The following is a 47423-nucleotide window of genomic DNA, read 5'->3' on the forward strand; positions in this document are numbered from 1 at the left end:
CACTTTAAATGTAAACCTTACTGGCCCTCTGTTACTAAGTCAGTTCTTCTTGAAACAACTAGAGCAAGTACACGGGTGTATTATAAACATTGCGAGTATACATCAGCAGTTGACCAAGAAGCGGTTTGTTGCGTATGCCACTTCAAAAAGTGCCTTGGTGGGCTTGACAAAATCTATGTCGGTTGATTTACAGGGCAAAGTCAGAGTAAATGCCATAAGCCCAGCAGCAATAGACACACCGATGTTGCACGAAGGATTTAACAACGACAGCACGATGGTACAAAAGTTAAACGATTTGCACCCTCTACGGAGAATAGGAAAACCAGCAGAAGTATCAAAGTTAGCATTGCTATTAGCTGAGGACGGGCTTGGATTTATCAACGGCGCTAATATACAGATTGACGGAGGAATAAGTAACGTTTTAAAAGATTTAGATTAAAATGACAAAGCCACCAATCAGTGACAAAATTAAAAGAGGGTTTACAGGATTAACCTTACTTGGCAAGATGTATAGGTTTATCGCAGGCGACTGGCGCAGGTTAAACTGGTTAAAAGAACATAGGCAGAATGGCGTACCCTTCGAATGGTCCAAAAATAATGACTATTTAGATTGGTTTTATAAATACCGCCCTCACCTCGCCAAATTCAAAGATATCCATAAAGGCCAAGATTGTTTTATTATAGGAAATGGCCCTTCCCTCAATCAAACAGATTTGAATTTACTAAACGGGTATCATGTGTTTGGATTAAACAAAATCCATTTAATATTTGAGAAATATCCACGATTGAAATTATCCTATCATGTTACTGTGAATCCTCTGGTTATTGAGCAGATTCAGAGAGAAGTGGAAGAGGGAGTCTTCGATTGCCCTACCTTTTTATCTTATCAAGGATCGAAAGGGGTTAATTTTTCCAGCAAAAATGTCTATAAACTTCTTACTTGCGGTAAATGGTCGTTTTATAAAAACGTGATGGAGCCTATCAACGAGGGCTATACAGTAACTTACGTCGCTATGCAACTTGCTTATTACATGGGCTACAAAAATGTTTTTTTAGTAGGAGTGGATCACAATTTCTCTCAAGTTGGGAAGCCAAATGAATTGCAGGATTTTAAAGGTGACGATCACAACCATTTTCATCCCGATTACTTCAAAGGACAGCTATGGCATTTGGCTGATTTGGAAGGAAACGAGGCATCATATGCATTGGCAAAACACCAATTTCATGAAGATGGCAGGGAAATATTCAATGCTACTGTTGGGGGAAAACTAAATATCTTTAAAAGGATTACATTTGAAGAGGCTTTACAACGTGCGAAAAAAATGCCCGAATAATCCTTATTGGTCAAAACGAGTTAAACAATAAAAGACAAGTAATTTATTAAAACTAACGTGCCCAAGCTCTCCGTCATAACCATAAATTTCAATAATTTGTTTGGTCTAAAAAAAACCATTGAAAGCGTTATTAATCAAACCTTCAGAGAGTTTGAGTACGTTATCATTGATGGCGGGTCTACGGATGGCAGCAGGGAATTGATCGAGGCGAACCGCGACAAAATAACCTATTGGGTCAGCGAGCCGGACGGGGGCATTTACAATGCCATGAACAAAGGAACCCAAAAAGCGACCGGCGATTTTATTATTTACATGAATTCGGGGGATTATTTCTATGATGACAACGTCCTAAGCAATATCATACCCTTTTTAAACGCCGAAAATGACATCGTTTACGGTGACTTGGTGATCGTAGAACCAAACCGATCGTGGGTAAAGAAATACAATGAAAAGCTTAATTTCCCCTATTTTATAAGGGACACGCTCCCCCATCAGGGAAGTTTTATCCGGACAAGTCTTTTGCATAAACAGCAAGGCCCATATGATGAGCGTTTGTCGATTTGCGCGGATTGGAAATTCTTCATTGATGCTGTCTGCAAACTGCAGGTCAAAACCCACTATGTCGATTATCCAATCTCGTACTATGATTACTCCGGATTAAGTTCAAAAATAGAAAACAGGGAAAAACTCTTGCATGAGAAGAGGCAATTACTAAAGGAGGAGTATGCTGCTTATTATGAACCTTTTCTGAACATGGCAGAGGAGAATAAAGAGATGCGCCGTTTATTAAAATCAAGGATTGTCAAAGCTTACCTAAAAATACGAGGGCTTATTGAATGACAGATATATCCATCATAACGCCATGTTATAATTCCGGTGATTTTCTGCAAGACGCCGTTGACAGTGTTATGCAATACCAAGGTATTCACCGTTATGAGCTCATTATCGTTGATGATGGTTCCACCGATGAGAGTACTCTACAGATTCTTAGACACCTTGCTACCCAGCAAAGCATAACAGTAATCCATCAGGACAACAAGGGGCCAGCAGGAGCTAGAAATACGGGGTGCCGAGCTGCCAAAGGGGAATATTTGCTTTTCTTAGACAGTGATAACAAAATAGAACCTAGATATATTGACGCAGGGATCGACATCTTAAGAAACAAAGCTGAAATTGGCGTTGTGTATTCCGACGCTCATTTCTTTGGAGACGGTAGCAGAAAAAGTTTCAAAACACGGCCTTTTGACATAGACCGCTTGCTATTAGGCAACTATATAGATATGTGTGCTGTAGTTAGAAAGGCTGCCTGGGAGAGTGTAAATGGATTTGACGAATCACGTAACATCGTCGCACACGAAGACTGGGATTTCTGGCTCAATTTGTATGAAAAGGACTGGGGATTCCAGTATATTGACCGCAGGTTATTTTATTACCGAATCAGGGAAGCATCGCTCATCAGCTCTGTCAGGAATTCCGACACGATTGTGGACAAGCTCAACCATATACGACACAAGCACTCGGCCTTATTTGTTCAACGGCACAAAACACTATATGAAAAGATGCGCAAAGAACAACAGGAGTACCGTATAGGACGTTTGATATTAAAACCATACAGGGCATTAAGAAAATGGACAAAAAAATAGAGGATCGGTATTAATCGGTATTAACTTGAATAAAATGGCAGAAAAACCATTAGTGTCAGTTTGCATTCCCGTCTATAATGGAGCCAAGTTTGTCCAGGAAGCCCTTGACTCCCTAACCAGCCAAACCTACAGAAACCTTGAAGTTATAATCAGTGACGATTGCTCTGAAGACAACACCATCCAAATCTGTGAAAAGTTTCAGGAGAAGACCGGGTTCCCTACTTTCATTTACAGGCACAAACCAGAAGGAATTGGCGCCAATTGGAATCATTGCATTGAAAAGGCCAATGGTAGCTACATAAAATTTCTTTTTCAGGACGATATACTGGAGCCTGCATGTATAGAAAAAATGTTGGCCACATTTTCTGTTTATCCGGAGGTAGGATTAGTTGCTTGCAAACGTATTTTTATCATTGATAGTCTTTATGAGGGTACCCCAAAAATAAAAAAGTGGCTTGACGACTACGGGAACTTGCAGAAGTCGTTACCGACACAACCCCATAACGGAATTTATTTACTTGACAGATCGGTATTCAAGTACCGTACCTTTTTCGACAAACCCTTCAATAAAATCGGTGAACCCACAGCGGTAATGTTTCGCCGCGAATTGTTTGATGAGCTAGGGCCTTTCAACACAGCCCTGAAACAAATGTTGGACTACGAATATTGGTACCGAATTTTGAAAGAACACCCTATCGCTGTGCTTGATGAAGCGTTAATCAAATTCAGGCTGCATGAAGACCAAACAACTGCCCGGAATAAAACAAATAAGATAAGTGAGCGAATGTCCTATATTCGATTCATTGAAAAGGAGTTGTTCTTCTATCTAAGCTTCGGGCATCAGCTTGAACTTATCAGAAACAAGACCATTCGACTGATTAGGAAAATCGGGAAAATTACACTAAATGGGATAACCTTTGGAAAAAAATCAATTTAGTATTTCAGCCGTTATTGTAACCTATAACGGTATGAGGCGAAACTGGATAGAAAAATGTTTGGGATCACTACAGGGTTCGTCTGTGCTAGTCGACATCATTGTCATTGACAACGGATCAACCGATGGTAGTGTTGAATTTATTAAACAGCATTATTCGTCCCTAGATCTTGTAATAGCTTCTGAAAACCTGGGATTCGGCAAAGCCAATAACCTTGGCATTCGCAAAGCCCTTGAAAAAGGAGCTGACTTTGTATTTTTGCTTAACCAGGATGCCTGGGTAGATGTAAATACAATAGAGGAACTGGTAAAACAGCAACAACTACACCCCGAATACGGCATCCTAAGCCCTATTCATTGCAATGGTAACGGCGATGCCCTCGATTACCGCTTCTCGGAATACATTTCTCCACAAAAAGGATGTAAACTGCTTTCCGACCTCCTGGTCGTCGATAGGCAAACGTCTGGCATCTACGACGTCGGTTTCGTCAATGCCGCAGCTTGGCTTATTAGCAAGGAATGCCTGCGAAAGGCAGGAGGGTTTAGTCCAATGTTTTATCATTATGGCGAAGATGTGAATTATTGTCACCGTGTGCAATACCATGAGTTTAAAATAGGAATACACCCTCGTGTAAAAATATATCATGATCGGCTTGAAACAACTTCCAGTAAATTTTTCTCTCCCGACGAAACTAAAAAGCGAGTGCTTTTTGTAAAAATGCTCAACCCAAATAGTCCGCTTTCCTACCGCAAAGCTAGCAAAGCCATAAGACGTGAGTTATTTAAATGTTTGATTAATTTGGACTTTAAAGCCGCTTGGAGATTCCTTATGGTTAAAAATGAAATTTTAGCAATGAAAAATACTATTGAGAATCATTTGAACGAAGTTATATCCGGCAAGTCATTTTTATACATAAATGATTGACCAACCCATATAAACATGATCAAAGTATCTATAATTATCCCTGTTTACAACGATGAGAAATATCTTATATCGACGTTGGCAGCGATATCGCCTCAAATCAATGACAAGAAACACATTGAAATCATTATTGTGGATAATGGCTCAAGTGACACATTTCAATGGCTAGAGCAATCGGAACAGATTAAATTGCTTAGGGAAAAAACGAATTTAAATAGTCCTTATTCTTGCCGGAATCGCGGGATCGAGATTGCCAAAGGAGATATTATCGTTCTTTTAGATGCTACCTGCTGTCCTCAAAATGATTGGTTGGAGAAGGGTTTAAATTATCTTGATACCACAAAAGCTGATATAGTAGGTGGTAATGTCTTGTTTGATTTTGCAGGGAAAGTAACAGGCGCTAAATTATATGATGCGATGACGAATATCAAGATGGAAGAATCGATTAAAAAGGGGGTAGCGAAAACAGCAAACTTGTTTATAAAAAAATCTGTTTTCGATAAGATTGGTTTGTTTCCAGAGGGTATTCGTTCAGGGGCTGATGTGCGTTGGACATATAAGGCAACTTCAAATGGATTAAAACTGGTGTTTTGTCATGATGCTATCGTATACAAACCAGCAAGAGGTTTTAAGGAGTTACTCAAGAAGCAGTGGCGTGTGGGATTGCATCAGCCGTTGATTTGGCATGAACTGGGTAAACGGAAATCAAAGATAGGTATGGTTGCGCGGCTATTAACACCGGTAAATCCGGTCGTTATAAAAAAAAATATGGATAAAAGATTTGGTGATGAAGCACGCGGTTTGTTTATTCCACTTTTATTTTCAGCACAATTGAGCAAGAGTATTATGGGGTTGGCAAATTTAATTGGATCCTTTTCTAAGAAATAAATATGACGAGACAAACGCTAAAAGAAACTATTTATACCAGTGCTCAAAGAGCGTTGGTGCAAATTAGGAAAGACGGCTCCTTGCCACCAGGCCATAATGGACCTTATTTTGACAACGAGACTCCAGTGAGAAATACTGGACATTGGCTGATGGTCTTTTTGAAAGCGTATGAGCATTCAGGAGAGTCTAGGTTTAAAGAAGCGGCAGCGCAATGCCTCAATTTTCTTTTATCAGAAAAATCAAGACCTCACAACGCGACATTCTGGCATAGGATGAACCCTAAAAAGGATTTCACGAATGGCTTAATTGGACAGGCTTGGACAATAGAGGCACTAGTGTATGCATACACTGTTTTTAAAGATGAACGAATCCTTGAAGTAGCAAAAGAGGTATTTAATCTGCACCCATACGATAACGAACTTAAAGGATGGAAAACGGTCAATATAGACGGCGCGGTCAGCCGTTTTGACTACACATTCAATCACCAACTTTGGTTCTGCGCAGCTGGTGCGCTGCTTTTAAAAGAAGGCTCTGATAAAGCAAGCGAGTCGGTGATGGATTTTATTAAAAACATTCCTAACGCCGTAAAACTTTACAACAGTGGGGTAATTAGACATATTCCCCCCTTTTTTCTTAAAAAGGGGCTAATTATGAAATTACGCGCGTTTGTTTCAGAAATGAGGCGAAATATCAAAGAATATTCATATATATATCAAAAGTCTATCGGCTATCATGGTTTCAATCTGTATGCGATTGCTCTTATTGACAATACACTAAAAGATTCAAATTTATTGCGAACCAATTCTATAAAAAAAGCCATTAGAGCTACAGAAAAAAATACCTTTCGGAAGCTAACACTGTCAAGTAAGTACGCTTATCCATACAACCCTATTGGTTTCGAACTAGCTTATACTTACTATGTGTTAGGTGATATCGAAAAAACTGATTACTGGCTAACTCAGCAATATCAACAAACATTTGACACTAATTCAGGCATGTTTGATGGAGGGAAGACTTTTGATAAATTAACTGCAGCAGCTAGAATCTACGAAGCCATAAGATTAGTTTAATGTGATTCGGGAAAAAATAACGTTATTTGATGACGAAATAAGCTTATTAATAGAATGGAAACTGGTCTTGATCAAGAAATAAGATTGTTTGTAAGTGAAAGCCGCGATAACGAAGCGATAAAGATTAAGTCGCTCCTATCAGTGTTTTATAGTGGTAGATGGCTAGTACTTGCTATAGTATTTGTATTTTTTGTTTTTGGTGTTTTATGGGGCATCAGTACTCCAAAAGAGTTTACAACGACTTCTAAAGTTTTAACCGAAGAAAACGATGGCTTATCAAACAATATGGGTCTGGGAAATTTGAGTGCACTAGTGGGAATAAACAGCCGAAATGTTGCTACGATTGAAACGCTCACCCCTGACTTATATCCTGCTATAGTCACGAATAGTGATTTTTTACTCGAATTAGCGCGAGAAAAGTACTATTTCAGAGAGTTGGACACAAATATCTCATTGGTTACTTTTTTTTCAGACTTTGAAAAAGAGAACTGGATAAAATATGGGGTAAAGCAAATATTTAACTTGCCTTCAAAACTACTCAACAAAACACCGGATATACAATTAGATACCGTAAATACAAATCAATTATCAACTACTGTATTAGATGGCGATTCAACCAATAAAAACTCTCAAATTCTTTCTATTGCAGCGCCCGAAATTATGGCTTTATCGAAACTGCAAAAAAGAATAACTGTATCTAAAGTAAACAAGATTATAGAGTTATCCACTGAAATGCCTGATGCAGATGTAAGCGCCATTTTAAATAAGAAAATTATCGATTATCTCATAAACTATGTCACTAAATATAAAACCGACAAAGAGCGCCAAAATAATATTTTCATTCAAAACCAGCTAAAGGAGGCCGAAGATCAGTTTAATAAGAATCAAAATGCTTTGGCTTCATACTTAGATGCCAACATCGGAATCATAAGAGAAAAAGATAAGTCTGTGGTTCAGAAATTGCAGACTGAATTAAGGCTATCAACAGAGGTATATACCAATTTATCACAGCAGTTGGAACTTTCTAAACTGAAGTTAGAACAATCGAAACCGATACTTACAATATTTGAAAATCCCAAACGGCCTATCGCACCAAGTTCTACCTCTACCTTTGGGGCAGTATTGGCATTTATTGTTTTAGGTTTTTTTTTATCAATTACGTTGATTTGCGGAAAAATTTTTTGGGAGTTTTTTAAACAAGCTAAATGAATGGCTAATCTTCCTTTTGTAAGTGTTATTATCCCTGTATTCAACAATGCAGTGGGCCTTTTTAAAACACTAAGTAGGATAAATCAACAACATTATCCAAAAGACAGGTATGAAGTAATTGTTGTCGATAATGGATCTATAGATGCTCCTGAGAAAATAGCGAAAGCGTTTGGCGCGACATTCCTTAGAGAAATCCACCATCTGAATAGTCCGTATTCTGCTCGAAACAGGGGGTTAGAAATCGCTAAAGGGTCAATCTTAATACTGTTGGACACGACTTGTCAACCAATAGAACAATGGATGGTTAATGGTATTAAAGATTTACGAGCCAAAGGCGTAGACCTCATTGCTGGTAATGTCGCTTTCGCGGTTGACCATAACAGTTCGATAGGCGAGATTTACGATTCCGTATCGAATATTAAAATGAGAGAATTGGTTGAAAACCGTGGAATGGCGGCGGGCTGTAACCTTTTTGTAAAACGCGAGGTGTTTGAATGTATTGGTCACTTCGAGGAAGGCTTAAGATCCGGAGGAGATTTGAGATGGACTAAAAAAGCAACGGAAAATGGTTTTAAATTATCTTATTCCAATGAAGCTAAGGTGCTAATGACACCAAAAAAATTCAAGGCCTTGCTTTTAAAAGCAATTAGAGTTTCCAAAGGTCATCCACGACTTTGGTTAGAAGAAAAAGTATTTTTGGCAAACTTTATTAAACGAGTCTTACTTTTTTGGTTGCCACCCAATCCGTTGTATCTAAAAAAAAATATTGCGAATAGCAGTTTTCCCGAGGCAAAACGATATTTTGTTTTACTATACCTCATCAGATATCTATTTCGACTAATAAGTATTATTGGCTTTATTCAAGGGGGACTCTTATTTATTCAATCTGAAAAAAAATGACTAAATATATAATTCATATACCTCGTTCATTTGTCAGACTTGAGATTTCTACATATAATTACGCCCTTATTGCCTTTCTTTTCTTTTTTATTAGGCCATATCCTCAGGCCTATATTGGCGCAATGGCTATGCGAATTATTGATATGGTAGTATTATGTCTACCCTTAGCTTTTTTTTTGATTAGTAAACAACAAGTAAAGTCTGACAGTAGAATATCATTTATCTTTTCCATATTCTTCCTAATTTTTACTTTTGGGCTATTGTCTCTTTCAATTGGTTACTTTTTGAATCTCACCTCGTTAAGTTTCCGAGATCCCCTTGATGTAGTTCGATATTTGCAAATTCCGGTTTTCTTATTCTTCGGATACCACATAAGTATGAATGACCGTTTCGACGTAAGGCATCCATATTACATTATGGCAATCGTTATAATTGCGATTACAGGCTTAGCGCTACTGCAAAAGTTTCTTCCTTCACAAATTAGCTTCCTTACAAAACTGTATTCTCCCGAACATCAAAGCGAGAAATTATTTACGACTCAACGTGTCACATCAATTTTTGGCAATCCGAATACAACGTCTTTAATGACATGCTTAATCCTTTCATTTTTTCTATCGGCAATGATCACAAAAGGGGTAATTGGTAAGGCAACCACTTATTTTTTTGTTGCGATGGGATTTATGACAATTCTATTATCCGGTTCACGAACAGGCTTTCTCGCATTTGCGCTTTTAATGGCTATATATCTGTTTACGAGAACAAAGCAGAAAATTATTGTAATATTGGCAACAATAGGAGCTCTTCTTATCATCTATTTGCTAAGAAATGAGATTTTGGAAATAATAAAATATTTTAATCACTATCTATACTTAGGCTTAAAAATCATCCTCAATATGGATATCGAGACCCTTGTTTCTGAAGGAAACACATTCTCCAAGCGTTTTGGGACTTGGGCCAGGGCGTTAAGTATTTTTGAATTGTCGCCAGTTTTTGGTGTGGGGCCTTTACGAGGTGTTGTGACTTCCTCTACCGATAATTTTTACCTTTATATTTTATTGAGAAACGGCTTGGTAGGTTTAGTCTTATACTTCGCTTTTATCATTTATAGTGTGCGTGTAGCCCTAAAAATCAAAAATGCTACTAGCGTAAGATCACCTGTAACTTTGCTAGCAAATGCCTATATCTTTCAGACAGCGGTAATCCTGTTCATGAATTTTTTAATTGAGGCACAGATTCAAAATGTTGTCATCTATTTGCATTTAACGACCCTAGGAGTTCTCATCGGTATGAGCAAACAAACCAAATTCAAAATTCTGAATGAATCAAAAAAAACTTAAAGTTGTGCATTTAACTAGCGTGCACGCGCGCTATGATAATCGGATCTTATTCAAACAGTGCGTTTCATTGTCCAATCATGGTTTTGAGACAACTCTAATTGTTGCAGATGGCCATGGTAATGAGATTTTTAAGGATAATTTAAACATTCTTGATGTAGGCAGCAAAAAGGGACACCTACATAGAATGTCTGTCGTATGTTACAAGATTTATCGGCTGGCTTTAAAGTTAGAAGCCCAAATCTATCAAATACACGATCCGGAGTTGATACTTGTTGCTTATTTTCTTTTCAAGAAAGGTAAAAAAATTATATACGATATACATGAAGATTACCGGACATCCATCCTGCAAAAAAAATATATTTGGAAACCGGCAAGGAGACTGATTGCTAGAATTTATGACCGTATAGAGTCTTTCGCCATAAAGCGATTCACAATTTTACTTGCCGAAAAGTATTACAAAGAGTTTTCATCAAAAGGCGTGACAATACTTAACTATCCTATAATCTCCAACAATGATAAAGACTGTAATGCTCCTGTTTCAGAAACAAGCGAGCATCAGTCTAATAATTCGAAAAATGAGCAAATAAAATTACTTTATACAGGGAATGTTACTGAAGCTCGCGGGGCTTTTAATCATAGTAAACTAGTTGATCTTTCAGACGACATTTATGTTACCTTTGTGGGGTTCTGCTCAGGCGAACTGGCAAGCCGCATGTTAGATAGTATCATTCGAGTAAGTGCCATTAAAATTATTGGGAAAGATTCTTATGTCCCACAAACTGAAATTCAACAAATTTACCTTCAAAACTGGACTGCTGGGTTAGCACTATTTCCGAAAACCGCTCATTACGAAAGAAAAGAACTGACAAAATTTTTTGAGTATATGCTTAACGGCATTCCAATAATTTGTTCTGACTTTCCTTTGTGGAAAGAATTTGTAGAAAAAAATGAATGTGGATTTGCCGTGTCACCAAATAATTCCGCAGAGGTCTATAAAGTGATTCAGCGTCTCTTCGATGATCCTCTGTTGCGAAAAAAGCTTGGTCACAATGGCAAACTTATGGTCACCAAGTACTATAATTGGGGAACACAAGAGAAGAAGCTTTTAGCCGTATATAATTCCCTTACAGAAGTTTAGCTTTCCCCCTGCCATCTACTTAAGTAATTAAAAAGATTGCTTTTCCTTTGTTCCGGAATAGTGATATTTTCAACAGCTTCTACGCCCAACCGATCTTCTAATTGTTTAAGATACAGTGACCGAGGGCCGCTTTTTGTATCAATACCCCCAAATATCGCATCCAATACCTTTCCAATACCAGATGAACCAATTGAATGGCGAGTTGTGATATTCCAATTCATCGCAGTAGGTGGCACCTCAGCTACAACGCCATTTGGCTTTTGGGAAACACAATTCCATAGCATAACTTGCGCGCCGGTCCAACCATGGCCAGTACCATTCTGCTTAGCGTTAATTACTTTTATCGTATTGGAATATACATTGTCAAATAGTATACCTGTAGCCCAGCGCTGATGAGGTCCAGTATCTACACTAGCGTTAGTTGAATAACAGTCAAGGAACACATTCGGTCCGGTTACCCTACCTCCCGTCACAAAATCGTGGCGACCCGATCGAGTATAGCAGCGTTGTATGAGGTTAAATGAGCCCGAAACAATATTGAATGAATATCTTCTGCCTCCAGAATTCTGTGATACCGGATCTAGCATAGCACAGTCCTCGACAGTATTGAAAACTGCATTTTTTAATATTGTAACGCAAGATTGTCCGAAATACTGTGCTGTTACTCCTCTAACCCAACAGTGCTCGGAATTGGCAATTTTAACCGCTTCCCATCCGTGGTTCTCATCATTAGGACTTGTATATCTCGAAACCATTCTAACGTACTCTACGCCACTTTGCTTAGTGACCCTGTTGATACGAGCTTTCGCGACACTCGCCCCCCCGTAAGATTTATATATTGGATCCACTAATGGTATGTTAACTTCCAATTGGTTTCCCTTGATAGCTGTTACAATTCGCTCATGATCGATACGATAGCTTTCTGGTTTCCAACCATATTTACTCATTCCGATCGCTTTAATCCAAGCATCATTAGGTTCTTTTCGGATGAAAATCGTATCTCCAACAGCGAAGTCACTAATACGCTCTACAGCGAAGCTAACACTGCCAGTTGGAACAAAATCATCAGTTATTCGCTGTCGAGTCTGATCTATTTGTTCAACTATGGATGCGTCCGTACCTATACCAATCAAAATCTGCTTATTCTTACCTGTAGCCACTAAAACCGTACCATCTTTACCTTGCCCCTCCCCTGCCAAAACCACTCCCGAAGCGGCAATAGTCAACTTACCCTTGATTTCATATTCGCCCTTTTTTAGTAATATTTTACCTCTAAATCCATTTTCATCTAACGGTAAATTACTAATTTGAATAATCGCGTCTTGTAATCTTTTAGTTTGGTCTCCTTTCTCAGGCTCCAAAATAATTTTAGTACTTACAGTAGGAATTGATACCCCCCCTCCCTTATAACCAGCATGCGAAAAGTCTGGTATCACATTGACGCTATTTGCATCTCCACTATTTGCATAATTTACCAATGACAGTTGTCCTTTTTGATTTAGTTTAAGAACTTTCGAAGCTGTACTTTGGCCTTGCACACATGAAGAAACTACCGTGAAGATTACGGTAAAGAAAAATGCACTATTGAAATTACTTTTTAACATACTTTAAACTTAATACTGTAATCTATTAATTGGAAACTACCACAATATTTTAATTAAATTTGCTCCAAATAATTGCTATATATTGATCGTTTTCATAAAATAATGCGAAATTATCCAAACGTACACAATCCTTGTGTAACAATAATCACACCACTTTACAATGGCGGACAATTTGTGAGCGAATCAATAGCTAGCATTGTTAATCAAACCTATTCTAATTGGGAACTCATTGTCATAGATGACTGTTCCACAGACGACGGCACCAGAATCGTAGAGGAATACCAAAAAGGGGATAACCGAATCAAATTAATCCGAAATGAGTGTAATCTCGGACCGGCGAAAACACGCAATCTTGGTATCGAAGCTGCTGCTGGGCGATACATCGCTTTCTTAGATAGCGATGACATCTGGTTGCCTAATAAGCTCGAAGTTCAGCTCCGATTTATGGAGGATAACAATACACCGTTTACATTTGCGTATTACGAACAAATTGACGAACAGGGGAAACTTATAAAGAAAATGGATTATTTCCCCAAGAAAGTCACCTACCGGTCAACCATGATGTCTAATAAAATTGGTTGCCTGACAGCAATGTATGATACGCAGTATTTCGGTAAAGTTTATATGGTTGATATAAGGAACCGACAAGACTATACACTTTGGTTGCAACTGTTAAAGAAAGTAGACTATGCATATTGTGTCCCGGAAATACTAGCGAGATACAGGGTAAGGAAAGGTTCCATATCCAGCAATAAATGGAAACTTGTAAAATACCATTGGCATATTTATCGGCATATAGAACAGCAATCATTTTTCACATCTTTGTATTACATCACAAACTACATCACACTACGGCTGCTGAGAAAATAAACCAACCAAATGATTATATTAGTCACCGGCTTCACCGGCTTTGTCAGACAAAATCTGATTCCTTACCTGAAGGGACAAGGCATGGATTGCCTACCAATTTCGCTTAGGGACGACCAATGGCAACAAAAATTGATAGCTAATTACACGGCCATCATCCACCTTGCCGGCAAAGCCCACGATACCAAAAACATCAGTAGTCCGGAAGAATATTTCCAGGTCAATACCGAATTAACCAAACAACTGTTTGATCGATTTTTAGAAAGTGATGCGCGGGATTTTATTTATTTCAGCAGCGTGAAAGCAGTAGCTGATTCAGTAGTAGGAATTCTCGATGAAGAGGCCGAACCCAATCCCCAAACCCCTTACGGCAAATCCAAGTGGATGGCCGAGCAATACCTCAACAGCCAGCCATTGCCTGACGGGAAACGCTTGTTTATCCTGCGCCCCTGTATGATTCACGGGCCGGGCAATAAAGGTAACCTTAATTTATTATACCAAGTTGTGAGTAAGGGCTTACCCTACCCATTGGCAGCATTCGATAACCGCCGTTCGTTCCTTTCTGTCGAAAACCTCCAATTTGTCATCAAATGGATTCTTAAGAATCCGGATGTCCTTGGGGGGACGTATCATTTAGCGGATGACGATGCGCTATCGACAAACGAACTCATCCGCCTAATCGGTGAAGCCCGAGGAAAAAAAGCAAGATTATGGAAGATATCACCAGGGCTAATCAAGGGGATAGCGCGTCTGGGTGATAAAACGAAACTGCCGTTAAATAGTGAACGCTTAAAAAAATTAACAGAAAGCTATGTGGTGAGCAATGAAAAAATCAAAGCGGCTTTGAAGATTAACAGATTGCCTGTTTTGGCAAAGGATGGGTTAATGAAAACCCTACGAAGTTTTTAAAACACCTCCCAGTATATACCGCCTTATCCCAACATACGCCAATGTAAGCAAAGCCAAAAGACACAACGCCACTTTGAGCTGCGTGATAGATGGATAATCCGTCGCTATCATAATCAACACTCCCACCCCAACCTGCAATAAACCATAACACGTCGCTATCACCAACCGGTTCCCTCTGCCCTCATTCGCCAAATATTGATACAGATGCGTCCGGTGCGCCTTAAAGATATTCTCCCGATTGAATAATCGGTGAATGATCGTAAGCACACTATCCACCCCATACACCGCAAAAAACATGATGTAAATAAGATTCCCCGTTGCTAAAATCAGGCTTAGCGTCGCAAAAATCAAGATAAAACTCATGCAGACACTTCCGACATCGCCGGCAAAACACTTCGCGCGCTTCCGGAAGTTGAAAAACGCAAATACCCCATTGGCAACAGCCGTGCAATACAATAAGCGATCGTCGATAAAGCCCACATCCCGGTTGACCAGCCAGAGCAGCAATAAAACGGCAAAGCTGTAGCTTGACGTAATGCCATTGATTCCATCCATAAAGTTATAGGCGTTGATGGTACCGATAACCAACACCAACGCCAGTAAAATCAGATACCAGGAATAGTCGAAAAGCCGCACATCGGTAAACAGCAATAATACGGCAATCAAATGGATACTGATTCGCAGCCGGTTTGATAGTGTAAGCACATCGTCAAGGAAGCTGATAAGCGTAATCAGTGTGAGGCCTGCGAAAAAGAGCGGATGAGCCCCTCCGCTCCAGACAAACCACGCCAATGCCCCTAAATAAAACACCACCCCGCCACCACGAATCGTCACTAGCGTATGGCTACTACGCTCGTTGGGCTTATCAATGATGTTGTAGCGATCAGCAATTCGAAAATACAACAATATGGACACAAACAACGAGGCGGCTATACACGCGTAAATCATGCGGGCAAAGATAATTCTTTGCCCATACATTCACTAATCTACGCGCCGTTTTAGCAAGCAGTAAAGGCAAGCCAAAGTTTCTACGCTAACCGCTTTCAAGTTTTTGTGGTTTATGGCCAATATGAAGATGCGGTACTCCCTGTAAATCGGCCATAGGCCAACTCCGCTACAACAAAAGCCTTCCCTTACCTCCGCACTACCCATTTTATACCCTTTTACTACCTTCAGGGTAAGGAATGGGTAAGGAAAAGGTATGGAAAGGGTAAGGAAACGGTATAGAAAGGGTATGGAAAGGGTATAGAAAGGGTATGGAAAGGGTATGGAAAGGGTAAGGCAGGGGTAAGGAAGAGGTAAGCCAGGGGTAAGGAAGAGGTAAGCCAGGGGTAAGCAAATGGTAAAGCTCTACTAAGCATTCGGTAAAGCGTTGGCGGCACGGGCGGACACAGTAAGGTTAATCGAATGGTGCGCTTGCCGCTTTTATAGCGTAAAAAAAACCGTCCGCAATCGATTGATTAGTCGCAAAAATCCTATTTTTGCCGTCATACCAAACAACAAAGACATCATATATGTGCGGAATTGTAGGCTATACGGGCCAGAAACAGGCGTATCCCATCTTAATCGACGGACTGAAAAAATTGGAATACCGGGGCTATGACAGCGCTGGCGTGGCATTGCATAGCGGGGATGACGTCCTCGTGTATAAGAAGCAGGGCAAGGTAGCGGCACTGGAAACGTTTGCTGCCGCGCAACCGCTCACAGCGACAACAGGCATCGGCCATACGCGATGGGCCACGCATGGTGAACCTTCCGACCGCAATGCACATCCGCATTATTCCTCATCCAAGCATATCGCCCTCATCCATAATGGCATTATCGAAAACTATGGGCAGCTGAAAAATGAGCTGCTTAATAAAGGGTATACCTTCAACAGTGATACGGACTCAGAGGTACTACTCAACTTTATCGAAGATATCAAGATCAACAACGTGTGTTCGCTGGAAGAAGCGGTACGCATCGCGCTCAAACGTGTCACCGGCGCATATGTCATCCTGCTGATCGACAAAGATCTTCCTGACACCATTATCGCTGCGCGGAAGGGCAGCCCTTTAGTCATTGGCGTGGGGAAAAACGAGCACTTCCTCGGCTCGGACGCCTCGCCCATGCTTGCCTATACCAAGGAGGTGGTGTACATCAACGACTACGAACTGGCTATCGTAAGGCCCGATGAGCTTATCCTAAAAAACCTGGGCAACGAACGCATCACGCCTTTCGTGCAAAAGCTGGACATGGAGCTGGCGGCTATTGAAAAGGGCAACTTCGACCATTTCATGCTTAAGGAAATACACGAACAGCCTCAGACCATCCAAGATTCGCTGCGGGGCAGGCTGAACGCCGAACAGGGGACCATCACATTGAGCGGCCTGGAAAAAATACAGGACAAGCTGCGCGAGGCCAACCGCATTGTCATCGTGGCCTGCGGCACAAGCTGGCACGCGGGGCTTATCGGCGAATATTTGATCGAGGAGCTTTGCCGGCTCAATGTGGAAGTCGAATACGCGTCGGAATACCGCTATCGCAATCCAATCGTGTCACCAAAAGATGTCATCCTTGCCATTTCCCAGAGCGGCGAAACAGCGGATACATTGGTAGCGCTGGAAAACGCCAAGAAACAGGGGGCAACAATTTTCGGTATCGTCAATGTGGTGGGCTCATCCATCGCCCGGCTGGCCGATGCGGGGGCGTATACCCACGCGGGACCGGAAATCGGCGTGGCCAGCACGAAGGCGTTCACTGCACAGCTTGCTGTACTGCAGCTCATCGCACTGAAACTTGCCGAGATACGGGGTACGATATCAAATGAATTGTTCCAGACGCTGCTCCGCGAACTGGATGACGTACCCGCCAAGGTGGAGTGGGTATTGAAAAACCAAGTGGAAAACATCAAAGCCATCGCGCGCGGCTATAAGGATGCGGCAAACTTCCTTTACCTGGGCCGTGGATATAACTTCCCAATCGCCCTGGAGGGTGCGTTGAAACTGAAGGAAATCACGTATATCCATGCTGAGGGGTATCCGGCGGCGGAGATGAAACATGGACCCATCGCCCTGGTGGACGAAAGCCTACCCGTGGTGTTTGTAGCAACCAAGGATGTGTACCACGAGAAAATCGTGAGCAACATTCAGGAAATCAACGCCCGCAAGGGCAAGGTGGTGGCCGTGGTATCCGAGGGAGACGATGCGATAAATGACATGGCCGAAGCGGTGATGGTTGTACCTGCTTGTCACGAAATTGTGGCGCCGCTGGTGGCCGTCATCCCGTTGCAATTGTTGGCCTATTACATTGGCGTGGAACGGGGCTTGGATGTAGACAAACCACGCAACCTGGCCAAATCGGTCACTGTAGAATAACCAAACGCATGATCATTCACAAAAAACCTCTTCATACGCTGGGTTATGATTTTATCCCCGGCGAATACCTGCCGCAGGGCGCGGATGAGTATTACCTCCGCAACCGGCAGCAACTGTCGGCATACAGCTACCGGCCTCTTTCCGAAACTGAAATTGACCGTCTTATGCGTAACGGCAACTATTCGCCCAACTGGGCTGATGTGTGGGTGACGGACAGTTTCCTGCCCGAGCAGATTGAGCACAGCAAATTCTATGGACGGGTGCGCATCGGCGATATGGAGGCTATCTATTTGGAGTACCGCGACCTGAAGCTGCCCGCGGGCATTTACAACAGCACAATCGTAAGCTGCGACATCGGGGGGCGGACTGCTGTACATAACGTGCGCTACCTCGCACACTTCGTTATTGGCGATGAGGTAGTGCTCTTCAACATCAATGAGATGGAGACGAGCAGCAATGCCAAATTCGGCAACGGCATCCTCCGGGATGGCGACGCCGAAAGTAGCCTCATCGAGTTGGAGCTGTGCAACGAAAACGGTGGCCGCGGGGTACTGCCTTTCGATGGCATGCAGGCTTCGGATGTGTACCTCTGGACACGCCACCGGCATGACCGCCAGTTGCAGGATCGGTTTAGTGCCATGACCTTCCAGCGGTTTGATACCTTCCGCGGTTATTACAGCGTGGTGGGCCACCGGACGGTCATCAAAAACTCCCACACCATCAAGGATGTGAAGATAGGCACGGACGCCTACATCAAGGGCGTAAATAAATTGAAGAACGTAACGGTCAATTCCATAACCGGAGCCTATACGCAAATCGGAGAAGGGTGCGAACTGGTCAATGGTATCATCGGACATGGCTGCCGCATCTTCTATGGTGTGAAGGCCGTGCGCTTTATACTGTCGTCGTTTTCGCAACTCAAATATGGTGCCCGCCTCATCAATTCTTTCTTGGGTGACAACAGCACCATATCGTGCTGTGAGGTGCTCAACTCGCTCATCTTCCCGGCGCATGAGCAGCACCACAATAATTCGTTTCTCTGCGCGGCGCTGGTGATGGGGCAAAGCAACATGGCCGCGGGCGCTACCGTGGGCTCCAACCACAACTCCCGGGGCGCGGATGGTGAAATCATCGCCGCCAGGGGCTTCTGGCCCGGCCTGTGCGTGAGCCTCAAGCACAACTCGCGCTTCGCCTCGTACACGCTCATCGTCAAAGGCGATTTTCTCCACGAGCTGGACGTCCGCCTGCCGTTCGCGATGGTGAGCCACGACGTGGCCAACGACCGCCTCGTCATCCTGCCGGCTTATTGGTTCTTGTACAACATGTATGCGTTGATGCGCAACAATACGAAATTCCTCAACCGCGATAGGCGCACACTTAAAAACCAACATTTTGAATATGATGTGCTGGCGCCCGACACCATAAATGAGGCATTCGCGGCCCTCCGCGAAATCGAAACGGCGGTTGGAAAGGCGTTCTACCCAGATGTTCAAAATACCGATTGGGCAACGCTGGGCCGGAAAATCATCGATGACGCTACCATCAATCTGGCAGACCACGAAATTTTGCTGGAAGGCGTGGAAAACTCCAAACGCAAGGTGGTGCTCATTAAAGTGCGCGAAGGCTATGTTGCCTACCGCCGGATGGTTGAATATTATGCGGCAACCCAGCTCAAGCACTATTTCGATGGCCACACATTTGAACAATTCAAAGCGGAATACCTTGACCCCACCGTACAATTCGGGCGGATGCCGTTCGAAAACATGGGGGGCCAGCTCGTGCGTAAGCCCGACATGGACGCGCTGCTCGACGATATCCGGACGGGAAAAATCGCGGATTGGGATAAGGTACACCAGCGCTATCACCTATTGAGCAACGAATACCCCACGCATAAACTTGAGCACGCCATCGCTTCATTGCTGGAGCTTAACGGCATGGAAAAAGCGGAGCTAACCCGTGATTTTATTCGGCAGCTAATCGATGAAAGTGTAAAGACTAAGGAATGGATTTGCAGAGAGATTTATAAAACACGTGCGAAAGATTATAGTAACCCTTTCCGCCAGATGGTCTACGAAAACCTCGATGAAATGAAAGCCGTGGTAGGCAGCCTGGAAAACAATGCCTTTATCTTGCAGCAACAGGAAGAATATGAACGTTATCGCGCTTCTGCTGCAGGTATTCAAGTATAGAAGGAACTGCTATACTGCCCCAGACTATTGCAGGTTATTTGGATAACGTTTTCACAATTAAGCGTGATTCAGACGGCAAAAGTACTTTTCTCCGGCTAAAAAAGCATCCTAACCTCTTATATTATAAGCTAAAACAACTACAACGTTTTCGTAAATTTAATTGCGTAAACGATTGCATTAATGACTCGCTTATTTGTATAATTGCGTTCGACAATTATAGATTTAAATAAAACTTCTTTTCATATAGAGCGGCACCCCCGTCAAGTACGGTGCATCCGCAGTGCGTGGTATTTGACAAATAACCAATTATAGTTTTTTTAACCAATTTTATGAATTATGGTAAACATAAGACAATTCCTGAGACTATTGTTATTATGCTTTCCCGTTGTTGTGTTCGTCTACTCGGCTCGAGCACAGGGTAACGTCACGGGGAAGGTGGTCGACGCTGAGGGTATACCCATCGAAGGGGCTACGGTGCTGGTCAAAGGGACGACCGTGTCGGCTGGAACAGATGCCGAGGGCCAATTTTCCATCGCCGCACAACCGGATGACTGGTTAGTCATCTCATCGGTCGGCTACAAGATTCAGGAGGTTCAGGCAATTGCCGGAACTCCAATAACGATCACCTTGGAGTCCGATGAGCAAATCCTCGACCAAGTGGTCGTGGTGGGATACGGTACGCAACGAAAAGCCAACGTAACGGGTTCTATCGCAACGCTGACGGTAGACGAAAAAATGACGAGCCGTTCGCTTTCCAATGTCTCCTCCGGACTTGCTGGTATGCTTCCAGGGCTCGCTGCCAACCAGTCACGGGGAATGGCAGGCAATAACAACGCCAACTTGATGATCCGCGGATTAGGGACAGTAAACAACAGCAGCCCGTTGATCGTCGTGGATGGAATGCCCGATGTAGACATCAACCGACTGAACATGAACGACATCGAGAGCATATCCGTATTGAAGGATGCCACGTCTTCTTCTGTCTATGGTTCGCGGGCAGCAAATGGTGTCATTCTCATCACAACCAAATCCGGAAGAGGTAAGGAAGCCAGCATCACGTTTAACAGTACAGTTGCGATGCAACGGCCTACAAAGTCATTTTCATTTATGGCCGACTACCCGCGTGCGCTGACGTTGCACCAGCTATCCCAGCGTGTCAATACCCTCGATGCAAACCTGTTGTTCAAGAATGGCACCATCGACCAGTGGATGGCCTTGGGAATGATAGACCCGCTACGCTATCCGAATACAGACTGGTGGGATATCATTCTCCGCGACGGTGCCATTCAAAACTACAACCTTTCTGCCACCGGGGGCAATGATCGATCAAGCTTCTTCTTCTCCGGCGGAATGATGGATGAGAAAGGCCTGCAAATTAACAATGACTATACCCGCTACAATGCCCGCCTAAACTACGATTATAAAATTCGGGACAACATCAACATCGGCGCCCGGATACAGGGCAACTGGAGTAAGTATACATACGCACTCGAGGAAGGCTTCACAGACGACAATGCATCAAACACCGCGGGTTTTGACCTGCAATATGCCATTGCAGGGATTACGCCTTATGACCCCGTTTCGGGCTACTATGGTGGCGTGATGGCTTATAACGAAGACCCGCAAGCCTACAATCCCTACACGGTATACCAAAACATGTTAAATAGAAACAACCGGCAGGAGACCAACGCCAACGTATTTCTTGAATGGGAATTCTTCGAAGGCTTGAAGGCCAAGGTGGATGGCTCGCTTAATTATTACAATCAATTTTCATGGAGTGCCAATATGCCAAACACGGCCTACAACTTCCAGGGAAACCGGTTCGGCAGCCGTGTGTATGTAGGCAATAACGCGGGGGTCAGCAATGCAACGGCCACGGGCTACAAAACGTTGTTAAATGCACAGTTAAATTACAACAAAACCATCGCCCAAAACCATCGGATCGGCGCTTTGTTCGTATTCAGCGAAGAATTTTGGTATGACCGGGTACAATCGGGATCGCGAAACGACCGGCTCCACCCTTCGCTTCATGAAATCGATGCAGCATTGACGGATATCCAAACGGCTGGAGGTAATTCCAACAACGAAGGGCTACGCTCCTTCATCGGCCGCCTAAACTATCAAGCATTTGATAGGTACCTTTTTGAGTTTAACTTCCGATACGATGGTTCGTCCAAATTTTTGGAGGGAAGCCGATTCGGTTTCTTCCCTTCAGCAGCCATCGGCTGGCGATTTACCGAAGAAGGGTTCCTTTCCGCGCTGAAGAATGGGGTACTCAATTCGGGAAAACTTCGGGCATCATATGGCGGTCTGGGAAATAACAGCGGCGTGGGCCGCTACGAACAACAACCTACGTTAGCATCCAGCCCCTATATCATCGGCAACCAGATATCGCGCGGCTTCGTCAACCGGAAAATGGTCAACCCGCTGTTGTCTTGGGAAAAGACCACTGTACTCAACTTGGGATTGGATCTGGGATGGTTAAATAACCGGTTGACATCCGAGCTTGACTACTACGATCGCTTGACCACCGGGATGAACCGGCCATCGGAAATGTCCATCCACTTAACCGGTGCCTATGACGCCCCGAGACAAAACATCGGCGACCTGCGTAATCGGGGAGTGGAAGCAAACATCACCTGGGCAGAGACGCGTGGTGACTTCAACTACTCAATCAACCTCAACGGCTCGTACAACACGACGGTGCTGGAGAAGTGGAATGAGTTTCTGGGACGCGGCACCACCTTCATCGGCATGCCCTACCATTTTGTCTACACCTTTGAGGACATCGGCATTGCCCAGACTTGGCAAGATATTTATTCAAACACGCCACAGGGTGCTTCTCCCGGCGATATACTCCGCCGCGACGTCAACGGTGATGGCCGCATTGATGCAAATGACCGCGTCGCTTATCCGCATTCGCAACTGGACATGCCGACGACCAACTTTGCGATGAATTCTGCAGTCGCCTGGAGAGGCATTGATTTAGCTATCCTGCTCCAGGGAGCAGCAGGGCGTAAGAATTATTGGATTAACAATTACAACAACGTCAACTTCGGTAACAGCCGCTATGCGTCCACCTGGGACCACTGGTACCTCCCCTGGTCCGTGGAAAATCGTAATGGCGAGTGGCCACGCCTAGCGGGCAATGCCAACCGGGAGGAAACAACGTTTTGGCTGGATGACATGAGTTATCTTCGACTTAAAAATATTCAAGTGGGCTACTCGTTGCCTAACAACTTACTATCGCGGCTCCGGATACGGAATTTCCGCGTGTACCTCTCCGCCGAAAACCTGCTAACGTTTACGTCGTATCGTGGAGTCGATCCGGAGAGCACCGCTACGCGCAATGATATGTATCCGCTGACCAAGTCGTACACCGTTGGCTTGAACTTGAGTTTGTAACCTTTTTGATAACACATTATGAAAAGAAACTATAGGTCTTTATTGTTGATAGCGTTGGCACCCGTGGTGTTATTGACCAGCTGTGTGAAGGACTTGCTGGACCGCCAGCCCACGACCGAATTGGGCGAAAGCGCTTTTTGGCAAAATCTCGACGACGCAGAATATGCATTAATGGGATTGTACTCGTCTGTCAGACCCTTGTTTGACCGGGATTATTACCTCGATGGGCATGGCGAATATGTACGTGCCCGTGGTACCAGCGCCACAAGTGGCAACCTTCGCCTTGGCGACGCCTACCACGGCGCAAACTATAATCCCACAGGATACGCCGGCAGCTTTGACAAGATGTATCGCTACCTCTATGGAGGGGTCAACCGGGCGAATTACGTCATTGAAAATGCCGAAAAAATGGCTGCAAGCAATCCTAATCTTGCGGCCGACCTTGACGCCATCATCGGGGAAGCTAAGCTCTTGCGCGGCATGGTATATTTCCGACTCATCTCCATGTGGGGCGACGTACCGTATATCGGTAGAATCGTCAACGGAAATGCCGAGGTGGCGAATATTGAACGAATGCCCATAGCGCAGGTAAAAGACTCCATTCTGGCCGATTTTACCGACGCCTTTGAACGACTGCCCGATTCGCCACCCGCAATGGGAAGGGCCGCAAAACCGGCAGCGTTGGCATTCCGTGGAAAACTAAACCTGTACTGGGCCTGTTGGAACAAAAACGGCTGGCCAGAGCTGGACACGTTTACACCACACGCATCCGAAGCTACTGAGGCATTCACCGCTGCGGCCGAGGATTTCCGGAGCGTTATCCAAGACTATGGCCTGATGCTGTTCCGCGGTGGCGAGCCTGGCGACATCGATACCCTTGGGCGGGCGGAAATCCTCCCCAATTATTATTACTTGTTTACTCCCGTAGCGAATGGCGATCCCGAGATCATCATGGGCTTTACCCACGGCGGTATCGGCACCAACCAAGGTGAAGAGCTCATGCGCGACGTGGCTGGTCGCTCGCACGAGGGTTCTCAATGCTGGGTATCGCCACGGTATGAAATCGCCGACCGTTACCAATCCATCATCACTGGTGATTTCGTGGATCCGCTAATCCCCATGAATCCCTCAAACCCCGATGCCCGCACAACTCCCGGATCGGCCGTGAACCCTCAGAGCTACGAAAATCGCGACTACCGAATGAAGGCATCCATCATGTGGGACTATGAGATGAGCGTGGGAATGGTCAACAGGCAATCTACAGGTTGGGTTCCCTTCATCTACCAAACGTGGGCCCAGCCGATTACCATAGGCGGCGAAACCTACATTTCGTACAATACCGATGGAACAAATTCGGGCTATGTGTTTCGGAAATTCCTACGGAATGAGGCGGGCCTTGGCCGAAGCGAGGGAGACTATCACTTCCCCGTGATGCGCCTTGCTGATGTATACCTGATGTATGCCGAAGCAACCAACGAGTTGTCCGGACCGACAGCTGATGCTATCGACTTGGTGAACAAGATTCGCCACCGCGGCAATTTGCCGCCCTTAAATGGCGAAAAAACGGCTTCTAAAGAAGCGTTCTTTGATGCAATCGAGCAGGAACGTATCGTCGAATTATTGGGCGAAGGACATCGCGGCTTCGACTTGCGCCGTTGGCGGGCAATCGAACGGGTCTGGGGAGAGCCCTACGGGCCGGGCGTATGGCGCAGGGATACCCATGGCGCCAATCAACAACGTTACTACCAGAATACACCTGAACGGGAGTACGAACGGAACTATATTTTCCGCATTCCCGAAAGCGAACGCGACCGCAATCCGAACTTGACGCAGAACACGCCTTGGCTATAACAATTGAACTGTAGACAGAAACACATCAGTAGATTTGGAACATATGAAGACCCTATTAATAGAACGATTAAGAAAATATGCCAGTACCTTGTGCCTGGCGGTATTGTCGATAGCCGTCACAGTAAGCTGCTCGGACTATCCCATCGATGAAGACGGACTGCTCATTACGTCCCGGGCAGATTGCTACGTGAGCAACTTCGAGTTACTTGGCACGGACTACCAAACCGTGCGGACTCGGAATCCCGTTATTGACACCGTGGCGTGTACCATCGAGGTGGAGGTCTTTTTCGGAACAGACCTCAAGAATCTTTATCCACAATTTTCATTGGTCACCGACGCAAAATTGGAACCGAAAATCACCGGCTTCGTCGATTTCTCTGACCTGAACAATCCCAAAAGTTGGACCGTTGTTTCGGGCAACCGCAAAGTACGGAAAACCTATACGGTACACGTATCTGTTCAACAACCGTAGTGAACTTAAACTTTGAAACATGAACGCACTATTCAATAAGTTGACCCTTTTCATTGCTATCGCTACCCTGCTCACAGGCTGCGAAGATGAACCTTATCAGGTACCCGAAGCACCGGGAGGCTTACAGAACGACGTGATTAAACGATCTATCGGACCGAATATGGTAGGGGAATTCATCGAATTTGCCTATGCCATGGCCAATAAGGATGTACAACTGGCTGAAGCAACGGTCGAAGCATCCATACCAGGCGCGGAAGGAACATGGCTGGAACATCGCTCCTATCACACGGACGGCGGAGGCAACGACATTGGTATCCCAATAGGGTCGCCCGCTGTGACCACGGGCAATCAGACAACAGTCTCATTTTCCACAGACACGAACGCCGCTACATTAAGGTATTACTACCGAGTGCCCGAAGCCGCCCGTGGACAGACTGTCTCGTTTACCTTCCGGGCGACCGATAGATCCGGCCGCACAGTCTCCTATGACGCCGGACCGTATCACGTATCCCGCATGGATATGGCACTTGACCTTGTGGTAAGCGACACCGAAAGCTACATCTCTATCGAGGACATGGCCATTTATTCTGCTGAAGAAGCGGCCGCGGTTCCAGACAAAATTGACCTGGTTTATCTTTACAGAACCATACCCAATATTGCCTTTGGACACGCCATTGTTTCGCCTGCTTCGGATGAGACGTACCGCCCTGACGTAGCCTTGCCAGCTGGAGTAAATCGTAGTACTAAGGTACAAAAGGCATGGAATATTCGTGATCGTCAATTGGCACGTCTGCAATTCGGTGTCTTTGTTGACGATGTCGATTTTCAAACGCTTGATCTATCCAACGCACCAAATTATGCCGTAAACCTCCGAGAAGAAGCTGGCTTGTGGGTAGAAACACAGGACGGACGGTACCGAGCTTATATTTTTTTGAATAAATTGGACAACAGTGTGGGCAATGCCACCATTAGCATCAAACGTTATGTGTTATAAATTGGTTCGCAACTTCCGCGGTATTGGGTGCCTCTTGCTGATATTGGTCTTTGCGACTGCCGGAAAAGGCCAGCCGGAAAAGGACTTCCTGACCATCCGTGAACGGTTAGTGGCCACGCTATTAGCCGCCCCAGTAACTTCCGTACAGGTGGAAGGCATCATCACCGAAATGACTGACGACGGCATATGGCCGTCCATCAACTATCGCGATACAAGCAAGACTGGCTTTGAACACCGCATCCACCTCGAAAACCTCTTGACAATGGCAAAAGCCTACCATCAGGGAGGCGGGAAATACAACCACGATGCTCGCGTGCTGGAAGCCTTTAAGAAAGCCTTTGGCCACTGGCTGCGAAAAGATTACCGCTGTGAAAACTGGTGGTGGAACGAGATTGGCACGCCCAGCGCAATGGCAAACATCCTTTTGCTCATGCGCAATGAACTGGATACCGATGAGCTTTCCGGCGGGCTAGCCATCGTTGGGCGGTCGAACTTTAACGGTTTCGGTGCCCGCCCGGGCGGCGACTTCGTCAAGATGGCGGCCATCAAGGCCATAGGCGAGTTGGTAGCGCAGGATACAGCAGAATTCGCGCTGGCCATCAAGACGATGGCCGATCAAATCTATATTACCGAAGAGCGCGGTATAAAGCCGGATATGAGCTTCCACCATCGGGTAGACTGGGTACCATCTACCTTGTCTTACGGCCGCCAATATGCCAGCACGTTCGTCTATTGGGGCCACGTGCTTCGAGGCACACGCTTTGCCTTTGAGCCTCGTGCACTCGCACTGATAACGGACTTTTACCTTGACGGAATTCGTAAGGCTATGCCATTCGGCCGCTTTACCGACCCAGGCATCAAGAATCGCGACGTCTCCCGAAGGTCTTCACCTGGGGAATGGCGAGACGATGGAATCGCCTCATCGCTGGCTCAGATTGGAGACTACCGGAAAGCTGAATTGGTACAGCCCGACCTTCGTAGCAATAGGTATTTCTGGTATTCCCACTATCATTCCCACCAGCGACCAGCCTATTTTGCTTCGGTACGGATGTACTCCGACCGTGCCAACAACATGGAGTGGCCCCATAATGAAGAGGGGTTGAAAAACCACTTCTACGCAGACGGAAGCCAGTTCATCAGTCGTACCGGTCGCGAATACATCAATATTTATCCTTCGTGGGACTGGCGGAAGATCCCTGGTACGACGGTGGTTCAGGTTGATTCATTCCCCCGTTGGGAGGAATTGGTCAAAAAGGGAACGACTTCATTCGTCGGCGGTGTATCCGATGGGGAATATGGCGCTACTGCTTTCGACTTCCACAGTCCGTTTTCAGGGGTCAGCGCTCGTAAATCGTGGTTTTTCTTCGATGACGAAATCGTCTGCCTAGGCGCGGGCATTACAGCGGACGCGCCTCAACCCGTGGTAACTACATTGAACCAATCGCTGTCATACGGCCCAACGTGGGTCAATGGCAGCCGTAAAACAGAAGAACTGGAGCTCGAGCTACAAGGCCCCCTTTGGGTCAATCACGATAGTATCGGATATATCCTCTTAGATACCGGGGAAGTGTGGTTGCGGCAGGGTAAATCTACCGGCACGTGGCGAAGCATCAGCCACCAAGATGCGGCGACCGATGAGCCTGTCACTCAACAGATCTTCACATTGACCGTAGATCATGGTGCTCGCCCGCGAGACGCTGCATATGCATACGTGGTACTGCCGGCGGTCGGCGAACATGAAACCGCCACCTATGCCCAGCAACGACCAGTGGAGGTGGTGAGCAATACGACAGCCGTACAGGCGGTATCCCACACGGGGCTTGGTGTTCATCACGCGGTGTTTTACGAACCCGGAGCGATTGACTTTCCAGGTGGGCTGCGGCTTGCTTCGGCGGAACCTGCATTGTTTACGTTAAAAGTGTCAGCCGCAGGAATCGAACGGATCTCGGTGGCAGATCCTACCCGCAAACTGGAGAAGCTATCCTTCCGCCTACAATTGCCGGACGGGAGGGATACCGCCTTAACAGTGGCGTTGCCCCGGAATCAATTCGCCGGAAAATCGCTACGAATAGGTCCATTGAAAGCGGGCTACACGCCTTTCCTGTTACGAGAAGACGTACTGGCGGCGCATCAGCAGCGTATCACCGAAGGCGATGCACTGTTGACGGCCGACTTGGATACCGTGTTGCGTCTAGCTGACCTCGCCTTAGCGCGCAAACCCTATTCGGTGACCGAAAAGTCCAAAGTGCCGCCCAGCGGCGACAAGCATGATTACATGAGTGTCGGCCCATACTGGTGGCCGGACACGACTAAGCCTGACGGGTTGCCCTATATCCGTAAGGATGGACAAACCAACCCAGAACGGTTCGCTATCAAGGACGCGCAATATGTCAAGGAATTGTGTGCTGATGTTCAACTGCTTGCCGCGAGTTATTATTTCACGCAACATGAAAAATATGCTCAGCATGCAGCCAAACTACTGGAAACATGGTTTCTCGATGAGCAGACAAAGATGAACCCGAACCTGAACTTCGGCCAGTCAATACCGGGTGTCACCGATGGAAGAGGCATCGGGTTGATTGACACGTGGCACTTTGCTAAATTACTGGATGCCACGCAATTGTTGACGGTCTCCCCGCATTGGGGATTTGAAAAACACGCCCAGTTACAGACATGGGTAAAGGAATTTCTGCATTGGATGCTCGAAAGTGAGATTGGTAAAGATGAAGCCGATGAGCACAACAACCATGGCACGTATTACGATGTGCAGATCGCCAGCTATGCACTATTTGTCGGTGATACGGCGTTAGCCAAACAGACGCTTGAGCGAGCGACAAAGGCTCGCTTGGAAAGCCAGCTGGAAGCTGATGGAAGGCAACCACATGAGCTGGCGCGCACCCGTTCCTGGAGTTATTCGTTGATGAACCTCACCGGCTTCTTTATGCTGGCCCGGCTAGGTGAAAACGTAGGTGTCGACTTATGGGATTACCGAACACAGCAAGGAAAGACCATTGGCAAGGCGTTCGACTACCTGCTTCCATACGGGTTGCGCCGCCAGGAATGGCCTTACCCACAATTAGGGGGAATGGATTTTAACGGCTTTGACAAATTGATGGCAACAGAAGGGCTTCGCTACATGGATAGACAGACTGATCAGCGCATTGGGGACGGCGTACCCAGCTTCAATCGGCTAACTGGAAGCTTCCTTTAGATATAAAATGAATAACGACATGAAAAACCGAACGACAACAAGAAAAGTGTGGGGACTGGGAGTAGCCCTCATGATAATGGGAACCGTAAATGCTCAGCAAACTGGCAAATTGACATTAACAAAAACATTTATAGACAAAAATCTGCGCGAGGCTATAGCGCAATATCACACGCTGATAAAGCGGGTACCGGGTGACGTACTGCCCCGCACGTACATAAAGGCCAACGACTCCTTGGTCACCGCAAAGAGCAATACGTGGATAGCTGGATTTTACCCGGGTACGCTACTGTACCTTTATGAATATAGCAAAGCGGATGGTTTACTCGCGGAGGCTGAAAAACGACTCCGCCTTTTGGAGAAAGAAAAGGACAACAAAGGCACCCACGACCTTGGCTTTATGCTGTATTGCAGCTTCGGTAATGCACTGCGGCTTACAGGTAACACACACTACCGGGATGTCCTGCTTACCGGCGCGGAATCGCTGGCTTCACGCTTCAACGCCACGGTGGGCTGCATACGCTCATGGGATCACAATGGCGACAAATGGAAATTTCCGGTTATTATCGACAACATGATGAACCTGGAATTCCTCAATTGGGCGTCGCGCGTATCAGGAAACCCCAAATACGCCGAGATTTCAACAATTCATGCCAATACGACACTAAAGCACCATTTCCGCGCGGATAACAGCTCATATCATGTCATTGACTACGACCCTGAAACCGGTGTTGTACGCAACAAGCATACACACCAAGGAGCGGATCATGAGTCCGCATGGGCACGCGGACAGGCCTGGGGACTATATGGCTACACGATGATGTATCGCGACACACAAAACGAGAATTATCTGGACCAAGCGCGGAAAATTGCTGCGTTCATTCTCGATAACCCATCGCTTCCGGAAGATGGCATCCCGTATTGGGATTACAGCGTATCAGGCGCCGACGTACCTCGGGATGCCTCTGCCGCAGCCATTACCGCATCGGCGCTGCTTGAGCTGTCTGAATTGACCACGGGTACCGAAAGCCTGCGTTACCTCCGGAATGCCGAACGTATCTTAACCAGCCTCTCCTCGCCGGCCTACAAAGCGTCCATTGGCTCGAACGGGGGCTTTATCCTCGAACACTCCACGGGGCATTTCCCGGCAAATAGTGAAATCGATGTGCCGTTGTCCTATGCGGATTATTATTACGTTGAAGCGCTCATGCGATATCAACATCTGTTGAACCAGTAAATCGATACAGTATGGATACAAAGGCAAAATTGTTTTTCCTTATCGGCCTATTGCTGTCGTTGGGATTCGCAGCACCAACGCAGGCATTGGCCACCGGACCGGCGGCCGACAGTGTGCCTAAACTGCAAAACCCCATTACGGTAGCGTATCTGAATAAACAACTGCGGAAGTCAAAGCCGCGCTTGGTGCTCAACAGCGATATCGAAAAGCACCTGAAGCAAAAACTGAAAACGGACTCCGTAATACGGAATATCTATGCAGCCATCCAACGGGATGCAATGGCTATCCGCCAGGAACCGCTGCTGGAACGCCGGCAAATTGGCCGCAGGCTGCTCGCAGTATCGCGGGAGATGCTCCGCCGGATGAATATGCTGGGCATCGTCTACCGGATTGAAAAAGATCCCGCTGTATTGCAGCGCATAAACGACGAGGTGCTAGCCGTCTGCCGGTTTTCGGACTGGAATCCTTCGCACTACCTGGATGTCGGCGAAATGGCCCTGGCAGTCGCCCTCGCGTTGGACTGGACGGCGGGCGCTCTCCCCAAGGCCACCATCGGGGAAGCAGAGAATGCCCTTATCGAAAAAGGTATATTGCCCAGCTGGCCGGCAGATGGCAGCCAGCCTTGGTGGGCCTATGGCAACAATAACTGGAACCAAGTGTGCAATGGCGGCATGATTGCCGCATCCATTACCATTGCTGAGCGCGACCCGGCACTGGCGGCAAAAACCCTTCACCGGGCGCTCGATGGGCTGCCAAACGCGTTACATGCGTACATGCCCCATGGTGTTTATCCCGAAGGCTCCACCTATTGGGATTATGGCACGGGCTTTTCCGTCATCGCAATTGCCATGCTGGAAAGCGCTTTTGGTACGGACTTCGGCTATGGCAACTATCCGGGATTTCTTCAAAGCGCCACCTTCCGCGTACTCACCAATGCGCCCTCGGGCATGTATTACAATTTCGCGGATTGTGGCGACAGCCGCAGCCCCAATGGTGACATGGTCTTGGCTTGGTTTGCCCAGCGGACAGGCAATGCTGCTTATTTCGAGAAGGAACGCTTCCTGATACCTGCAGCGCAAATGGGACGTTTGTCGCGATTGGATGGAGCCGGCCTGGTATGGGCGGCGCAATTTGAGGAAAAAGCGGAAGCACAAGTCCCGACAGCCTGGAAGGGAGACGGCCCTAACCCGGTGGTATTCTTCACCGGTGAGAAAAATGATGCCCGGGGCTATTACTTCGGCGGTAAAGGGGGCTACGGCAAGGTCAACCACGGCAACATGGATGGGGGTTCGTTCATATTCGAATTGGATGGAGTACGTTGGGCGATAGACCCCGGCAACCAGGGCTATGAGGAACTCGAAAAAACAGGTTTTGACCTTTGGGGAAGTTGTCAGGACTGTGCACGTTGGACACTGCTCACCAAAAATAATTTTGGACATAGCACCCTGAGTGTCAATGGCCAGTTACATCGTGTAGACGGAATGGCTACCATCACCGACTTCAAGGATGGCCCCATGCCCGAGGCCACTGTAGATCTCACCGCAGCGTTCGGTGATTTACTGACCTCGGCTCACCGGCGTTTCATCAAAGATAGTCCGGCCTCACTGACCATTGAGGATAAAATCGTACCTTCCGAAAAAACAACAGAGATAACCTGGCAACTCATGACGACTGCAGATATCATCCTCCAACCGGACGGAATGCTGCTCCGGCAGGCGGGTAAGGAGTTGCGTATCCAAAACCTTTCTCACCCACATCTCCGATTTTCCGTCGTCTCACTGGATCCCGCTCCGCTCGAGCTTGACCGTCATATTCCAGGGCTGAAGCGCATCGAGCTGCGTATCCCAGGCTGGACAATAGCCACAGACTCAGAGACGATTAAAATTCGACTCTTCGGAGCCGAACAGTAATGTCATGACACCTTGGCTATACAACAAAGGGTTGCCCCGCAAAGAGCAACCCTTTATGTGTTGAAAGCAATCCTTTCTGTAGCCTCGACAGGAATCGAACCTGTATCAAAAGTTTAGGAAACTTCTATTCTATCCATTGAACTACGAGGCCTAAACGCTCGGCAAAAATACAATTTTCAGCGAATAATTGAAAATGATTTCCGCCCTCCCGATGAGGCACGGAAAAGTGACGGATGTCATTTTGCCGTGCAATTTCGCCGATAGTATGTAATGGAAATTTCAAAATTGAGCTGACATAAACTTTTTATATAGGCCATTGATAAAAACGATACCGCTTCACGCAGATAAAGCGTACTTTTGCATCGTCAAAAAATAAACAAATTAACTATGAGTCTTACAGGAAAAAAATTCCCCAGTATTACAGTTGACGCGATTGATTACCTCGGCGATAACTTGTCCATCAATGTTTTCGAAGAGGCAACTAAAAAAGGAAAGAAAGTATTGTTGTTCTGGTATCCAAAGGACTTTACGTTTGTGTGCCCTACTGAATTGCATGCATTTCAGGAAGCGTTGCCCGAATTTGAAAAACGCAACACCATCGTTATTGGCGCATCATGCGATACCAACGAGGTACACTTTGCTTGGTTAAACACTGCAAAGGACAATGGCGGTATCGAGGGCGTAACGTACCCCATCCTTGCTGATACCAACCGTAACCTTTCTCGCGTATTGGGCATCTTGGAAGGTGAAGAAAAGGAAAGTGACGAATTTGGATACATTTTCGAAGGTTCGAATGTAACATTCCGCGCCACTTACCTCATCGACGAAGATGGCAAAGTCTTCCATGAAAGTGTAAACGACATGCCCTTGGGACGTAACGTGAAGGAATACCTCCGCCTGATCGATGCTTATGCACACGTTCAGAAATTCGGCGAGGTATGCCCCGCCAACTGGGAAGAAGGCAAAGAAGCCATGCACGCCACCCGCGACGGTGTAGCCAGCTACCTTGCCAGTCAAGTTTCATTGAGCTAACACAGGCTCATTATGGCAAATGCCCGAAAACGTCATCCGGCTTTTCGGGCATCCTTATCCCTTCCAGTAAGGATCTACACAAAAAAACAAGATGAGTATGTTACAGGAATTAGAAAACGATAACCTCGCCGATATCGTAAAAAATAACGACGTGGTATTAGTGCAATATTCAGCCACCTGGTGCGGCAATTGCAAAATTATGAAACCGAAGTTTAAAAAATTGGCCTCGGAAAACGAGCAAATCCCTTTTGTCATCGCCGACGCGGAACGTTTTCCGCAATCCAGGCAGCTGGCCAATGTCAGCAACCTGCCTACCTTTGCGGCATTTAAGGGTGGCCAGTTGGTAAATCAGGTACAGACCAATAAATTTGACCCATTAATTGAATTGCTGAATGAAGTTACCCATAATTAAACACCTGGTCGAATTCATTGAGCAAAACGACCAGGATTACGTGCTCGAAGCCATTGAGACGCTCGAATCGCTGACTGACGTGCCCTCGCTGAAAGACGAGGAACTTGATGTCATCGGTGAGTTGATTTCAAACATGTACGGTGCGATTGAAGTGGATAAGCTCGTAAAGGGTGGAATGGAACGTAAGGAAGCGCTAAATACCTTCATGAAACGCGTGCTGGGCGCTATTGATAAGGCGTAAGTCCGCCCGTTGGCTTTCCACAAAACGATGTTCATAACGAGTCTTTTGTGGAAAACTTGTTGCAGAAAGCTGGTCTTATGTCAGGTATATCTCGTATCTTTACCGTTGTTAAAGGTTAACTTCTTAAAGCCGTTTCTATCTGTTGGCAGGAATAATCCACACGCTTATGCATAAGCATTGAATGCTGCGGTTTTAAGATTTAAATGATTTTTTAATTGTTAATTTGCAGGAGCCGTCCCGATGTTGTCGGGACGGCTTTTGTTTGTTCATCCCAAAGCCCTATCTTTAGTGCCATGAACGTAAGAATCATTGTCAATCTCCTAATTTTTCTGACCACGACCTTACCATCCGTTGGCCAAACCATGCAGCCGCAGCATGCCGGCGAAATCAAGCAGGCCATCAACAAGCTAAATACCCTCGGATCGGTGCTTTACTTTGCTGCGCATCCTGATGATGAAAATACCCGGCTGATTGCTTGGCTGGCCAAAGAGAAGCGTTACCGGACGGGCTACCTTTCGCTCACCCGGGGCGATGGCGGACAAAACCTTATCGGTACTGAACAGGCCGAGGAACTCGGGCTTATCCGCACCAATGAATTGCTTGCTGCGCGGCGCGTAGACGGCGGCGAACAGTTCTTTTCGAAAGCGATCGACTTCGGGTTTTCGAAAACATGGGATGAAACGTTCCGCATTTGGGGGCGGGACCAAATCCTGGCTGACGCTGTTTGGGTCATCCGCAAATTCCGGCCTGACGTTATTATCACACGCTTCCCGCCGGACGAACGGGCCGGCCATGGGCACCATCAGGCGTCTGCCTTACTGGCAATCGAGGCTTTCAGTGCGGCTGCGGATCCAAAGCGCTTTCCGGAACAGCTCGCCGAGGTGTCGGTATGGCAAGCCAAACGATTGCTTTGGAATACGTCAAGTTTTTTCCAGGGATCGCCTCCGTCTTCAAGCCATTTCCTGACCAATATCGGCGAATATAACCCGTATATTGGCCAGTCCTATGGGGAGATTGCAGCAGAAAGCCGCTCAAACCATAAGAGCCAGGGTTTCGGATCGGCCCGCCAGCGAGGCAATAGCGTGGAACGTTTTGAAGTGTTGCGGGGCGACGCGCCGGAAAAAGACTTGTTCGACGGGATTGAAACAACATGGAAGCGGGTTCCAGGTAGTGACAACATCCCGCCGCTGATTGCAACGATCAACCAGGGATTTGATATGGAACACCCTGAAAAATCCATCAATGACCTCTTGGCCCTGCTCAAGGAGGTGGAAAAGCTAACCGATGGGTATTGGAAAACACAAAAGGCAGCTGAAATCAAAGACCTCATTCTCGCTTGCGGCGGCATATGGTTCGAAAGCTATGCCCCTGCAGCCATGTTTGCGGTGGATGAGCAAATTCCTGTCCGCACAGCTTTCATTGTACGTCGGCCCGGCATAGACGTGACGGTAGGCGACACCACGCTTCCGTTTAACGAATTGCATGAGGAGTCTTCCGTTTTTGACGCCTCCGCCATCACGCAGCCTTACTGGCTGCGCCAGCCGCATGGGCTGGGCCGCTTTGTGGTGGACCGCCAAGAGGACGTAGGGCGCCCCGGAAACAGTGACAATCCCACGACAACTGTCGCGCTGCGGATTAACGGGCAGGAACTGACGTTCGAGCGCCCAATCGTTTACAAATACACGCATCCCGTGCGTGGCGAGGTATATGAGCCACTTGCTATTGCACCGAAGATTACGGCCAACCTCGGCCAAAAAGCGCTGGTATTCAATGGATCAGAACCCAAAACGCTTGAAGTGGTATTTACCGCGCACACCCAAGAAGAGGTGTCCGCAACCGCAGCACTACACCTCCCCGGGGGTTGGCGTGCCGAACCGGAACGATTTCCTTTGGCGTTTTCGGCCAAGGCTGAAGAAACTGTCGCTAAATTCACCATCTATCCCGCGCCGCAAACGTCGCTCACGGATTCCCTACGTGTTGTCCTGCAATACGGGGATACCACGGCACAGGCTAACGCCATTCGGACCATCGCATACGAACACATTCCCCGCATTACGTGGTTCCCCCCCGCGGCTGCGCGCCTCAGCAAAGTGGAGACCGGCGTGTCGGCTACCCGCATTGGTTACTTGCCCGGAGCTGGCGATCTGATTCCGCAAGCGCTGCGTGAAATCGGGCTGCAGGTAGACGTGCTCACCGAACAGGACGTTCTTTCGGGAAAGCTTGGCCAGTATGATGCCGTCATCACCGGCGTACGGCTCTACAACGTCAATGAACGTATCCGGCACTTGCAACCCCGTCTATTGGAATACGTAAAAAACGGAGGCACCTTGGTGGTACAGTACAACGTGAGCAACGGGCTGCAACCCGTGGAATTGGGACCTTACCCGTTGCAGCTTTCCCGCAACCGGGTAACAGATGAGACAGCGCCCGTAACCATCCTAAGCCCTGATAGCCGGATATTGAACTACCCGAACAAGATTACGGCCGCCGATTTTGACGGGTGGATACAGGAGCGCGGATTGTATTTTGCCGGCGTTGCAGACAAACATTATGAGCAGCCGCTTCGGATGGCCGACCCTGGTGAAACGCCCAGCGATGGTTCGCTGCTCGTAGCGCCTTACGGCAAAGGTAACTTTGTTTATACATCCCTGGCTTTTTTCAGGCAATTGCCTGCCGGCGTGCCGGGCGCATATAGATTATTTGTAAATTTGCTTGCAAAACCCAATTGATCAAACAGCTATATTAATTGAACATGGAAAAACATATTGAAGAGCCCACGAAGGACACAAAGGTTAACAACTACTTCTACCTGCTTGGCGCACTGTTTGGCGGCTTGACTGGCGGCTTCATACAGGAAAGCGTTCTTGCCGCCCTTATTGGTGCGGTAATAGGGCTAGCATTTGCCGGCTTCTTCGTTGGCAACCTGCTCAAAGGCCGCGAGCATGACCGATAAGGGACTGCCTCCCTTTGTGCGCAACTGGAAGCGGTTTTACTGGATCGTAGCCGCTTGGTTGCTGGTATTAATCCTACTGTTTTACTTGTTCACCGTTTATTTCGAATGAGTACGACGGACTGGGCGGTATTGTTTTGCACGCTGTTACTGATTGTCGTTTACGGCGTATACAAAAGCAGGGGTATCCGGAATATCGATGGGTATTTGCTGGGCAACAAATCTTTGCCCTGGTACCACGTAGCACTATCCGTGATGGCCACGCAGGCCAGCGCCATCACCTTTCTTTCCGCACCCGGACTGGCGTATTCGTCGGGCATGAGTTTCGTGCAATTTTACTTTGGCTTACCGTTAGCCATGATCGTGCTCAGCATCTCCTTCGTGCCTATTTTTCACCGCCTGCGGGTCTTTACGGCCTATGAGTTTCTGGAAAAACGATTCGATGTCCGCACACGTGCATTCACAGCGCTGCTGTTTTTGATACAACGAGGGCTCTCCACGGGCATCACCATCTATGCACCCGCGATTATTTTATCCAGCATCCTCCAAATCAACGTGGTCTATACCACCTTGTTTATCGGCACCTTGGTCGTACTCTATACGGTATATGGCGGCACGAAGGCGGTATCATATACCCAGATGCTGCAAATGACCATCATTTTCGGCGGGCTGCTGACGGCCGGCGTATTGGTTGTATACATGCTGCCAGGCGATATCGGCTTGGGAAAAGCGTTGCATATTGCAGGCAAATCGGGCAAGGCGAATGCCATTGATCTGACATTCGACTGGAACAACCAATACACCTTATGGAGCGGCCTTATCGGTGGCTTTTTCCTGCAACTTTCTTACTTCGGCACCGACCAAAGCCAAGTAGGGCGGTACCTCACGGGCTCCTCCATCCGCGATAGCCGCATCGGCTTACTGATGAACGGCTTGCTCAAGGTGCCCATGCAGTTTGCCATACTGCTCATTGGGATATTGGTGTTTGCTTACTATCAATATAACAGCCCCCCCATCTTTTTCAATAAGTATGAGCTCAATAAAATCGAAAACAGCGGATACGCTGCCCAGGTAGACGAACTGAAGGCCGAGCACGAATTGATCTTCCGCGAAAAGCAGCAGCAGATACACCGGCTTACCGAAGCGCTTGACCAGGGTGATGAAGCGGTCATCGCCGATGTACGTGAACAGCTACGCCATGCCGACGCACAGGCGAAGGAGGTGCGGCAGGATTTGATAGCGTTGATGCAGGAAAACGACAGCTTGGCCGACACGAATGACAACAACTACATCTTCCTGTCTTTCGTCACCGAAAATTTCCCCAAAGGGCTCATCGGCTTGTTGGTAGCCATCGTTTTTATGGCGTCCATGGGCGCTACAGCCAGTGCCATCAACTCCTTAGCGTCCACAACGGTCATCGACATTTATAAGCGCTTTGTCAGTAAGACAGCCAGCGAGCGCGGATACCTTTCCGCATCGCGGGCGTTTACCCTGGCTTGGGGTATATTCTGCGTCATCATCGCCCTATATGCGAGCAAATTGGGTAACCTGCTGGAGGCGGTGAACATCCTGGGTTCGCTGTTCTATGGCACCATACTCGGCATCTTCGTCGTGGCTTTCTATGTCAAGCGAGCGGGTGGCAGAGCTGTGTTATGGGCAGCCATCCTCACCGAAGCTATCGTCATTGCCCTGTGGTGGTCCGATGCCATGGCCTTCCTCTGGCTTAATTTGGTAGGTTGCGCCGGCGTCGTGCTGTTCGCGCTGCTTTTTCAGAGTTTCCGGTACAGACTGTACAATACACGGAGGTCGTAGTCCGTCAACTTGGGACTGACATCGGTTTGGACGTAATGTAGCTTGAATGCGCCGATGGCGGCATCCAGATTGGATGTGTCGTAGCCGATGATGCGTAGGGCATCCACGGGATTGAAATGTTCCGGTGGCTCCACCAGCTCGTTATCCGGCCAAAGGCCAAATCCGCGTTCAGCCAACCGTTTCCAGGGAAAGAAAGCACTGGGGTCGACCTTCCGGGCAGGCGCAATGTCGGAATGCCCGATAAAATTAGCGGTAGGGATGTTGTACTTCCGTTTGAGCGTATCCAACACATTCAGCAAGCTGTATAGTTGAGCCTCGGGAAATGGCTCATTTCCGTTATTATCCAATTCGATACCCAATGATACCGAATTGAGATCCGTCACGCTGCCCCACTTGCCGGCCCCTGCATGCCACCCGCGCACATAATCGTTGAGCAGCTGGTACACCTCACCGTCACGGCCAATCACATAGTGGGCGCTCACTTCCGAGTGGGGCACCGTAAAAGTGCGCAGCGTCTGCGCCAGGCTGTCTTGCGCGGTATGGTGGATAATAACGTAGTTGGGTTTACGCAGGTTGAAATGAATGGCACCAACCCAATGGGCGTCACGCTTTGCCTGCTGATCTTCTAAGACCGTGGTGTTGCCAGCGGTGTCATACGAGACCACCAGGCGGGTTGTGGCGTAAGGCAATGGCTGCCGCAGCTGCTCGGTAAGCGCCTTCAATTGCTGTTTATGCAGTTTGTTGGTTTTCGCATAGCGATCAGTGCTGCACGCCGAAAGAACAAGCCCTGCAAACACAATATAAATGACGGTACGTACGGGAGGAATGCTTGCTTTTGCCATACACACGAAGAGCCTGTTTAAATTTATATAGTGAAATTTTTATAGGCTAATTTACTTTGGGATTTTATAAAGCAGGCCCAGTGCCAGGGTCTGGCTCGTCTGAATGTCGGTATGCTGGCGACTATCGTACACCAAGATACCGGTAAGCGACACATTGATCAGCCTGGTGACCGAAGCGATGAGCGTCGCATCCAGGCGGTGGGCCGGATCGTTTAGCTCTTCATAGTTGGCAAACATGTTGTAACGGCTCTTAAGATTAAGGTTTTGCCCGATGTTGCGATCCAGGTTGGCCGTGAGCTGGAACGCCAGGTCATTGCGGAAGCGTCTGCCGGGCTCGACCCCATACCGCGACCCGTCGCCCGCCGTTGGCACCACGTTGTCGTCCCACACAAACGTCTGCCGAGCCGTGCCTGTGCCGATACGCAGGGAAAAAGTGTTGTCCGGCTTATACTCGATACCAAGTGATTCGGTCAGGTAGCCTGGAGCCATGAAATTGGAACGCACACCCGTGATGCTATCTTGGCCACTGGAACTTACACCATAATGGTAGCCAATATCAAACTGGCTTTCAAACGTGAGCGACGTAAACAGCGACCAGTGTTTGGCTATCCTCAATGAAAGCTTATTGTCCCAAAAAATCCGGTCGTTGTTTTTCCGGGGCAGCTGATCCCTGTTTTTCATCTTTCCGTATTGCAGGTTCAGCTCGGTGACAAAGTTGGTGTTGTTGCGCGTATAATCGGACTTATGATTGATCAGAGCCCCTACCGAGATGGAGTTGACACCTCCCGACTGCCAGTTTTCGCTGAACGATGCCTGGTTGGCGTTGATACCAAAGGACGACCAGTGCCGCCAGTAGATCACCTGCAAATCCAAGGCGGATACAGGCAACGTAACCGGACGTATATCCAATTCCGGCCGTTCGACTTTGAGGCTGTTGGAATCCGGCTTGCGCCGCAACTCGTCTAAATCATAGATTTGGGCGTTTCCTATCGAAACGCCCAAAAGCAGGAGTGTAAGCAAAAAGTAAAACTGTTGTCTCATAGCTGCCGCTAAATTAGCAAATATCGTGCTGCTTTTCATTAAGCGACCTATTTCTCCTTCGATTTCGCGCTTAGCAAATTAGTTTTGCGCCGTTGCTCCACTTAGGGCTCCCGCGCACCCGTGTGTGCTTTCCCTTCTTCCTCTAAGGCATCCTTGGATGCGCATAAGCAACCTAGGGGGACGAGCGGAGCAAGTCTCCCAGTTGCGCCGCGTATCCAAAGATGCCACCTCCCTATTTCTCCGTTTCAGGAAGCGGGGGTAATCGCCGGGCCGCAGGGTTTTGCCGGTACTGAACCAGCGACGAGCGGATATAAAACGCGAGGTTATAATCATTGGCGCTGAGCACAAAATAGTAAGAAGGCCGGTACTGGCGCATGAAATCAGCCAAGGTCTCGCCTTTAAGGCCGGTAATGCTACTTACCAATTCAGGGGTAAACCGGTAGTCAATGACCGTTTCCCGGTAATCTTGCTCGATAATCTCCTGAAGCCTGCGTGAGTTTTTACCCTCCCGGCTGATGAGCTTGTATAATGCATCGATGCTCAATCCTGCTCCCGTGGGGCCCACCGAAAAAATCGACCCCGCATCTCCCCGGCTATAGGCCGTGCTATACTCCCGCTTATTCTCCTCCAGCCGCTCCTCGGGACTACGCCGCGCAATGACCGATACTTCATCAAGCCATATTGTGGAACGCTCCATATTAAACAGCACGATCTTTTTATCTTTTACCATCAACGTATCGGGATGATAGCCCTTGGCCGCAGCGATCAGAATGTCGCCGGGTGAGGCCTGGATGGAAAATTCACCACGCGTGTTGTTGTACCCTCCTTCGTCGTTGGCGGTATTGTAAACGTATACCTGAGATATGCGCTGTTTCGTATGCTTATCAAATACAATACCCTCTACGGCGTTTTGCGCCATCGTGAAGCCGGGACTCCATACGCCCAAGAATAATCCGGATAGAAAACGAACCAAACATTTCACTGTCGTAAAACTACAGTTAAGTTTGCAGTTGGCGAAAAATTTAACACCATTTTGCAGATGGTGATAGCTTATTGTGACACTAAGATAAGCTGGCCGACAAACAGCGATTCGGTTTTCAGCCCATTTAGATCCATCAGATCTGTCGTGGACATGCCATATTTACGGGCAATAGCAGCCAGCGTATCGCCTTGCTTGACCTCATGGATATCGATACGTACCGGCGCCTTGGCCTGCGCGACTTGGAGCTCTTCTGGTTTATTTTCGACGATTTCAGTCTGGACTACTTTTTCACGTTCGATTTTGGCGGTGCGGCTTTCGGGCCGGTCGTACTGATGCAGTTCGTAACGTTCGATGAGGTCGATCAGCAGATCAGCATATCGCGGGTTCGTCGCGTAACCAGCGGATTTAAGGCCTTTCGCCCATCCCTTGTAATCGTCCTTATCGAGTTCAAAGAGCGCCGCGTAGCGTTTCCGCAGCAAAAACTGCGAATGGTCTTTGAACGACTCTTCCGCGTGTTCGTATACCCTGAAGCAATCGTTATGCCGATCATCGTCCTTGTAGGTTTTCCCCCCTATCCATTCCGGAGTGCACTTGATGCCGAAGTGATTATTTGCTTCGCGGGCCAGTGTACTGTTGCCGTTTCCGGATTCGAGTAAAGCTTGCGCCAGCTTAATGCTTGCCGGAATACCATACCGCTCCATTTCAGCAATGGCGATATCTTTATATCGCTCAATGTATTCGTAACCGGATGTGCTGGTGTAGGAAGCGGCCGGCTGTGCAGGTTTGGTAGGAGCGTTGCGTGCCGGCTGAGCTGGCCGCGCCGGTACCGGCCGGCTGCTCACGCGCGGGTTCTGAAGCACTTCATGCTTGGATAGGCACGAAGTAAAGAAGACGGCAGCGAGAATGGCGTATAGGTATCCTTTCATTTAGAGGAGCAATTGTTGTCCGATGCGCAACCGCGAGTCGGTCAGCCCATTGTTGCGCTGAATGGTCTGTACCGTTGTGCCATACTTCCGGGCGATGTCATATAAGGTGTCTCCTCGTTTTACCGTGTACCACGCTGCTTCCTCCGGCATTTCAGCTGCAGCAAGTACCATTCCTTCTGGTTTTTTATCCAACTCATGCAGGTTGTATTTCCGGATGATGTTGATGACCTTGGATGACCAAGAGGTACTGTGCGCATACCCGGAACGGGCTATGCCCTGCACCCACTTTTGGTATTCATGAGGCTCATACAAGTCGAACAGCTCCACGGTACGCTTGCGGCGCTTCAGAAAATCGATAAAATCCTGATAGGATTCTTCTACCGACGAATACCCCTTGTAGGCCGAACGGATTTCCTTACTGTCGTTCGGCCCCTTAATACCGAAGTGGTTGTTGAGGTGGCGGGCGACGCGACTGGTACCGTGTGCGCTCTCATGCATCGCTATAGCTAAGATGATGCTCGCCGGGCATCCGTGTTCTTCCATATGCTGGATGGCTGCATCTTTGTATTGTTCGATATAAGCTTGGGGTGATTCTTGGGCTATCGTGTGTATAGCTGACGTTGCGGTCAACCACATGGCAAGGCATAAGGCAATGGTCGTCTTGTTTATTCCTTTCATATCGTATGGTTTTAGCTTCCCTTTACCGCTTACGCAACAGAAACAACCCGTCGCGAATGGGAAGAATCAGTTTATCTACACGTTCATCGGCTGCAAGCCGTTCGTTCAGTGAAACAAATTGCTGGGTTTGGGGATCGCCGGCATCCATCACCACTTTCCCCTTCCAAAGTACGTTGTCAATCAAAATCAAGCCGCCCTTACGGCTTTTTTCGAGTGCAAGCTCATAATACAGGTGATTGTTTTTCTTATCGGCATCGATAAAAACGAAATCAAAAAGGCCTGACAACTCGGGGATAACGGCGGCGGCATCGCCAATGTGGTAATGAATAGCATCGTGCCATTGGGATTGCTCAAAATACCCACGGACACGGGCTTCCAGCTCTGCGTTATGGTCGATGGTGTGGATTTCGCCCCCCGGCGCAAGGCCTTCCGCAAGACACAACGTCGCATAGCCGGTGAACGTGCCCACCTCCAGCACATAACGGGGTGCGACCAGCTTACTCAGCAGCGCGAGGAACCTCCCTTGATAATGGCCCGACAGCATGTGAGGCCTCGTTTCCTTGAGGTAGGTCTCCCGGTTGATGCGCTGCAATAAAGCAGGCTCAGCATCACACGTCCGCTCCAGATAGCTCGTCAATATGTCATCGAACATATCCATCGTAACCGCAAAGTAAGCAAACTTAACACAATTTAACAACGATAACGATGTAACGTTTCGTAAGTTTGGACGTCAGAATCATAACCGATCACCTATATGGATTGCCGTATCATGCTGAAAATCATCGCCGTCACCACCATCTTCACCTATTGCTTTATTTTACCCGCCCATACCCAAACGTATCCATTGAGCGGGCAGGTCAGGGATGAACACGGCCAGCCGGTACCCTTTGCCAGCATTTATAAAGCGAACACCACCACCGGTACATCGGCTAACAGCGAAGGAGTGTTCAAGCTTCAGCTGCCGTCCGGTGAGCACACATTGCTCATTCGGGCCGTTGGTTACCGGCAGGCCGCCCAACAGGTGACGGTACCCCGCGACACACACCTCACTGTTGCCTTGCACACCGAGGCTTACCTGCTGGACGAGGTGGTCATCGGCCATGGAGAAGATCCGGCTTATGCCATTATCCGGCAGGCTATCCGCAACCGCAAGAAGCACTTGAATGAGGCCTCACCTTACACTGCCAAGGTGTATATCAAAGGCGTGCAGCGCCTATTGCAGGCGCCGAAGAAATTCTTGGGGTTTGATGTCGATCAGGTGGCGCGGGAGATGGGGCTTGACTCCAACCGGACCGGCATTGTATACCTCTCAGAATCCGAATCCCGCATCACCGTGCAGCCGCCGGATAAATTCCATGAGGAGATGATCAGCTCCAAATTTTCGGGCAACAACCAAGCGTTCAGCTTCAACCGGGCAGCCGACTTAAAGCTGAACTTTTACGAAAATCATCAGCCCATTATTGAAGGGCTGAGCGCACGGCCATTTGTATCGCCCATCGCTGACAACGCACTGAATTACTACCGCTATCGCCTGTCAGGGACCACGGAAGAAAACGGACTTACGATCAACAAAATACAGGTCATCCCCCGTCGCAAGGCGGAACCGCTCTATGCGGGCGACATTTACATCATAGATGGCTCTTGGCGCATCTATGGGGTCAACCTCCAGCTCACGAAGGAATCGAGCGTCAATATCCTCGATACACTCAGCATCAGGCAGGAATTTATCCCGCTCGAAAACCAGCAATGGCAACCCTCAAGTATCCGCTTCGATTTCGTGGGTGGGTTGCTGGGCTTTCGCGTAGGCGGCTACTTCGCCGCGGTATACAGCGATTACAACCTGCAGCCCACCATCAAAAAGCGCCTTTTCAACGAAGCGTTGCGCATTACGGAGGGTGTCAATAAGCGGGACGCTGACTATTGGGCAGCACACCGCCCCTTACTGCTTACGGAGGAGGAAGAGTTGGATTATGTCCGCAAAGACAGCATACAACGGCGGCGTGAATCAAAGGAATACCTCGACTCGGTGGATAGACGGGCCAACCGGTTTAAACCTATGGGCTTTCTCGCGGGGGGGTATACTTACCGTAATCGTGCAGAACGCTGGCGCCTTTCGTTCGATGGCCTTGCCACGTCGCTGCTCTTCAACAGTGTGGAAGGGTTGGCACTCCATTATGGTGCTCAATATGTCAAGCAGGTAGACACCGTCCGCAACCGCAGCTTCACCCTATACGGCAATGTCCGCTACGGCTTTGCCAACCAGCGCTTCAACGGCTATCTGGGCACGTCGTTTCCGTGGGGGAAAAGCACCTTTGGGCTCTATGGGGGCAGCACCGTGCAGGACCTGAACAACCGCGGCTCGCTGCCGCCACTATTTAACACCATCAGCACCACCTTCTTCGGCCGCAACTACATGAAAGTGTATGAGCGCGCCTTCGGCGGGGCCTCTTGGCAATATACGCTGCCTGCGAATGTGAAGTTGTCCGCTTCGGCGATATGGGAAAACCGCGTTTGGTTGCCCAACAGCACCGACTACACCTTCTGGGAGCGCAATAAACAGTACCTAACCTCAAACAATCCGTTTGTCCCCGCTGAAGACATACCACTATTTGACGAAAACCAGGCGTTTAAGGTCTCGTTGGGTGTCAGCTACGACTTTGGCACGCGGTACGAAACCTATCCGAACAGGCGGGTATACTTGCCATCCAAATGGCCCACGCTATCGCTAAATTACACCAAGGCCATACCAGGGGTTTTCGGGGCCGACGCAGCTTATGACTTGCTGATAGCCCGGTTGTACAAAACACAAATTGCTATGGGGTTGTACGGCCAGCTGTCCGTCGACCTTATCGCCGGCACGTTTTTGAGCAGCAAACAACTGTACTACACGGATTACCGCCATTTCAACGGTACGCGTACGCTCATCAGCGACCAGCAACTGAGTACGTTCCTGCTGCTGGATTATTACCAGCATAGCACAACGGAAAATTTCGCGGAGGCACATGGTGAGTACAATCTGTCTACGTTGTTGACCAGCAAGGTGCCCCTGCTCCGCAAACTCAAGCTACAGGAAATCATCGGGCTGCATTACCTTAACACCAAAGAGGTGTCCCATTATGGCGAAGCGCAC

Annotated in this window: 38 protein-coding genes and 1 tRNA gene (1 of these 39 running past the window's edge); 30 read left to right on the plus strand and 9 right to left on the minus strand. The window is 47.5% G+C overall.

Features of this window, described 5'->3' with window-relative positions:
• From B5X72_RS13585 to B5X72_RS13640, 12 genes are all read left to right on the plus strand, one after another.
• On the plus strand, window positions 1–439 hold the 3' portion of the coding sequence (locus tag B5X72_RS13585) for an SDR family NAD(P)-dependent oxidoreductase (protein WP_079717456.1). Its footprint begins 296 nt before the window's first position; only the last 439 of its 735 coding nucleotides appear in the window; its start codon lies off the left edge, out of view; it ends in the stop codon at window positions 437–439.
• 1 nt (window position 440) lies between these two features.
• Window positions 441–1334 (plus strand): motility associated factor glycosyltransferase family protein, encoded by an 894-nt coding sequence (locus tag B5X72_RS20965; protein ID WP_217698143.1) that lies wholly within the window; start codon window positions 441–443, stop codon window positions 1332–1334.
• 57 nt (window positions 1335–1391) lie between these two features.
• On the plus strand, window positions 1392–2174 hold the full coding sequence (locus tag B5X72_RS13595; RefSeq protein WP_262497474.1) for a glycosyltransferase family 2 protein: 783 nt from the start codon (window positions 1392–1394) through the stop codon (window positions 2172–2174).
• Entirely contained in the window at window positions 2171–2977 is an 807-nt protein-coding gene (locus B5X72_RS13600; protein ID WP_079717458.1) for a glycosyltransferase family 2 protein, read from the plus strand. Before B5X72_RS13595 ends, B5X72_RS13600 begins: the two co-directional genes overlap by 4 nt.
• Window positions 2978–3011: 34 nt before the next feature.
• On the plus strand, window positions 3012–3914 hold the full coding sequence (locus B5X72_RS13605) for a glycosyltransferase family 2 protein (protein ID WP_079717459.1): 903 nt from the start codon (window positions 3012–3014) through the stop codon (window positions 3912–3914).
• Window positions 3895–4836 carry a glycosyltransferase family 2 protein gene (locus tag B5X72_RS13610; RefSeq protein WP_079717460.1) on the plus strand — a complete coding sequence of 314 codons (942 nt, stop codon included), beginning with the start codon at window positions 3895–3897 and terminating at the stop codon, window positions 4834–4836. Before B5X72_RS13605 ends, B5X72_RS13610 begins: the two co-directional genes overlap by 20 nt.
• Window positions 4837–4851: 15 nt before the next feature.
• On the plus strand, window positions 4852–5721 hold the full coding sequence (locus tag B5X72_RS13615) for a glycosyltransferase family 2 protein (RefSeq protein WP_079717461.1): 870 nt from the start codon (window positions 4852–4854) through the stop codon (window positions 5719–5721).
• Window positions 5722–5723: 2 nt separating this feature from the next.
• Window positions 5724–6791: a glycoside hydrolase family protein gene (locus B5X72_RS13620; protein WP_079717462.1), complete on the plus strand. Its 1068-nt coding sequence runs from the start codon at window positions 5724–5726 to the stop codon at window positions 6789–6791.
• Between the two features lie 54 nt (window positions 6792–6845).
• The gene (locus B5X72_RS13625) at window positions 6846–8000 is read left to right on the plus strand and encodes a Wzz/FepE/Etk N-terminal domain-containing protein (protein WP_079717463.1); all 1155 of its coding nucleotides are present in this window, start codon (window positions 6846–6848) and stop codon (window positions 7998–8000) included.
• Window positions 8001–8900 carry a glycosyltransferase family 2 protein gene (locus tag B5X72_RS13630; protein WP_079717464.1) on the plus strand — a complete coding sequence of 300 codons (900 nt, stop codon included), beginning with the start codon at window positions 8001–8003 and terminating at the stop codon, window positions 8898–8900.
• Window positions 8901–9316: 416 nt separating this feature from the next.
• Window positions 9317–10237 carry an O-antigen ligase family protein gene (locus B5X72_RS13635; protein ID WP_176146207.1) on the plus strand — a complete coding sequence of 307 codons (921 nt, stop codon included), beginning with the start codon at window positions 9317–9319 and terminating at the stop codon, window positions 10235–10237.
• On the plus strand, window positions 10218–11375 hold the full coding sequence (locus B5X72_RS13640; protein ID WP_079717466.1) for a glycosyltransferase: 1158 nt from the start codon (window positions 10218–10220) through the stop codon (window positions 11373–11375). The genes B5X72_RS13635 and B5X72_RS13640 overlap by 20 nt, the downstream gene beginning before the upstream one ends.
• On the opposite strand, the gene B5X72_RS13645 is transcribed toward B5X72_RS13640, so the two are convergent.
• Window positions 11372–12979 (minus strand): hypothetical protein, encoded by a 1608-nt coding sequence (locus tag B5X72_RS13645; protein WP_079717467.1) that lies wholly within the window; start codon window positions 12977–12979, stop codon window positions 11372–11374. The two genes, B5X72_RS13640 and B5X72_RS13645, sit on opposite strands and share 4 nt — an antisense overlap.
• Window positions 12980–13081: 102 nt before the next feature.
• Here B5X72_RS13645 and B5X72_RS13650 point away from each other — a divergent pair, with 102 nt between their 5' ends.
• Together B5X72_RS13650 and B5X72_RS13655 are read left to right on the plus strand one after the other, a co-directional pair.
• Entirely contained in the window at window positions 13082–13849 is a 768-nt protein-coding gene (locus B5X72_RS13650; RefSeq protein ID WP_079717468.1) for a glycosyltransferase family 2 protein, read from the plus strand.
• Between the two features lie 9 nt (window positions 13850–13858).
• Complete coding sequence (locus B5X72_RS13655) at window positions 13859–14755, plus strand: NAD-dependent epimerase/dehydratase family protein (protein WP_079717469.1); 897 nt, start codon at window positions 13859–13861, stop codon at window positions 14753–14755.
• On the opposite strand, the gene B5X72_RS13660 is transcribed toward B5X72_RS13655, so the two are convergent.
• Window positions 14741–15703: an MraY family glycosyltransferase gene (locus B5X72_RS13660; RefSeq protein WP_079717504.1), complete on the minus strand. Its 963-nt coding sequence runs from the start codon at window positions 15701–15703 to the stop codon at window positions 14741–14743. The two genes, B5X72_RS13655 and B5X72_RS13660, sit on opposite strands and share 15 nt — an antisense overlap.
• Before the next feature lie 566 nt (window positions 15704–16269).
• Here B5X72_RS13660 and glmS point away from each other — a divergent pair.
• From glmS to B5X72_RS13705, 9 genes are all read left to right on the plus strand, one after another.
• Window positions 16270–18111, plus strand: coding sequence for a glutamine--fructose-6-phosphate transaminase (isomerizing) (gene glmS / locus B5X72_RS13665; protein WP_079717470.1), 1842 nt, complete (start codon window positions 16270–16272; stop codon window positions 18109–18111).
• Window positions 18112–18119: 8 nt separating this feature from the next.
• Window positions 18120–20300, plus strand: coding sequence for a DUF4954 family protein (locus B5X72_RS13670; RefSeq protein WP_079717471.1), 2181 nt, complete (start codon window positions 18120–18122; stop codon window positions 20298–20300).
• A 336-nt stretch (window positions 20301–20636) separates the two neighbouring features.
• Window positions 20637–23705, plus strand: a complete 3069-nt coding sequence (locus B5X72_RS13675) for a SusC/RagA family TonB-linked outer membrane protein (RefSeq protein ID WP_079717472.1) — start codon at window positions 20637–20639, stop codon at window positions 23703–23705.
• Between the two features lie 18 nt (window positions 23706–23723).
• Window positions 23724–25556: a RagB/SusD family nutrient uptake outer membrane protein gene (locus tag B5X72_RS13680; RefSeq protein ID WP_079717473.1), complete on the plus strand. Its 1833-nt coding sequence runs from the start codon at window positions 23724–23726 to the stop codon at window positions 25554–25556.
• 43 nt (window positions 25557–25599) lie between these two features.
• Window positions 25600–26028, plus strand: a complete 429-nt coding sequence (locus tag B5X72_RS13685) for a hypothetical protein (protein ID WP_079717474.1) — start codon at window positions 25600–25602, stop codon at window positions 26026–26028.
• A 19-nt stretch (window positions 26029–26047) separates the two neighbouring features.
• Window positions 26048–27022: a DUF4466 family protein gene (locus B5X72_RS13690; protein ID WP_079717475.1), complete on the plus strand. Its 975-nt coding sequence runs from the start codon at window positions 26048–26050 to the stop codon at window positions 27020–27022.
• Window positions 27012–30233, plus strand: a complete 3222-nt coding sequence (locus B5X72_RS13695) for an alginate lyase family protein (protein ID WP_176146208.1) — start codon at window positions 27012–27014, stop codon at window positions 30231–30233. Before B5X72_RS13690 ends, B5X72_RS13695 begins: the two co-directional genes overlap by 11 nt.
• A 19-nt stretch (window positions 30234–30252) precedes the next feature.
• Window positions 30253–31467: a glycoside hydrolase family 88 protein gene (locus B5X72_RS13700; RefSeq protein ID WP_079717505.1), complete on the plus strand. Its 1215-nt coding sequence runs from the start codon at window positions 30253–30255 to the stop codon at window positions 31465–31467.
• A gap of 11 nt (window positions 31468–31478) precedes the next feature.
• Window positions 31479–33377, plus strand: a complete 1899-nt coding sequence (locus tag B5X72_RS13705) for a heparinase II/III domain-containing protein (RefSeq protein ID WP_079717477.1) — start codon at window positions 31479–31481, stop codon at window positions 33375–33377.
• A gap of 79 nt (window positions 33378–33456) precedes the next feature.
• Here the strand turns inward: B5X72_RS13705 and B5X72_RS13710 are convergent.
• A tRNA-Arg gene (locus B5X72_RS13710) sits at window positions 33457–33528 on the minus strand.
• A 236-nt stretch (window positions 33529–33764) separates the two neighbouring features.
• Between B5X72_RS13710 and B5X72_RS13715 the strand changes: the two genes are divergently transcribed.
• From B5X72_RS13715 to B5X72_RS13740, 6 genes are all read left to right on the plus strand, one after another.
• Window positions 33765–34409 carry a peroxiredoxin gene (locus B5X72_RS13715; protein WP_079717478.1) on the plus strand — a complete coding sequence of 215 codons (645 nt, stop codon included), beginning with the start codon at window positions 33765–33767 and terminating at the stop codon, window positions 34407–34409.
• Window positions 34410–34506: 97 nt separating this feature from the next.
• Window positions 34507–34821, plus strand: coding sequence for a thioredoxin family protein (locus B5X72_RS13720; protein WP_079717506.1), 315 nt, complete (start codon window positions 34507–34509; stop codon window positions 34819–34821).
• Complete coding sequence (locus B5X72_RS13725) at window positions 34802–35062, plus strand: DUF6952 family protein (RefSeq protein ID WP_079717479.1); 261 nt, start codon at window positions 34802–34804, stop codon at window positions 35060–35062. The genes B5X72_RS13720 and B5X72_RS13725 overlap by 20 nt, the downstream gene beginning before the upstream one ends.
• A 293-nt stretch (window positions 35063–35355) precedes the next feature.
• Window positions 35356–37791: a PIG-L family deacetylase gene (locus B5X72_RS13730; RefSeq protein WP_079717480.1), complete on the plus strand. Its 2436-nt coding sequence runs from the start codon at window positions 35356–35358 to the stop codon at window positions 37789–37791.
• Window positions 37792–37814: 23 nt separating this feature from the next.
• Window positions 37815–38015 (plus strand): hypothetical protein, encoded by a 201-nt coding sequence (locus B5X72_RS13735; RefSeq protein ID WP_139378689.1) that lies wholly within the window; start codon window positions 37815–37817, stop codon window positions 38013–38015.
• A gap of 105 nt (window positions 38016–38120) precedes the next feature.
• Window positions 38121–39824 carry a sodium:solute symporter family protein gene (locus tag B5X72_RS13740; protein ID WP_079717482.1) on the plus strand — a complete coding sequence of 568 codons (1704 nt, stop codon included), beginning with the start codon at window positions 38121–38123 and terminating at the stop codon, window positions 39822–39824.
• Here the strand turns inward: B5X72_RS13740 and B5X72_RS13745 are convergent.
• From B5X72_RS13745 to B5X72_RS13770, 6 genes are all read right to left on the minus strand, one after another.
• Window positions 39782–40666, minus strand: a complete 885-nt coding sequence (locus tag B5X72_RS13745) for an N-acetylmuramoyl-L-alanine amidase (protein WP_079717483.1) — start codon at window positions 40664–40666, stop codon at window positions 39782–39784. The two genes, B5X72_RS13740 and B5X72_RS13745, sit on opposite strands and share 43 nt — an antisense overlap.
• Window positions 40667–40717: 51 nt before the next feature.
• Window positions 40718–41707, minus strand: coding sequence for a DUF3078 domain-containing protein (locus B5X72_RS13750; RefSeq protein WP_245826938.1), 990 nt, complete (start codon window positions 41705–41707; stop codon window positions 40718–40720).
• A gap of 232 nt (window positions 41708–41939) precedes the next feature.
• Complete coding sequence (locus B5X72_RS13755; protein ID WP_079717485.1) at window positions 41940–42689, minus strand: peptidase associated/transthyretin-like domain-containing protein; 750 nt, start codon at window positions 42687–42689, stop codon at window positions 41940–41942.
• A 68-nt stretch (window positions 42690–42757) separates the two neighbouring features.
• Window positions 42758–43615 carry a glucosaminidase domain-containing protein gene (locus tag B5X72_RS13760; RefSeq protein ID WP_079717486.1) on the minus strand — a complete coding sequence of 286 codons (858 nt, stop codon included), beginning with the start codon at window positions 43613–43615 and terminating at the stop codon, window positions 42758–42760.
• Window positions 43616–44293, minus strand: a complete 678-nt coding sequence (locus B5X72_RS13765) for a glucosaminidase domain and LysM peptidoglycan-binding domain-containing protein (protein ID WP_079717487.1) — start codon at window positions 44291–44293, stop codon at window positions 43616–43618.
• A gap of 22 nt (window positions 44294–44315) precedes the next feature.
• The gene (locus tag B5X72_RS13770) at window positions 44316–44951 is read right to left on the minus strand and encodes an O-methyltransferase (RefSeq protein ID WP_079717488.1); all 636 of its coding nucleotides are present in this window, start codon (window positions 44949–44951) and stop codon (window positions 44316–44318) included.
• A gap of 96 nt (window positions 44952–45047) precedes the next feature.
• On the opposite strand from B5X72_RS13770, the gene B5X72_RS13775 reads away from it, so the two are divergent.
• Window positions 45048–47423: DUF5686 and carboxypeptidase regulatory-like domain-containing protein (locus B5X72_RS13775; protein WP_079717489.1), on the plus strand; the 2376-nt coding region annotated here is incomplete at its 3' end.

The sequence above is a fragment of the Parapedobacter luteus genome (assembly GCF_900168055.1).
GTDB lineage: Bacteria > Bacteroidota > Bacteroidia > Sphingobacteriales > Sphingobacteriaceae > Parapedobacter > Parapedobacter luteus.

Coding starts and splice junctions, on each gene's coding strand:
- B5X72_RS13655 (WP_079717469.1), top strand. CDS start 13,859: ATGATTATATTAGTCACCGGCTTCACCGGCTTTGTCAGACAAAATCTG.
- B5X72_RS13750 (WP_245826938.1), bottom strand. CDS start 41,707: ATGAGACAACAGTTTTACTTTTTGCTTACACTCCTGCTTTTGGGCGTT.
- B5X72_RS13690 (WP_079717475.1), top strand. CDS start 26,048: ATGAACGCACTATTCAATAAGTTGACCCTTTTCATTGCTATCGCTACC.
- B5X72_RS13770 (WP_079717488.1), bottom strand. CDS start 44,951: ATGGATATGTTCGATGACATATTGACGAGCTATCTGGAGCGGACGTGT.
- B5X72_RS13675 (WP_079717472.1), top strand. CDS start 20,637: ATGGTAAACATAAGACAATTCCTGAGACTATTGTTATTATGCTTTCCC.
- glmS (WP_079717470.1), top strand. CDS start 16,270: ATGTGCGGAATTGTAGGCTATACGGGCCAGAAACAGGCGTATCCCATC.
- B5X72_RS13760 (WP_079717486.1), bottom strand. CDS start 43,615: ATGAAAGGATACCTATACGCCATTCTCGCTGCCGTCTTCTTTACTTCG.
- B5X72_RS13745 (WP_079717483.1), bottom strand. CDS start 40,666: ATGGCAAAAGCAAGCATTCCTCCCGTACGTACCGTCATTTATATTGTG.
- B5X72_RS13720 (WP_079717506.1), top strand. CDS start 34,507: ATGTTACAGGAATTAGAAAACGATAACCTCGCCGATATCGTAAAAAAT.
- B5X72_RS13740 (WP_079717482.1), top strand. CDS start 38,121: ATGAGTACGACGGACTGGGCGGTATTGTTTTGCACGCTGTTACTGATT.
- B5X72_RS13615 (WP_079717461.1), top strand. CDS start 4,852: ATGATCAAAGTATCTATAATTATCCCTGTTTACAACGATGAGAAATAT.
- B5X72_RS13640 (WP_079717466.1), top strand. CDS start 10,218: ATGAATCAAAAAAAACTTAAAGTTGTGCATTTAACTAGCGTGCACGCG.
- B5X72_RS13620 (WP_079717462.1), top strand. CDS start 5,724: ATGACGAGACAAACGCTAAAAGAAACTATTTATACCAGTGCTCAAAGA.
- B5X72_RS13645 (WP_079717467.1), bottom strand. CDS start 12,979: ATGTTAAAAAGTAATTTCAATAGTGCATTTTTCTTTACCGTAATCTTC.
- B5X72_RS13765 (WP_079717487.1), bottom strand. CDS start 44,293: ATGAAAGGAATAAACAAGACGACCATTGCCTTATGCCTTGCCATGTGG.
- B5X72_RS13700 (WP_079717505.1), top strand. CDS start 30,253: ATGAAAAACCGAACGACAACAAGAAAAGTGTGGGGACTGGGAGTAGCC.
- B5X72_RS13735 (WP_139378689.1), top strand. CDS start 37,815: ATGGAAAAACATATTGAAGAGCCCACGAAGGACACAAAGGTTAACAAC.
- B5X72_RS13635 (WP_176146207.1), top strand. CDS start 9,317: ATGGCAATCGTTATAATTGCGATTACAGGCTTAGCGCTACTGCAAAAG.
- B5X72_RS13725 (WP_079717479.1), top strand. CDS start 34,802: ATGAAGTTACCCATAATTAAACACCTGGTCGAATTCATTGAGCAAAAC.
- B5X72_RS13695 (WP_176146208.1), top strand. CDS start 27,012: ATGTGTTATAAATTGGTTCGCAACTTCCGCGGTATTGGGTGCCTCTTG.
- B5X72_RS13705 (WP_079717477.1), top strand. CDS start 31,479: ATGGATACAAAGGCAAAATTGTTTTTCCTTATCGGCCTATTGCTGTCG.
- B5X72_RS13715 (WP_079717478.1), top strand. CDS start 33,765: ATGAGTCTTACAGGAAAAAAATTCCCCAGTATTACAGTTGACGCGATT.
- B5X72_RS13660 (WP_079717504.1), bottom strand. CDS start 15,703: ATGATTTACGCGTGTATAGCCGCCTCGTTGTTTGTGTCCATATTGTTG.
- B5X72_RS13600 (WP_079717458.1), top strand. CDS start 2,171: ATGACAGATATATCCATCATAACGCCATGTTATAATTCCGGTGATTTT.
- B5X72_RS13650 (WP_079717468.1), top strand. CDS start 13,082: ATGCGAAATTATCCAAACGTACACAATCCTTGTGTAACAATAATCACA.
- B5X72_RS13730 (WP_079717480.1), top strand. CDS start 35,356: ATGAACGTAAGAATCATTGTCAATCTCCTAATTTTTCTGACCACGACC.
- B5X72_RS13680 (WP_079717473.1), top strand. CDS start 23,724: ATGAAAAGAAACTATAGGTCTTTATTGTTGATAGCGTTGGCACCCGTG.
- B5X72_RS13670 (WP_079717471.1), top strand. CDS start 18,120: ATGATCATTCACAAAAAACCTCTTCATACGCTGGGTTATGATTTTATC.
- B5X72_RS13630 (WP_079717464.1), top strand. CDS start 8,001: ATGGCTAATCTTCCTTTTGTAAGTGTTATTATCCCTGTATTCAACAAT.
- B5X72_RS20965 (WP_217698143.1), top strand. CDS start 441: ATGACAAAGCCACCAATCAGTGACAAAATTAAAAGAGGGTTTACAGGA.
- B5X72_RS13685 (WP_079717474.1), top strand. CDS start 25,600: ATGAAGACCCTATTAATAGAACGATTAAGAAAATATGCCAGTACCTTG.
- B5X72_RS13625 (WP_079717463.1), top strand. CDS start 6,846: ATGGAAACTGGTCTTGATCAAGAAATAAGATTGTTTGTAAGTGAAAGC.
- B5X72_RS13605 (WP_079717459.1), top strand. CDS start 3,012: ATGGCAGAAAAACCATTAGTGTCAGTTTGCATTCCCGTCTATAATGGA.